The sequence below is a fragment of the Campylobacter geochelonis genome, assembly GCF_013201685.1.
Taxonomy (GTDB): domain Bacteria; phylum Campylobacterota; class Campylobacteria; order Campylobacterales; family Campylobacteraceae; genus Campylobacter_B; species Campylobacter_B geochelonis.
Genome location: NZ_CP053844.1, coordinates 1,672,473 through 1,729,942, shown reverse-complemented (window position 1 = coordinate 1,729,942; position 57,470 = coordinate 1,672,473). Strand labels below are relative to the sequence as shown.

Annotated in this window: 60 protein-coding genes, 5 tRNA genes and 2 pseudogenes (2 of these 67 cut by a window edge); 45 read left to right on the top strand and 22 right to left on the bottom strand. The window is 33.2% G+C overall.

Annotated elements, in window-relative coordinates:
• On the top strand, nt 1-948 hold the 3' portion of the coding sequence (gene brnQ, locus CGEO_RS07945) for a branched-chain amino acid transport system II carrier protein (protein WP_075494507.1). 366 nt of this gene lie to the left of the window's left edge; 948 of the gene's 1,314 nt are visible here — the last part of the coding sequence; its start codon lies beyond the left edge, outside the window; it ends in the stop codon at nt 946-948.
• 233 nt (nt 949-1,181) lie between these two features.
• On the opposite strand, the gene CGEO_RS07940 is transcribed toward brnQ, so the two are convergent.
• From CGEO_RS07940 to der, 6 genes are read right to left on the bottom strand one after another with little or no spacing between them, the layout of a single operon-like run.
• A complete protein-coding gene (locus CGEO_RS07940) occupies nt 1,182-1,352 on the bottom strand; it encodes a DpnD/PcfM family protein (protein ID WP_082255638.1) in 171 nt (56 codons plus the stop codon).
• 26 nt (nt 1,353-1,378) lie between these two features.
• Nucleotides 1,379-2,629, bottom strand: a complete 1,251-nt coding sequence (gene dcm / locus CGEO_RS07935) for a DNA (cytosine-5-)-methyltransferase (protein ID WP_075494506.1) — start codon at nt 2,627-2,629, stop codon at nt 1,379-1,381.
• The gene (locus CGEO_RS07930) at nt 2,626-4,113 is read right to left on the bottom strand and encodes a Sau3AI family type II restriction endonuclease (protein WP_242647987.1); all 1,488 of its coding nucleotides are present in this window, start codon (nt 4,111-4,113) and stop codon (nt 2,626-2,628) included. The genes dcm and CGEO_RS07930 overlap by 4 nt, the downstream gene beginning before the upstream one ends.
• Nucleotides 4,114-4,119: 6 nt before the next feature.
• Complete coding sequence (gene trpS, locus CGEO_RS07925) at nt 4,120-5,088, bottom strand: tryptophan--tRNA ligase (RefSeq protein ID WP_075494505.1); 969 nt, start codon at nt 5,086-5,088, stop codon at nt 4,120-4,122.
• A gap of 50 nt (nt 5,089-5,138) precedes the next feature.
• A complete protein-coding gene (locus CGEO_RS07920) occupies nt 5,139-5,669 on the bottom strand; it encodes a shikimate kinase (RefSeq protein ID WP_075540154.1) in 531 nt (176 codons plus the stop codon).
• Entirely contained in the window at nt 5,656-7,041 is a 1,386-nt protein-coding gene (gene der, locus CGEO_RS07915; RefSeq protein ID WP_075494503.1) for a ribosome biogenesis GTPase Der, read from the bottom strand. Before der ends, CGEO_RS07920 begins: the two co-directional genes overlap by 14 nt.
• Before the next feature lie 109 nt (nt 7,042-7,150).
• Here der and CGEO_RS07910 point away from each other — a divergent pair, with 109 nt between their 5' ends.
• The 29 genes from CGEO_RS07910 (at nt 7,151) to CGEO_RS07775 (ending at nt 30,633) form a co-directional block, all read left to right on the top strand.
• Entirely contained in the window at nt 7,151-8,044 is an 894-nt protein-coding gene (locus tag CGEO_RS07910; protein ID WP_106380133.1) for a DMT family transporter, read from the top strand.
• 10 nt (nt 8,045-8,054) lie between these two features.
• Nucleotides 8,055-8,855 (top strand): 3-deoxy-8-phosphooctulonate synthase, encoded by an 801-nt coding sequence (gene kdsA / locus CGEO_RS07905; RefSeq protein ID WP_075494501.1) that lies wholly within the window; start codon nt 8,055-8,057, stop codon nt 8,853-8,855.
• A gap of 2 nt (nt 8,856-8,857) precedes the next feature.
• On the top strand, nt 8,858-9,328 hold the full coding sequence (gene ribH, locus CGEO_RS07900; RefSeq protein ID WP_075531418.1) for a 6,7-dimethyl-8-ribityllumazine synthase: 471 nt from the start codon (nt 8,858-8,860) through the stop codon (nt 9,326-9,328).
• A gap of 1 nt (nt 9,329) precedes the next feature.
• A complete protein-coding gene (gene nusB, locus CGEO_RS07895) occupies nt 9,330-9,722 on the top strand; it encodes a transcription antitermination factor NusB (protein ID WP_075494499.1) in 393 nt (130 codons plus the stop codon).
• A 1,759-nt stretch (nt 9,723-11,481) separates the two neighbouring features.
• Nucleotides 11,482-12,162 (top strand): orotidine-5'-phosphate decarboxylase, encoded by a 681-nt coding sequence (gene pyrF, locus CGEO_RS07890; RefSeq protein ID WP_075540155.1) that lies wholly within the window; start codon nt 11,482-11,484, stop codon nt 12,160-12,162.
• Between the two features lie 60 nt (nt 12,163-12,222).
• Nucleotides 12,223-12,897 (top strand): DUF3108 domain-containing protein, encoded by a 675-nt coding sequence (locus CGEO_RS07885; RefSeq protein WP_242647988.1) that lies wholly within the window; start codon nt 12,223-12,225, stop codon nt 12,895-12,897.
• 885 nt (nt 12,898-13,782) lie between these two features.
• Nucleotides 13,783-13,873 (top strand) — tRNA-Ser (locus CGEO_RS07880).
• 369 nt (nt 13,874-14,242) lie between these two features.
• Entirely contained in the window at nt 14,243-14,761 is a 519-nt protein-coding gene (locus CGEO_RS07875) for a 4'-phosphopantetheinyl transferase family protein (RefSeq protein ID WP_075540157.1), read from the top strand.
• A gap of 13 nt (nt 14,762-14,774) precedes the next feature.
• Nucleotides 14,775-15,170 carry a hypothetical protein gene (locus CGEO_RS07870; protein WP_133147195.1) on the top strand — a complete coding sequence of 132 codons (396 nt, stop codon included), beginning with the start codon at nt 14,775-14,777 and terminating at the stop codon, nt 15,168-15,170.
• Nucleotides 15,163-16,335 (top strand): beta-ketoacyl synthase N-terminal-like domain-containing protein, encoded by a 1,173-nt coding sequence (locus tag CGEO_RS07865; protein WP_075540158.1) that lies wholly within the window; start codon nt 15,163-15,165, stop codon nt 16,333-16,335. The genes CGEO_RS07870 and CGEO_RS07865 overlap by 8 nt, the downstream gene beginning before the upstream one ends.
• A complete protein-coding gene (locus CGEO_RS07860; RefSeq protein WP_075495183.1) occupies nt 16,325-16,771 on the top strand; it encodes a hotdog family protein in 447 nt (148 codons plus the stop codon). The genes CGEO_RS07865 and CGEO_RS07860 overlap by 11 nt, the downstream gene beginning before the upstream one ends.
• A complete protein-coding gene (gene fabG, locus CGEO_RS07855; RefSeq protein ID WP_075540159.1) occupies nt 16,764-17,492 on the top strand; it encodes a 3-oxoacyl-ACP reductase FabG in 729 nt (242 codons plus the stop codon). The genes CGEO_RS07860 and fabG overlap by 8 nt, the downstream gene beginning before the upstream one ends.
• Nucleotides 17,486-18,721, top strand: a complete 1,236-nt coding sequence (locus CGEO_RS07850; protein ID WP_075531924.1) for a beta-ketoacyl-ACP synthase — start codon at nt 17,486-17,488, stop codon at nt 18,719-18,721. The genes fabG and CGEO_RS07850 overlap by 7 nt, the downstream gene beginning before the upstream one ends.
• Before the next feature lie 10 nt (nt 18,722-18,731).
• Nucleotides 18,732-19,142, top strand: coding sequence for a hypothetical protein (locus tag CGEO_RS07845; RefSeq protein ID WP_075540160.1), 411 nt, complete (start codon nt 18,732-18,734; stop codon nt 19,140-19,142).
• A 76-nt stretch (nt 19,143-19,218) separates the two neighbouring features.
• Nucleotides 19,219-19,644, top strand: a complete 426-nt coding sequence (locus CGEO_RS07840; protein WP_075495188.1) for a hypothetical protein — start codon at nt 19,219-19,221, stop codon at nt 19,642-19,644.
• Entirely contained in the window at nt 19,644-20,147 is a 504-nt protein-coding gene (locus tag CGEO_RS07835; protein ID WP_075495190.1) for a hypothetical protein, read from the top strand. Before CGEO_RS07840 ends, CGEO_RS07835 begins: the two co-directional genes overlap by 1 nt.
• Nucleotides 20,148-20,284: 137 nt before the next feature.
• Entirely contained in the window at nt 20,285-21,496 is a 1,212-nt protein-coding gene (locus tag CGEO_RS07830; protein ID WP_106381571.1) for an NAD(P)/FAD-dependent oxidoreductase, read from the top strand.
• A gap of 33 nt (nt 21,497-21,529) precedes the next feature.
• Nucleotides 21,530-21,949 (top strand): excinuclease ABC subunit A, encoded by a 420-nt coding sequence (locus CGEO_RS07825; protein ID WP_075495194.1) that lies wholly within the window; start codon nt 21,530-21,532, stop codon nt 21,947-21,949.
• Entirely contained in the window at nt 21,949-22,620 is a 672-nt protein-coding gene (locus CGEO_RS07820; protein ID WP_075495196.1) for a beta-ketoacyl synthase chain length factor, read from the top strand. The genes CGEO_RS07825 and CGEO_RS07820 overlap by 1 nt, the downstream gene beginning before the upstream one ends.
• Nucleotides 22,604-23,347: a lysophospholipid acyltransferase family protein gene (locus CGEO_RS07815; protein WP_075495198.1), complete on the top strand. Its 744-nt coding sequence runs from the start codon at nt 22,604-22,606 to the stop codon at nt 23,345-23,347. The genes CGEO_RS07820 and CGEO_RS07815 overlap by 17 nt, the downstream gene beginning before the upstream one ends.
• Nucleotides 23,344-23,601 (top strand): phosphopantetheine-binding protein, encoded by a 258-nt coding sequence (locus tag CGEO_RS07810; protein ID WP_075495200.1) that lies wholly within the window; start codon nt 23,344-23,346, stop codon nt 23,599-23,601. The genes CGEO_RS07815 and CGEO_RS07810 overlap by 4 nt, the downstream gene beginning before the upstream one ends.
• Before the next feature lie 2 nt (nt 23,602-23,603).
• Entirely contained in the window at nt 23,604-23,849 is a 246-nt protein-coding gene (locus CGEO_RS07805; RefSeq protein WP_075495202.1) for an acyl carrier protein, read from the top strand.
• Nucleotides 23,839-24,384, top strand: coding sequence for a COG4648 family protein (locus CGEO_RS07800; protein WP_075495204.1), 546 nt, complete (start codon nt 23,839-23,841; stop codon nt 24,382-24,384). The genes CGEO_RS07805 and CGEO_RS07800 overlap by 11 nt, the downstream gene beginning before the upstream one ends.
• Nucleotides 24,377-25,906 carry an AMP-binding protein gene (locus CGEO_RS07795; RefSeq protein ID WP_075495206.1) on the top strand — a complete coding sequence of 510 codons (1,530 nt, stop codon included), beginning with the start codon at nt 24,377-24,379 and terminating at the stop codon, nt 25,904-25,906. The genes CGEO_RS07800 and CGEO_RS07795 overlap by 8 nt, the downstream gene beginning before the upstream one ends.
• Nucleotides 25,899-26,612: a glycosyltransferase family 2 protein gene (locus CGEO_RS10230; RefSeq protein ID WP_075540162.1), complete on the top strand. Its 714-nt coding sequence runs from the start codon at nt 25,899-25,901 to the stop codon at nt 26,610-26,612. The genes CGEO_RS07795 and CGEO_RS10230 overlap by 8 nt, the downstream gene beginning before the upstream one ends.
• The gene (locus CGEO_RS10225) at nt 26,602-27,510 is read left to right on the top strand and encodes a lysophospholipid acyltransferase family protein (RefSeq protein ID WP_075540163.1); all 909 of its coding nucleotides are present in this window, start codon (nt 26,602-26,604) and stop codon (nt 27,508-27,510) included. Before CGEO_RS10230 ends, CGEO_RS10225 begins: the two co-directional genes overlap by 11 nt.
• On the top strand, nt 27,510-27,914 hold the full coding sequence (locus tag CGEO_RS07785) for an acyl-CoA thioesterase (RefSeq protein ID WP_075540164.1): 405 nt from the start codon (nt 27,510-27,512) through the stop codon (nt 27,912-27,914). The genes CGEO_RS10225 and CGEO_RS07785 overlap by 1 nt, the downstream gene beginning before the upstream one ends.
• A complete protein-coding gene (locus CGEO_RS07780; protein WP_075495221.1) occupies nt 27,911-28,438 on the top strand; it encodes a LolA family protein in 528 nt (175 codons plus the stop codon). Before CGEO_RS07785 ends, CGEO_RS07780 begins: the two co-directional genes overlap by 4 nt.
• Complete coding sequence (locus CGEO_RS07775; RefSeq protein ID WP_075540165.1) at nt 28,435-30,633, top strand: MMPL family transporter; 2,199 nt, start codon at nt 28,435-28,437, stop codon at nt 30,631-30,633. The genes CGEO_RS07780 and CGEO_RS07775 overlap by 4 nt, the downstream gene beginning before the upstream one ends.
• A gap of 405 nt (nt 30,634-31,038) precedes the next feature.
• On the opposite strand, the pseudogene CGEO_RS10335 reads toward CGEO_RS07775, so the two are convergent.
• Nucleotides 31,039-31,710, bottom strand: a pseudogene (locus CGEO_RS10335) (helix-turn-helix transcriptional regulator).
• A gap of 115 nt (nt 31,711-31,825) precedes the next feature.
• On the opposite strand from CGEO_RS10335, the gene CGEO_RS07765 reads away from it, so the two are divergent.
• From CGEO_RS07765 to dsdA, 4 genes are all read left to right on the top strand, one after another.
• Nucleotides 31,826-33,016 (top strand): dicarboxylate/amino acid:cation symporter, encoded by a 1,191-nt coding sequence (locus CGEO_RS07765; protein WP_075540166.1) that lies wholly within the window; start codon nt 31,826-31,828, stop codon nt 33,014-33,016.
• 227 nt (nt 33,017-33,243) lie between these two features.
• Nucleotides 33,244-33,609: a Rid family detoxifying hydrolase gene (locus tag CGEO_RS07760; protein WP_075495227.1), complete on the top strand. Its 366-nt coding sequence runs from the start codon at nt 33,244-33,246 to the stop codon at nt 33,607-33,609.
• A gap of 12 nt (nt 33,610-33,621) precedes the next feature.
• Nucleotides 33,622-34,938 (top strand): GntT/GntP/DsdX family permease, encoded by a 1,317-nt coding sequence (locus CGEO_RS07755; RefSeq protein ID WP_075495229.1) that lies wholly within the window; start codon nt 33,622-33,624, stop codon nt 34,936-34,938.
• Between the two features lie 10 nt (nt 34,939-34,948).
• The gene (dsdA, locus tag CGEO_RS07750; protein ID WP_075495231.1) at nt 34,949-36,217 is read left to right on the top strand and encodes a D-serine ammonia-lyase; all 1,269 of its coding nucleotides are present in this window, start codon (nt 34,949-34,951) and stop codon (nt 36,215-36,217) included.
• Between the two features lie 83 nt (nt 36,218-36,300).
• On the opposite strand, the gene CGEO_RS07745 is transcribed toward dsdA, so the two are convergent.
• Nucleotides 36,301-36,897 (bottom strand): transglycosylase SLT domain-containing protein, encoded by a 597-nt coding sequence (locus CGEO_RS07745; RefSeq protein ID WP_075540167.1) that lies wholly within the window; start codon nt 36,895-36,897, stop codon nt 36,301-36,303.
• A gap of 131 nt (nt 36,898-37,028) precedes the next feature.
• On the opposite strand from CGEO_RS07745, the gene CGEO_RS07740 reads away from it, so the two are divergent.
• From CGEO_RS07740 to CGEO_RS07725, 4 genes are all read left to right on the top strand, one after another.
• Nucleotides 37,029-37,104: transfer RNA gene (locus CGEO_RS07740), tRNA-Val, on the top strand.
• Between the two features lie 9 nt (nt 37,105-37,113).
• Nucleotides 37,114-37,190: transfer RNA gene (locus CGEO_RS07735), tRNA-Asp, on the top strand.
• 7 nt (nt 37,191-37,197) lie between these two features.
• A tRNA-Lys gene (locus tag CGEO_RS07730) sits at nt 37,198-37,273 on the top strand.
• Nucleotides 37,274-37,284: 11 nt separating this feature from the next.
• Nucleotides 37,285-37,360 (top strand) — tRNA-Glu (locus CGEO_RS07725).
• 844 nt (nt 37,361-38,204) lie between these two features.
• Here CGEO_RS07725 and CGEO_RS07720 read toward each other — a convergent pair.
• The 3 genes from CGEO_RS07720 to CGEO_RS07710 are packed head-to-tail and all read right to left on the bottom strand — an operon-like array spanning nt 38,205 to nt 40,552.
• A complete protein-coding gene (locus CGEO_RS07720; RefSeq protein ID WP_075540168.1) occupies nt 38,205-38,807 on the bottom strand; it encodes an aminotransferase class IV in 603 nt (200 codons plus the stop codon).
• Complete coding sequence (locus CGEO_RS07715) at nt 38,773-39,732, bottom strand: aminodeoxychorismate synthase component I (protein ID WP_075540169.1); 960 nt, start codon at nt 39,730-39,732, stop codon at nt 38,773-38,775. Before CGEO_RS07715 ends, CGEO_RS07720 begins: the two co-directional genes overlap by 35 nt.
• A 46-nt stretch (nt 39,733-39,778) precedes the next feature.
• Nucleotides 39,779-40,552 (bottom strand): thioredoxin domain-containing protein, encoded by a 774-nt coding sequence (locus CGEO_RS07710; protein WP_075495239.1) that lies wholly within the window; start codon nt 40,550-40,552, stop codon nt 39,779-39,781.
• A 108-nt stretch (nt 40,553-40,660) separates the two neighbouring features.
• Here CGEO_RS07710 and efp point away from each other — a divergent pair, with 108 nt between their 5' ends.
• Nucleotides 40,661-41,227 carry an elongation factor P gene (gene efp, locus CGEO_RS07705; protein WP_075495240.1) on the top strand — a complete coding sequence of 189 codons (567 nt, stop codon included), beginning with the start codon at nt 40,661-40,663 and terminating at the stop codon, nt 41,225-41,227.
• 72 nt (nt 41,228-41,299) lie between these two features.
• On the opposite strand, the gene CGEO_RS07700 is transcribed toward efp, so the two are convergent.
• Nucleotides 41,300-41,524: a SelT/SelW/SelH family (seleno)protein gene (locus tag CGEO_RS07700; RefSeq protein ID WP_255349575.1), complete on the bottom strand. Its 225-nt coding sequence runs from the start codon at nt 41,522-41,524 to the stop codon at nt 41,300-41,302.
• Nucleotides 41,525-41,630: 106 nt separating this feature from the next.
• Between CGEO_RS07700 and CGEO_RS07695 the strand changes: the two genes are divergently transcribed.
• On the top strand, nt 41,631-42,176 hold the full coding sequence (locus CGEO_RS07695; protein ID WP_075531933.1) for a DJ-1 family glyoxalase III: 546 nt from the start codon (nt 41,631-41,633) through the stop codon (nt 42,174-42,176).
• Nucleotides 42,177-42,311: 135 nt separating this feature from the next.
• Nucleotides 42,312-42,557 carry an RNA-binding regulator gene (gene rbp, locus CGEO_RS07690; RefSeq protein ID WP_075495244.1) on the top strand — a complete coding sequence of 82 codons (246 nt, stop codon included), beginning with the start codon at nt 42,312-42,314 and terminating at the stop codon, nt 42,555-42,557.
• Nucleotides 42,558-42,783: 226 nt separating this feature from the next.
• Here the strand turns inward: rbp and CGEO_RS07685 are convergent.
• Nucleotides 42,784-43,480: pseudogene (locus tag CGEO_RS07685) on the bottom strand (IS1595 family transposase).
• 681 nt (nt 43,481-44,161) lie between these two features.
• On the opposite strand from CGEO_RS07685, the gene CGEO_RS07680 reads away from it, so the two are divergent.
• Nucleotides 44,162-44,371, top strand: coding sequence for a hypothetical protein (locus CGEO_RS07680; RefSeq protein WP_165590282.1), 210 nt, complete (start codon nt 44,162-44,164; stop codon nt 44,369-44,371).
• A gap of 906 nt (nt 44,372-45,277) precedes the next feature.
• Here CGEO_RS07680 and CGEO_RS07675 read toward each other — a convergent pair.
• Complete coding sequence (locus tag CGEO_RS07675; protein ID WP_075531737.1) at nt 45,278-45,931, bottom strand: potassium channel family protein; 654 nt, start codon at nt 45,929-45,931, stop codon at nt 45,278-45,280.
• Nucleotides 45,928-47,259 (bottom strand): TrkH family potassium uptake protein, encoded by a 1,332-nt coding sequence (locus CGEO_RS07670; protein ID WP_075531738.1) that lies wholly within the window; start codon nt 47,257-47,259, stop codon nt 45,928-45,930. Before CGEO_RS07670 ends, CGEO_RS07675 begins: the two co-directional genes overlap by 4 nt.
• Nucleotides 47,260-47,385: 126 nt before the next feature.
• Between CGEO_RS07670 and dnaE the strand changes: the two genes are divergently transcribed.
• Nucleotides 47,386-51,027, top strand: coding sequence for a DNA polymerase III subunit alpha (gene dnaE, locus CGEO_RS07665; protein WP_075540170.1), 3,642 nt, complete (start codon nt 47,386-47,388; stop codon nt 51,025-51,027).
• Here dnaE and CGEO_RS07660 read toward each other — a convergent pair.
• On the bottom strand, nt 51,024-51,608 hold the full coding sequence (locus CGEO_RS07660; protein WP_242647955.1) for a DUF234 domain-containing protein: 585 nt from the start codon (nt 51,606-51,608) through the stop codon (nt 51,024-51,026). The two genes, dnaE and CGEO_RS07660, sit on opposite strands and share 4 nt — an antisense overlap.
• A gap of 28 nt (nt 51,609-51,636) precedes the next feature.
• On the opposite strand from CGEO_RS07660, the gene CGEO_RS10220 reads away from it, so the two are divergent.
• A complete protein-coding gene (locus tag CGEO_RS10220) occupies nt 51,637-51,816 on the top strand; it encodes a hypothetical protein (RefSeq protein ID WP_242647989.1) in 180 nt (59 codons plus the stop codon).
• 131 nt (nt 51,817-51,947) lie between these two features.
• Complete coding sequence (locus CGEO_RS07655) at nt 51,948-53,264, top strand: aminotransferase class V-fold PLP-dependent enzyme (RefSeq protein WP_075540171.1); 1,317 nt, start codon at nt 51,948-51,950, stop codon at nt 53,262-53,264.
• A 277-nt stretch (nt 53,265-53,541) separates the two neighbouring features.
• Here CGEO_RS07655 and CGEO_RS07650 read toward each other — a convergent pair whose 3' ends face one another.
• The 6 genes from CGEO_RS07650 to CGEO_RS07625 form a co-directional block, all read right to left on the bottom strand.
• Nucleotides 53,542-54,333 carry an alpha/beta hydrolase gene (locus tag CGEO_RS07650; RefSeq protein ID WP_075531740.1) on the bottom strand — a complete coding sequence of 264 codons (792 nt, stop codon included), beginning with the start codon at nt 54,331-54,333 and terminating at the stop codon, nt 53,542-53,544.
• Between the two features lie 129 nt (nt 54,334-54,462).
• Nucleotides 54,463-55,239 carry an undecaprenyl-diphosphate phosphatase gene (locus CGEO_RS07645; protein ID WP_075531741.1) on the bottom strand — a complete coding sequence of 259 codons (777 nt, stop codon included), beginning with the start codon at nt 55,237-55,239 and terminating at the stop codon, nt 54,463-54,465.
• Nucleotides 55,240-55,242: 3 nt separating this feature from the next.
• Nucleotides 55,243-55,881: a thiamine phosphate synthase gene (thiE, locus tag CGEO_RS07640; RefSeq protein ID WP_242647990.1), complete on the bottom strand. Its 639-nt coding sequence runs from the start codon at nt 55,879-55,881 to the stop codon at nt 55,243-55,245.
• Complete coding sequence (locus tag CGEO_RS07635) at nt 55,853-56,398, bottom strand: thermonuclease family protein (protein ID WP_075540172.1); 546 nt, start codon at nt 56,396-56,398, stop codon at nt 55,853-55,855. Before CGEO_RS07635 ends, thiE begins: the two co-directional genes overlap by 29 nt.
• Before the next feature lie 23 nt (nt 56,399-56,421).
• Complete coding sequence (locus CGEO_RS07630; RefSeq protein ID WP_075531742.1) at nt 56,422-57,141, bottom strand: basic amino acid ABC transporter substrate-binding protein; 720 nt, start codon at nt 57,139-57,141, stop codon at nt 56,422-56,424.
• A protein-coding gene (locus tag CGEO_RS07625; RefSeq protein WP_075531743.1) for a basic amino acid ABC transporter substrate-binding protein crosses the window boundary here: on the bottom strand, nt 57,141-57,470 show its end. 399 nt of this gene lie beyond the right edge of the window; the window shows 330 of its 729 coding nt (coding positions 400-729); the start codon falls outside the window, past its right edge — the gene reads right to left on this strand; its stop codon occupies nt 57,141-57,143. The genes CGEO_RS07630 and CGEO_RS07625 overlap by 1 nt, the downstream gene beginning before the upstream one ends.

The following is a 57,470-nucleotide window of genomic DNA, read 5'->3' as shown; positions in this document are numbered from 1 at the left end:
CTTTTGATTTATACTTGTGTTTATTTTCTTTTAAACTATATTATCTGTATAAATCCAAGCAAGATGGTCGAAACGTTGGGTAAATTTTTAACACCGATTATGCTTGTTTTGATTGCTGTTTTGTTTATCGTAGGAGTAATGTCGCCTATGGGTGAGTTTGGAGCAGCTAGTGGAAAATACGCCCAGCACCCTATAGCTAGCGGGTTTTTAGATGGCTATCAGACGATGGACGCGCTTGCGAGCATTGTTTTTGCTATAGTTGTTATAAATGCGATGAGAGCGCTTGGGATAAAAAACCGAGCAGTTTTGGTAAGTGCGACTATAAAGGCGGGTATTTTAGCTGGTGCGATTTTGATGAGTGTTTATATGATGCTTGCCTATCTTGGCGCAAGTAGCGGTACGCTTTTTACTGAAGTTAGCAATGGCGCAAATCTTTTATCGCAAATCACATATCATCTTTTTGGTGAGTTTGGAAGGGTGATTTTAGGGGCGATTTTCTTGCTTGCATGTTTGACAACGACTGTTGGGTTAATCGGCTCAGCGAGCGAGTATTTCTCAAGTGTAACAAAGTTAAGTTATAAATTTTGGGTTGTGGCGTGGTCTGTGCTTAGCTTTTGTGTGGCAAATGCTGGACTTGATGCGATACTTAAATTTAGTATTCCTGTGCTAATCGGACTTTATCCAGTTACGATAGTTTTGATAATTTTAGCATTAATTGATGGTGTGATAGAGGGCTCAAAGCTGATTTATCGCTCGTGCATTTATGTAGCGGTAGTTGTTGGGATACTAAGTGCGCTTGGATATAGTGGAATTTCGCTTGGAGTGGTTGGTGAGTATGCATCAAAACTGCCGTTTTTTGATACTGGACTTGGCTGGATAGTACCTGAAATAGTCTGTTTTATGATAACATACATCGTTCATATCTTTAGAAAACGAGATGGGATATAAGTTTTAAAAAATCACCTAAAGACTGAAGTGTTTAGGTGATTTTAATCATTTATAAATTTACTGCTTTGTTGTTTAGAAGCTTTAAATCTTTGATTTTATTAAAAATTTGAGTTCTATTATTTTCTAGCTCATTTTTTCTAGTAATTGACATCTCAAAGAATTCTTTTTAAATTTCTGTTAAGCAAATTTGCTGCGATTCCTGTTGTTGAACTACCGCTAAAAATATAAATTTATTATCTATTACTAAATTCTTTTATTTCATAATCCATAAAATCATTTTCGTCAAGTATTATTCGTTCATTTTCATAATTTTGCTTGGTTTTTAGATAAGCTTCCATAAAATTATTAGCTTCAACTTCAACAATTTTACTTAAAATTTCTGTGATTTCTAGTTTATATATCATATTAATATCCATTTTATATATTTATATTATTCATTTAAAATTATTTTGCTTAAATTTGGCTCTAATCTTGAGATGATTCCCGTTACTAGTGCATTTCCCATCATAAAGTATCTTCTTCTTGATGGCATAGTATCTGTCCAGTTTGGTGGAAACATTTGTATAAGTTCGCATTCAACTTCGCTTAAGATTCTATAAGTGTTTAAATTCTTATCAAAAATTATATGAGAAGAGCGATTTGCGCTACCTTCACTTGTGAGCATAGTCCTTGCAGGAGCTTGTAAATTATCAGGAAAACTCATAGTGCCTTCACTATAAGTGTATTTATGACCTAAAGCTGAGATTCTTTCAATTTTTTTTGAACCTTTTAAATATTGCCATTTTTCTAATTTTGTATCATCTATTATATAGTTTTGCATAGTTTTTGGGTTGTAATTATTGGCTAAATTTAGTATATTTTGAAGTGTATAGATGTTCTCTTTTTTTGCTTTGGCATTTGCACAAAATATATTTGAGCTAATCATCGCTCCTGTTTCTAAAAATTTTCCATCTATATAATTATTAGAAATATCAAAAATATCTTTGTATTTATTTAAATTTATATTTTTAATTGAGTCAAAATCGCAAGGAAAAGTTATATTAAGCAAAGATTTATGAAGGATGCTTTCGTTTTTTAAATTACTAAATTTCTTTGCATATTTTGTACCTTTTTTAACTGCAAAAATGAAAACTCTTAATCTTTTTTGTGGAAAACCATAATCGCTTGCATTTATGACTCGCCAAAATACATAATATCCCAACTCATCAAATGTTTTTAACATAACTGCAAAGTCTCTGCCTCTTTGTGAAGCTGGAGATTTTAAAAGTCTATCTACATTTTCAAGCAAGATAAAAGGAGTATTTTTTTTGGATAAAATATCTTTTATATCCCAAAATAACACTCCTTTTTTACCTTGAATTCCTTGCTCTTTTGATAAAGGCCTAGCAACAGAATAATCTTGGCATGGAAAACCACCAACTAATAAAGAGTGGTTTGGAATTGTTGTTTTATCTACCTTGCTGATGTCGGTATTGGAATGATTTTTTAGACCAAAACGTGTTATGTAGCATTCAAAGGCGTGTTGTGTTTTGGTTGATGGTTCAAATTGATTAGCCCAAACAAAATTCCATTTGTCATTTTCTATCGCTTTTTTACTATTTTTATCAATACTTTTTATATGATTTAAGCCAACTCTAAATCCACCAACTCCAGCAAATAGTTCAACTACATCAAGTTTCATAAAATCAACTCTTTTATTTGTTTTTTGATGTAGCTTTTATTTAACCAAAAGCATTGTTTGGTCATTTTATCTCCATTTGGTAAGATATCCATATCGCTTTCTTTTCCTCTTCCATATTTAGTGCCATTAATTACATAAGCGGTATTTGTAGAATGAAGTCTGACATGAAAGATATTCGTATTGCTTGCGGTTGGCAAGTCGTTATCGATTATTATAGAATTTTCACAACATCTTATATTAAATTTAATGCCATTTTTAAATTTATTTTGATACATTTTCCATTCTTTTTTTCCACTTTTTTCTAATTGAACTATAGGCATATTCCAAAATTTTGCACCATTAAGATAATATAAACCATCTTCTTTTTCTTGAAAAATAACAAATAAAAATTTTGTTTGTGAAAAAATATTATAAAGTTTAGACGCTTCAAAATCTTCCGCAATAAATTCTAAAATTTTAAAAGTTGGAAATGACATATGCTCTCTTGGTTCGCCATTTTTCTTAACTCTTATTGTTTTTATCTGTATATTTGCTTTTTCAAATTCTTTAGCATTATCTGTTTTTACGCCTAGTATTGTCATAATTAAAGAATTATTAGCTCTTTTTGAGCGTGTGATTTCAAATTTAGAATATAATTCGTCCTCGCTTTTATCTATGAAATTTGAAATTTTATTTATTATTGCTGACTCAAAGCTTGTATTTTTAAGTTCATTGCTATGAAAAATAGAATCAAAAGTTTCGACATTATTTAAAATATAATGATTTATAATGTATGTCATATATGATTGTTTTAATGAAAAAGCTCTTCGTTTTGCCTTAACTTTGTCATTATAAAATTGGTTTTGCAAGCTTCTTGCGGCACTTGCTCCTTTGGTACAAGCTCCTAAATACTGAGTGTCGCTTTCTGATAATTTATGAGCTAGACCACTTTGTATTTTGCTAACGATTTTTTTATAATCATCAATAATTATTTCTAAGTCATCTTTGCATTTTTTTGACAAAATATTGAATAAATTTACATAATTTATTTTGTAATCTATTCTTTGTAGTTTTTTATTTCTTAGATATAAAACAAATAAGATAAGTTTAAGTTTATCTATCAAATGCGATTTCTTAAAGTTCTTATCAATAGGCTTATTATTAGGAATCATTGTGATTACTAATCGCTCTCCAGCTCTTATTTTCCTATTTGATGTGATTTCATAAGGAGTAACTTTAAGTTCAACCCCAGCTTCTGGAAAATCAGCCGAAGAATCACTATTTGGTTTATATAAAAAATAAAACTCTTCTAGTAAATTTCCTAAGCTCCCTTTACTTTTTGGATTATTAAAATAAGCTATTTGTTGAATCAATTTGTTATCAGTAAAATTTGATTTTAAAACATCGCGAAAAGTCTTTCCTATCAAGTTTTTCGCATATTTCTCTATGGATTTGGGCTTGGTTTTGTCATAAGGAAATTCGATACCCATATTGATTTTATTCAAGCAATTCTACCTATAAATTCCAGTTGCATTTCGCACTTTATCCATTAATTTAACGGCTTCTTTTCGTGCTTTATCGGCTCCTGCGTCTAAAATTTCATCCAAAATATCGTGGTTGGCGTTATAATACTCAAATTTCTCTCTAGCCTCTTTAAAATATTCCCAAATCACATCGTTTAAATATGCCTTGAAGTGTCCATATCCCTCACCACCTTTTTCATAGCGAGCGGCTAGTGCTTTTTGCTCATCATTGTTTAAAAACAGCTTTGCGATGGTAAAAATGTTGCAGTTTTTCCACTCTTTTGGCTCTTCAAGAGCGGTGCTATCGGTTACGATTTTGCCGATTTGTTTTTTAAGCGTTTTTGCATCGGCAAAAATATCAATGGTATTTCCATAACTTTTACTCATTTTTGCGCCATCAGTCCCCGGAACTGTCGCAACAAACTCATCGACTCTAGCCTCAGGCAGGGTTAAAATTTCGCCATGAGCGTTGTTAAATTTAAGCGCGATATCGCGTGCGATTTCGACATGTTGGATTTGATCTTTTCCCACAGGAACGACATTTGAGCTATATAACAAAATATCGGCCGCCATTAAAACCGGATAAGAGAACAAGTCATGTTTACTTTCAAAACCCTTTGCAACCTTATCTTTATACGCGTGTGCTCGTTCAAGCAGACCCATCGGCGTGTATCCGCTTAAAATCCAGTAAAGCTCAAGCACCTCTTTAACATCGCTTTGCACCCAAAAAGTCGATTTTGCTGAGTCTATACCAAGCGCAAGAAAGGCGCTTGCTGCTTCATAGGTTGCGTTTTTTAACTTAACTCCATCGCCAACAGAGGTCATAGCGTGGTAGTTTGCTATAAACATAAACATCTCTTCACCACCATTTTGCGCCTCTACCATCTGTTTAATGGATGCAAAATAGTTGCCTAGGTGAAGTTTTCCTGATGGTTGAAGTCCGGTTAATGTTCTCATTTTTTTCCTTTTTTGTCTATTTTTAATAAATTTAGGCTAAATTTAGAGTTTTACTTAAATTTAGCGATTTTTAGCTGTTTTTTTATCTCTTTTACGATTTGTTTTGGGGTTTTGCCCTCGACATTTACAGTGATATCAGCTTTGCTTTCATACCCTTTTTCTCGCTCTTTATGCAAGGTTTTTGCCTTTTCTAAGTCTTGTAAAAGAGGGCGTTTGGTTAGTTTTTTGCTTGCGTTTGGCGAAGCGTTTATGCGCGTTAAAATCGCTTCAAAACTACTTTTTAGGTAGATAATGGTTCCGATTTTTTCTAAGCCTTTTACCTTATAAAACCCGCCACCAGTTGAAATAATAGCGTTAGAAACACTTGAAGATAGAAATTTAGCTAAGTTTTTTTCTATTTCTCTAAACACCTCTTCGCCATCTTCTTGAAAAATCGCTTTGATTTTTTTGTTCGCAAAGCTTTCTATCATATCATCACCATCGATAGCAAATTTATTCAAAGCTTTAGCTAGTTCCCTGCCTACCGTACCTTTGCCAACTCCCATGAAGCCGATTAAGACTAGATTGTTACTTTTCTTCATCGCTTGAGCCTCGATTTTTAGGGATTAAAACTACAGGCACGCCAGATAGGTTAAATCTCTCTCGCATTTTGTTTGTTAAATACCTTTTATAGCTAAAATGAAGTGAGCGTGGACGGTTCATCACAAGAGCGATTTTAGGAGGCGCAAAGCCAAACTGCACCGCGTAGTAAATTTTAACAACTTTTCCTTTTTCGTGCGGTATCGGGTGAGTTTTTGTCGCTTCTGCTATCATCTCATTTAGTTTTGATGTTTGAATTTTTTGAGTAAAATTCTTATAAATTTCAAGAATCATCGGATAAAGTTTATGCACGCGTTTTCCACCAAGTGCCGAAACACTTATAATCGGAGCGTAAGCAAGAAATTTAAACTTATCTCTGATTTCCTCTCTTATGCGTTCAAACTCAGCCTCGCTTTTGTTTTCCCATTTGTTAAGCACGATGATGATACCAAGCTCAAATTTAGATGCAATTCCTGCGATTCGCTCATCAAGTTCAGTTAAAGGCTCAGAGCTATCAAGCACTAAAAGTGCGATATCGGTTTGTTCTAAAACTGCTTCAGTTCTATTAAGCGCAAATTTCTCAATCCCTTCGATTTTACCACGCTTTCTAATGCCGGCAGTATCGACAAACTCATAAATTCTATCTTCATAGATAAAGCTCTCGTTTACAGGATCAATCGTTGTCCCAGCGGTTGGGCTAACGACAGAGCGACTCTCTTTTACAAGTGCGTTTAAAAGGCTTGATTTGCCGACATTTACGCGCCCTATAATGCCTACTTTTATGGGTTTTTCATCATAGTTTTCAAGTTTTTCTTCTAAAATTTCGCCATTTTCATCAAAATTTTCTAAAAACTCATCAAGATCAAGGCTAACATCAGGCTTAATTTCATCTTCTAAATACCTATAAATCCAGCTTTTAAGATCATCAACGCCACTGTTGTGGCTAACTGAAATTCCAAAGCTGTTTTTAGCTCCAAATTCGTTAAATTCAAAGCTTCTCTCTTCGTCTTTGTTGCCATCGATTTTATTTATAACTAAAGCTGTTGGTTTATCAAGCTTTAAAAGCGAGTAAAAAATCCTTTTATCCTCATCTTGAGGCATAAATTTACCATCGACCATAAATACGATAATGTCTGAATTTTTAGCCTCTTCGAGCGTTTTTTGCTGAACCTTTGCAAACATCTCTGTGCTTTCATCAAGCCCACCAGAATCAACCAGCACACAGAATCTATCGAAAATTTCTATTTGAGTTTTGTTCGTATCGCGCGTCGTTCCGCTTATATCGCTAGTTATGGCGATTCTTTGTTTAGCTAGACGGTTAAAAAGCGAGCTTTTACCGACATTTGGACGACCTATTAAGATAACTTTTTGCACTTTTAAAATCCTTATTTGAAAAATTTAATTATACTAAAATTTGGCTGAATTTGTCTAATATTAAGTTATATTTGACTAAAATAAGATTTTAATTTGGAGGTAAATTTAGGTGTTACATCACTTTTTAATGCGTCATCTTGGGGCTTATTATATGGTTTTAGCTTCGATGTATTTTGCTCTAACGGGGGCGTTTGCTAAATTCTTAAGTGATGATATGAGTTCGGTTGAAGTTGTGTTTTTTCGTAACTTTATAGGACTTTTGCTAATCTTAGTAGCTATTTTTAAAAAACCAGTTCACCAAAGAGGCGGTAAGCCGTTTTTGCTCATTTTTCGTGGAGCAATAGGTATGCTTTCTTTGCTTGCATTTTTTTATAACATCGCTCACATGGGACTTGCTGAGGCGTTTACTTTTTCAAAAATGGCGCCGATTTTTGTGGCTATTATAAGTGCGATATTTTTTAAAGAAAAGCTTAATAGCATATCTTGGATAGCCATTTTACTTGGTTTTGTAGGCGTTGTGCTTGTAATGCAGCCAAATTTAGGCTTTGAAAAAACCGATATGATGGGCATTATAAACGGTTTGTTTGCTGCACTTGCTTATACTAGTATTCATGAGTTAAGAAGAGCGTATGATACGCGTATAATCGTGCTTTCGTTTGTAGCAAGTGGAGCTGTATTTCCGCTTATTTGTATGATAATAGCGCAATTTTACGCCACGCCAGATTGGCTTGATTTTATGTTTGCTAAATTTGTTATGCCGGATTTTTTTGGCTTTGTTTTTATCTTGATGATGGGCTTTAGTGGAGTGCTTTTTCAAACATATTTAACCAAAGCTTATGCAGCAAGTAGAAGCGCTGGAATGGTATCAGCCATAGGGTATTGTGATATCATATTTACATTGATTCTTGGCATGATGATGGGCGATAGTTTACCAAATTTTATAGCTTTTTTAGGTATAATAATTATCATTTTTAGCGGCGTTGTAGTCGCTATGCAAAAATAGGGAGAAAATTATGATATTAATAGCAGGGCCTTGCGTTATAGAAAGCGAGGAGTTGATTTTTCAAGTTGCTGAAAAATTAGCTAAATTTAATGAAGATAAGCGAATAGAGTTTTACTTTAAATCAAGTTTTGATAAGGCAAATCGCACGAGTATTAGCTCATTTCGCGGACCAGGACTTGAAAAAGGGTGTGAAATTTTAGCCAAAGTTAAGGCTAAATTTGGTTATAAAATTTTAACCGATATCCATGAAAGTTATCAAGCAGCGCCAGTTAGCGAGGTTGCAGATGTGCTTCAAATTCCAGCATTTTTATGTCGCCAAACAGATTTGCTTGTAGCAAGTGCAAAAACTTCATCGGTTGTAAACATTAAAAAAGGGCAATTTTTAGCTCCAGATCAGATGAAATATAGTGTTAAAAAAGTGCTTGAAACGCGTGGAGTTAGCGAGTTTGGATACGACGCGGCTAAAGAAAATGGAGTGTGGCTAACAGAGCGTGGAAGCACTTTTGGGTATGGAAATTTAGTCGTTGATATGAGAAGTTTAGCGATAATGAGAGCTTATGCGCCAGTTATTTTCGATGCGACTCACAGCGTGCAAATGCCTGGTGGCTTAGATGGCAAAAGTGGCGGAGACAGTAGGTTTGTGCCATATCTTGCAAGAGCTGCGGCAAGTGTTGGGGTTGATGGGTTTTTTTATGAAACTCATATAAATCCATGCGAAGCGCTATGCGATGGACCAAATATGCTAAATTTAGATGAGCTTGAAAAAACAGTAGAACAAACACTTAAAATAGAAGAAATTTTAAAAGGATAAAAATGAAAACCATAGAAGGAAAACTAAGTTTAGATGGTAGCGAAAAAGTTGCTATCATAAATGCGCGTTTTAATCATATCATCACAGATCGCCTTGTTGAGGGTGCAAAAGATGCGTTTTTACGACATGGTGGAGATGAAGAAAATCTAAGTCTTATACTAGTTCCAGGAGCTTTTGAGATACCAATGGCGTTAGAAAAAGTGCTAGCTAGTGGTAAATTTGACGCGGTTTGTTGCGTGGGTGCTGTGATTCGTGGCTCAACTCCACACTTTGACTATGTTAGCGCAGAAACAACAAAAGGCATAGCAAATGTTACGCTTAAATACGCTAAGCCAGTAACGTTTGGTGTGCTAACAGTCGATAGTATCGAACAAGCGATTGAACGAGCTGGAAGTAAAGCTGGGAATAAGGGCTTTGAAGCGATGACTGGGCTTATTGAAATGATAAGTTTATATAAAAATTTAAAGGCATAAGATGGCGACAAGACATCAAGTAAGGCAGTGTATCGTCTCGCTGCTTTATGCTAGGGATATGGGGACGCAAACTGCGGAGTTTAAAAACGAGTTTTTAGAAGAAAAAAAGATAAGAAACAAACAAAAAGAGTTCACGGAAGACCTTTTTAAAGGGATTTTGGCAAATTTAAATATGCTTGATGAAATGCTTAATGAAAAATTAAGCGAGCATAAATTAGATGATATAGGCGTTGTAGAAAGGGCGATTTTACGGCTTGGAGCGTATGAGATAAAATTTACCGATACAGATGATGCTGTTGTGATAAATGAGGCGATTGAGCTTGCTAAAGAGATGGGAAGCGAGACTGCACCGAAATTTGTAAATGGCGTTTTGGATGCTTTAAGAGCCAAATAAATGGCTAGATGGCAAAAAGCTTGGCTGATTTATAAAAATACTTTGACTTTTTAGCCAAAAGATAAAGCCAAAGTTTATCAGTGTTTTTAGGTTTTAAATTTGGTTATAGTTTAGTTGTAAAAGTGTCTAGCTTGGGGATTTTACTACGCTTATTTTATAATTTTTAATTTTTGTAGCAAAATTTTAATCTTATTGCCTTGCTAGCACTTTAAAAGCTTAAATATTTGTTTAAAAAAAGCTTGGTTTTGCTCTAAATCAAGCTTGGATTTATTTTATTTAAAGCGTTTTTTTTGTGGCGAATAACTCTTATTTGCTAAAACAACTTTTAGAATAAAGTCTTTAATTTTGATAATTTCTTTTGCAACGCCTTAGTAGCAATGGTTTTTATACTTTTTAAAGTAGTTTTTGGTTTTAACAAATATTTTTACTAATAATTTAATAGATAAAATTGCGATTTGTTTTTTGCCTAGTCAAGCTTGTGCATTTTCTTGATTTTGCGAGTTTTGTCGGTAAAATTTGGTAGATATTTTATAGTTTGATTTGTTAAATTCAGCTACTATTTTATTTACTTGCACATGTTTTATCATATCTTACGAAAAATATAAAAATATTCTTATTTTATCCTAACTAAAATATCTTTCAAAATACCATAATATCGATATTTAAAGCCATTTTTACCCATTTTATTTTTTATAATATTCATAAAATTTATTATTTTAACTTAATATTGTAGTGTTTTTAAATAAAATGAGTAAATTTTAGAAAATTTAGCATAAAAGCTTTGCTAAATTATTAGCATTTGATTTTGTCGGTTTTGTATTATAAATTTGTTTTATTAAAGTTTGAAAGTTGTAGCCACAAAATTTAAGTAAAAAATGTCAATATTTTTTATCTTTTCATTAACGTATGCTTTTGGTGAAGAATAGCTTTTATGCATTTTTTAGTTTAACAAAATTTGCATTTATTTAAAAAAATATAAATTATTTTAATATTTAATAGTAAAATATGTGAGTATGATACAAATTTAAATTTTTAGACCCTCGGTTTAATCAAAATATTTTTTATTTGCCAAATTTATAAATAAAAAATATTTTTATAAATTAGATTGATTATATTTTTATAAGTTTTTAGCTTTTTATCCACAAATCTCTTGAATAGTGTAAACAAAAAGCGGTATAATTTTTAAGGCTAATCACATTAAGCTGGCAAATCTATTATATAATGATCTTAAATTTATAACCAAAAGTTTAAAAGCGTCATAAATTTAGTAAATTTTATATTTTTATTTTTATAGTTAGTAGATATCATAAGATAAATTTATTTTTGCATAAATAAAATAATTATGCATTTATAGTGTAAGTTTTAAAATAAAATTGCTTTTAAATCATTTTATCAACAATTTTTATCTTAAATTTTTTAACAAAGTTTATAAAATTTTTGACACTATCTTTCATTTAAAAATAAAAATTAATTATAATTATCTTCTATTCTTGTAAATAAAAAGACAAAGTCATTGGCATTTAACAAACTAAGCATAAATATTATCAGGTGGCGTTACTTTTTGTGACAAATTTGTCTAAATTTAGTGAGTTGCTAGCACTTAAAATGCTTTTTATAGCCGCAGTATTGTGGATAAATTTAATAAATTTTTGCGCTTAATTGTTTGACAAATTTGGTATAAAATTTGCATAAATTTAGCCCTAAATAAGTATTTTATATAAAATTTGTTATAATTTCTAAATTTAGAAAAAGGTGAAAAATGAAACTTTGTGTGGCGCTTGATACAGCGAGTTTTAATACAAATTTGGCTTTGGTTAAAGAGCTAAAAGGGCTTGATGTTTGGTTTAAAATCGGGCTTAGAAGCTACTTACGAGATGGCGTTAAGCTGATTGATGCGATTCATCAAACTGATGATTTTAAGATATTTTTAGACCTAAAAATTCACGATATTCCAAACACGCTAGCGGATGCTTGTGAAGTGGTGGCAAACCTTGAAGTTGATATGATAAATCTTCACGCAAGTGCCGGACTAGCGGCTATGAGCGAGGTTATGAACCGTTTAAACTCACGCCCACACCGTCCACTCGTACTAGCAGTAACTGCGCTAACTAGTTTTAGCGAAGATGAGTTTAAAAATATTTATAATCAAGATATAAAATCAGCCGTTATAAAGATGAGTCAAACCGCTAATCAAGCAGGGATTGATGGTGTTGTTTGCTCTGTTTTTGAAAGTTTGCCTATCAAATACGCCACAAGTAAAGAGTTTTTGACTCTAACGCCTGGAATTCGCCCATTTGGTGAGGCGTTTGACGATCAAAAAAGAGTAGCAGACTTAAGCACGGCAAAGGCAAATTTAAGCGATTTTATCGTAGTTGGCAGACCGATTTATAAAGCGCAAAATCCGCGAGAGGTTTGTGAGCGAATTTTATCTGAAATTTAGCTAATGCGAGCATTATTATTATTAATTTTTATAAATTTTGCTTTTGCTAGCGAAATTTATATGAAATATGATGTTAGTTTTGGCATTTTTGGTAAGGTTGGCGAGGCTGATGCAAAGCTAGTAAAGCACGAAAACAACGCAACTTATGAGATAAGCATAGATGCCAAAACGACTGGCTTGGCAAATAGTTTAAGTGGCGATAGAAGAGAGTATTTTTATAGCACTGGCGAGATTTATAAGGATTATTTTTTGCCACACCTTTATACTCATCGAGTCGAGCGAAACAAGGGCGGTAAGGTAAGAGTAGATGAGAAAATATTTACATTTAACCAACGAAAATCGCAAATCCACTTTGTTAGATACAAAGGCGAAAAGGGAAATATAAGTAAAAGTGATGATAAAATCTTAGATTACTACGCGCAAAATGATCTTTTAAGCTTGTTTTTTAACTTTTCAAAGATAAAACACGACGAGGAACTATACGCTCTAATTGCAGCTGGAGCGAATAAAAAAGATGGCAGAGTTGATGTTTTTATGCCAAGCGGAAGCAAAAAAGAGAGCTTGCAAAAAGCGCTAGATACGAAGTATCAGCCATATATCGTTTATATAAATCAAAAGATTTTTTCAAGTAAAAAAGGTGAGCTTCATCTTTCGCTTGATGAGAATGGATACGCAAAAAAGGCGATTTTAAAAGATGTTATCTTTTTTGGTGATATAGTTGGAGAGGCAAAGTAGGCTTGTTTGGTTTGTTATAAGAGTTAAAAACAAAACAAACATAAAATAATATAAGTATATTTTATGTTTGTATGCCTAGATATGTCAGCAAACTTATAAAATATTATATTTTCTATAAATAAAAATAAAGTTTTAACCAAGCAGGGCAAATAACCAGCTTGAAAAGGTAGTTAGAAAATGCAAATTTTATGAACTAAAAATTTACATTTTTTATTGTGGCGACTAAAAGTGTTGCTAAATTTGCTTTTTCTAACTTATATATGATAAATTTATTCTTATAATTTTTAAAACTTATTTTGCTTGTAAAATTAAAACTGCTTTAGCTAAGATGTGACTTGCTAAACTAACTTTTGTTAAATTTATATAACATAATTTGAAATAGTTGTAGTGCTAGGCTACTGATAATTGTAATTTAAATTTATGAAATAGACTTAAATAAATCTTTTAGTAAATGTGCATATTAGCCTGTGTTTAAATTTAATCGATATTAAAGCGCTAAACAATTAATTTAATTTAAGTTAATTTAGCTGAATATCGGAGTGTTTAAGCTAAAAAATCACATTATCAATGCTCGCTTAGTGGTGATTAGAGAAGCCCAAAAAAGAAACAAAATTTACAAATAAATACATAGCATCAAGGAACGATTTGATATCGTTATAACTTTTTTGCAAAATCAAAAAACTCTTGATTTTAGCCTTGTAATCTACTTTGAAATATTTTTGCTAAATTTTTATCTCTTGCTTTAAATACCTCTTTAAAAAATTTTACCAAAATCTTAATATTTATTTTTCTATCTCATAAAATTATCTATTTTTTGATTTATTTTATAAATTTAAGCCATATATTAGGAATAGGTTGATATAATCACATTTCTTATTTTTTCTTGGACAGATGGGTGAGCGGCTGAAACCACACCCCTGCTAAGGGTGCAGCTCTTAATCGGGGCTCGAGGGTTCAAATCCCTCTCTGTCCGCCACTTATATATTTTTTCAGTTTACCCATAGCTAGACAATAAAAATTTTTAAAAAGTCCTTTTGTATCCATTTAAGTGAAAATCAATAGATCTTTTTAGATCAAAATTCAAGTTAAAATCACGAATTTGGATATCTCTTTGTTTACTACTCATATCTAATTTTTAGTAAAACTACCATTTTAGTATCTAGTAATCATTTTTAAAAGCCTTATTTTTAGGCACAACTTGATATAAAACACTAAATTTATACAATAAAACAACCGTATCGATGAAGCTACAAAAAAAACAATTATTTTAAACAGTTAAATAATAAATTAATTCTAATTTAAATCTATATAAGTATAATAATATCTTTATAAATTTGGTGGAAAAATGTTTAAAAATGATATCTATATCTGTTTTTCTGATGGCGAAGATGTTAAATTTTCGAAGAAAATTTTATCAAAAAAAGATAAGCGTAAACTAAAGTGCTCGCCAAATTTAAAAACAAATAGCTCGTTTATCACATCAAGATTTTTAAAAAACAAGGCTAAAAAGGCTAAATTTTCACTTTCTCATAAAGAGAAATTTGCAGTTGTTGCGTTTGGTAAAGTGCGAAAACTAGGCGTAGATATGGAAATTTTGCATAAGCGAGATATAGATGGGGTGATGGATTTTTGTTTTAATGAATTTGAGTGTGAACTTGTTAAAAAAGCAGATGAAAAACTGCAAATTTTTTATCAAATTTATACGCTCAAAGAGGCGGTTTTAAAAGCAAAGAAGCTTGGGTTTGAGTTTTTAGGACGCGTTGGACTTAGCAAAGATGGGCTTTTAGATGAAAAAGGTCGAAAAATGTTTTATAAAAGTTATATGATTGATAAATTTATTATTTCAATCGCTTTTAGATATTAAAAAAAGGATTTTAGTGGATAAAAAAGGTTTGTTATCTATAAAAAATTTTGTTTTTATCATGATTTTTATCATTTTTGCTGGATGCGCGAAGCACTATGAAATCCCGCCAAATCTTGAGTTTAGCCAAAAAAAATTTATCGTAAATGACGGCAAAAAAACAAGTCAAGTTTTTGTATCAAAAAACGCTCAAATTTATCGTTTTGTATGGCTTGAGATGACAAAAAGTCCTATTTCGCGTAAGATTTTAGAAGATGGCAAATTTAGAAACGATGGGTTTTTACCACCAAACAACACAAGTCAAGAGCTTTTTATAAAACTACTAAATATGATAAAAAACTATGAAAAATCAGCCGTAATTTCCTTAAAAAATGGCGAAATTTATAACATAAAAATGGTTAGTGATGAGTAAAGTTTATCTAAGCCAACCTGGCGTTATAACTGCGGCTGGAACGAGTTTGAAAGAAACTTTTAAAAGCGCGATGAGTCAAAAAACAGCACTAAAAAAGATTGAGAGTTTTTATAATGATAAAAGCTTTGTTTTAGCTAAAATTTATGATGATTTAGAAAGTTTTAGCGCAAAAACAGATGAGAAATTTCATACCAGAACAAACCAAATTTTACTGTCTGCAACCACGCAGATATTGCCTCAAATCAACCGTGCAATAACTAAATTTGGGCGCGAGCGAGTCGGCGTAGTAATCGCTACAACCACAAGCGGAGTTGAAGAAAATTTGAGTTATTTTAAAACATTGGCAAAAACAGGGATTTGGGATGATAAATTCAGCCTTGATATGAACTCACTTTCAAATCCTGCTGAGTTTTTGCATGATTTTTTAAGGCTTAGCTCAGCTTGTTTTTCAGTCTCAACTGCCTGCACATCTGGCGCTAAAGCTTTGATAGATGCGGCAAGGCTTATAAAAAGTGGGCTTTGTGATGCTGTGGTTTGTGGTGGAGTTGATAGTTTAAATACAATGACCGTGCTTGGATTTAACTCACTTGAAGTGCTAAGCGATGAGGTTTTAAACCCATTTTCTAAAAACAGAAAAGGGACAAATCTAGGCGAGGGCGCGGCTGTATTTTTACTAAGCAAAGATGAAATTTCAGATATTTCTCTTCTTGGTTATGCGACAAATACAGATGCTTTTCATATCACAAAACCAAGTCCAGAGGCTAAATTTCAGATAAAAGCAATTGAAGATGCTCTTAAAATGGCGAATTTAAAAAGCGTTGATTATGTGAATTTGCACGCAACCGCAACTATGGCAAATGACAAAATGGAAGCAAAAGCAGTTTTTAGCACTTTAAAAAACACGCCTTGTAGTAGCTCTAAACCCATTATCGGGCATACGCTTGGGGCTGCTGGGGCGATTGAGTGTGCTTTGTGTTATGAGATGATAGAGCATGGAAATGGGCTTTTGCCTCATCTTTATGATGGAGCGTATGATGAGAGTTTAGCGCCACTAAATTTAGCACTCAAGCTAACAAATACAAAGCCAAAAACCGCACTTAGCACATCTTTTGCTTTTGGTGGGGATAATGCGGTTGTAATTATAGGAAAAAATGATGAAATTTAGTATAGATACGCTTTTGCCACACTCAAATGATATGATTATGATAGATGAGATTGTAGAGATATCGCCTGAACAAATCACAGCAAAACGCCTGATAAAAGAGGGCGATGTTTATGTAAGTGATGCAAAGTTGGCTGGATTTGCTATGCTTGAGTTGATGGCTCAGACGATAGGCGCTTATGCTGGGTATTATGCAAAAACAAATGGCGCAAAACCAACGCTTGGATTTTTGATAGGAAGTAGGAAATTTGATATTTTAAAAGATGGCATAGAAGTTGGAGTTTGTGTGCATATAAAGGCGGTTTGCTCTATTCAAGATGAGAGTGGTTTTGGAGTTTGGGATGGCGAAATTTATGATCAAAAGCAAATTTATGCAACCGCAAAACTTAGCGTTCTTAGCCCAAATCAAGAGACCTTAGAAAGGATGAAAAGTGAGTAAACGAGTTTTGATAACTGGAGCTAGTGGCGGAATCGGCGCTGGGATTGCTACTTATTTAGCAAAGCTTGGCTATGAAGTTGTGCTATGTGGGCGAAATGAAGATAAACTAAAAAGTGTTGCAAAAGAAGTGGAAAAAATCACTCAAAAATTACCAGTTATGCTTAAATTTGATGTTGCAAACGAAGCTCAAGCCAAAGAAGTTTTAACCAAAGATGTGAGCGAAAATGGGGTGTATTACGCGGTAATTTTAAATGCTGGGATAACGCGCGATAATACCTTTGTAGGAATTGAAAGCGATGATTGGAAAGATGTGATAGATACGAATTTAAACAGCTTTTACTATGTTTTAAAGCCGGTTTTAATGGATATGATTAGAGCGAAAAAACCAGCTAGAATCGTTGTTATAAGCTCAGTTTCTGGAGTGATGGGAAATCGCGGGCAGAGCAATTACAGCGCTAGTAAAGCTGGTCTTATAGGCGCTGCAAAGTCCCTTGCTATCGAACTTGCTTCAAGAAATATCACGGTTAATTGTATAGCGCCAGGTCTTATAAAAACTGAAATGATAGATGAGAGTTTACCGCTTGATGAGATTAAAAAAGCAATTCCAGCTAGACGTTTTGGCGAAGTTAGCGATGTAGCGCCTTTGGTTGAGTTTTTATTAAGCGATGGAGCAAGCTATATCACAAAACAAGTCATTGGCGTAAATGGAGGTATGTGTTGAGAAAAGTCGTAGTTACGGGCTTTGGCAATGTAAGCGCCTTTGGTAAAAGTTACAGCCAGATAAAAGAGGGGCTTGAAAGAAGGCAAAATGCGGTTTGCTATATAAAAGAGTGGGATAGAATCAAAGAGTTAAATACTCGCCTTGCAGCGCCTATTTTAGGCTATGAACCACCAAATTCGTGGAGTAGAAAAGAGCTAAGAAGTATGGGAAGAGTAGCACAGTTTGCTGTTGAAGCTGCTGGACTTGCGCTAAAAGATGCGGGGCTTTACGAAGATGATGATATAGTGCCAAATTTACGTGATGGGCGAATGGGCGTAGCAGCTGGTTCATCTACTGGAAGCACGGACGCGGTTTGTTCGGCGGTTAAACTACTTCTTGATATGCCAAGCGATTTTAACGCAAATACTTATATAAAAATGATGCCTCACACAACAGCTGCAAATATCGCCATTTTTTATGGCTTAAAAGGTCGCATTATCCCAACTTCATCTGCTTGCACGAGCGCAAGTCACGCTATAGGCTACTCATACGAAGCGATAAAATATGGCATGATAGATATGATGTTAGCAGGTGGAGCAGAAGAGCTTTGCCCTAGTGAGGCATATGTTTTTGACAAGCTTTATGCAACAAGTTGTAAAAATGATACGCCACACTTATCTCCAGCTCCATTTGATGCAAATCGCGATGGGCTAGTTCTTGGAGAGGGTGGAAGTATGCTTGTGCTTGAAAGCGAAGAGAGCGCTTTAAAAAGAGGAGCTAGAATTTATGCACAAGTTGTAGGCTTTGGCTCAACTTGCGATGGAGCACACATCACAAGACCACAAAGTGCGACTATGAAAGAGGCTATGAGTTTGGCTTTAAAAGATGCAAATTTAAAACCGAGCGAAATCGGATATATAAACGCTCACGCAACCGCAACAAAGCAAGGCGATATCGCAGAGAGTATCGCAACAAACGAGCTTTTTGGCGATAATGTTGCGATTAGCTCGCTTAAGAGCTATTTTGGGCATACGCTTGGTGCGTGTGGTGCGCTAGAGAGTTTTTTAAGTGTTATGATGATGAAACAAAGTAGGTTTTATCCAACTCTAAATTTGCTAAATTTAGATAGCGAATGTGCAAAACTACGCTACTTGCAAGATATAGAAAACATCACAACTGATTATGTGATGAACAACAACTTTGCTTTTGGTGGGGTTAATACATCTTTGATATTTAAAAATTATAGCTAAGAAAAAAAGTATGAAAAAAGTAGTTTTTACAGTGATTTTAACCGCACTTGCACTAAGTGCTAATACCGATGATAGGTATCTTAAGATGCCTATAAAAGATGCTATGGTTGATATAAGTGGAGTAAAGTTTGATTTTAGTGATAAAAGATATGAAAATATTATCAAAAAAAATCATAAAGTAAGCTCTAGCACTATAAAAGGTTTTAAAAGAAAAGATAAATCTTATTTTGATGCTTCTAATGGCAGGGTAATAAAGCAAGCAGGCGCTAGAAACGATAGTAAAGCTTGCAAATATGTTTTTAAAGCAGCAACTAAAGCCTTGATAAGAGAAGCTAAAAGAGTAGGAGCTACAAAGGCGGTAAATATAGAGGAAATTTTAAAAACAACTTTTATCATAACGGTAAAAGCTATCAATGTGTAGTTGGCGATGTTAGAACTTCTATAAGGTTTTTAGCAGACTTTGCTAAATAGGCGAATATAATTAAAAAGGAGATGAAATGGTAAAAAATGTTGGAGTTTTATGTATTTTATTATTTATTTTTACAGGTTGTTCGATAGTGTCTCAAGAGGCATATGTGGTGCCAAATTCATATAAAGAAAATACAAAAACTTATTATGTGGAGCATCTAATAACAGATAAAAATGATTTAAACAAGCTTATAGAAAAAGCTATTATAAAAAATGGATTTAGTGTGGTAAATAACCATAAGCAAGCCGATGTTATTGTTACATATATAGATAGATGGTTTTGGGATATGGGGAATTACCTTATATTGTTAAAAATTCAGTTTAGAGATAGTAAGAATAAATTTCCTATGATAGTTGGCGAAAATGCAAGAACATCATTTGCTAGAAAAGAGCCAGAATTTATGGTAGATGAGCTTATAAAAGTTATGTTTGAAAAACAAAATAGGAGATTTTAATGTATAAATTTATAGTTTTGCCAATTATAGTGATATTTTTTTCTGCTTGTTCTGGTGCGATTTCAACTCCTAGTATTAGTCCAAATTTTGCTACAACTAAACAGTTTGATAAAAGCGTGATGGTGGTTGCCGATGGAGTACCTCAATCAAAACTTCAAACCCCATTTGTTCAACCTTTGGTTTTAGAAAATAGCATTATCGATACGATAAGGAGATCTAGACTTTTTAGTTTAGTTACAAATACAAATCCAGATGTTGTAATCCAAGTTTTTGTAGTATATACTGATATACCTTTGTTCGCAGGAGAATTTAATTCTGAAGTTGAAATAGCGTGGATTGTTAAAAAAGATAATAAAATAGTATATAAACGCTCGTTTATTACGACTGCAATTCAGTCAAAAGATTCATTTGCTGGTATAACTCGAGCAGCTTCTGCTATATCAGAAGCAACTAAGAAAAATATAGAGTTGGCACTTGAAGATATTTCAAGACTAAATTTATAAAAGAGAAATTTGATGTGAAAACTATTTTTATATTCTTGCTTTGAGTAAATGCTAATGCAAAAGAGGTATTTAAAATGCAGTGTAGCAAGACAAAGAGTTTAAAACAGTATTAAAAAATCAAAAATAAGGAGGGGTTTGTGTATGATGTTGTAATTATCGGAGCTGGGCCAAGCGGAAGCACAGCAGCAGCTTTTTGCCATAATGCAGGGCTTAAAGTGCGTATAGTTGAGAAATCAACAATGCCAAAATTTGTAATCGGCGAAAGCTTGCTTGCAAACTGCAATAATATTTTAGAAGAAGCAGGGCTGCTTGAAGTTATAGAAAATCATGGTTTTCAGTATAAAAACGGAGCTGCTTTTTCGTGGCGTGATGAGTATACTTATTTTGATTTTTTAGATAAAAGTAGTGTTGGAGCTGGAACGACTTTTCAGGTTCAACGGGCTGAATTTGACAAGCTTTTAGTTGATGAAGTTATCAAAAAAGGCGTTGAAGTTAGCTTTAACACAGAAGTTGTTGATGCTAAATTTAGCGATGAGTGCGCAACACTTATAATCAAAGATGAAAATGAGAATAAAAAAGAGTTAAAAGCTAAATTTATCCTTGATGCAAGTGGATATGGAAGAGTTTTGCCACGCATTTTAAATCTTGAAAAACCATCAATATTGCCTGTTAGAACAGCGTATTTTACGCATATAGAAGATAATATCACAGAACCTTTATACGATAGAAATAAAATTTTAATAACAACTCATCCAACCATGCGTGATGTTTGGTTTTGGCTTATACCTTTTTCAAATGGGCGTTGTTCAATCGGCGTAGTCGGCGAAAAAGACCGCATAAATCCAGATGATTTAACAAGCGAAATAACTCTAAAAACACATGTTTATAAAGCGCCTATGCTTAAAAGATTATTAAACAATGCTTCGTGGGATATGGAAGTAAAAACACTAAATGGGTATTCAAAAGATGTAAAAGCTCTTTATGGCAAGAGATTTGCGCTGCTAGGCAATGCGACTGAGTTTTTAGATCCTGTTTTTAGCTCTGGAGTTACTATAGCGCTTTATTCATCAAAACTAGCATCAAAATGCCTGATTAAAACGCTTAAAAATGAAGATGTTGATTGGGAAAAAGAGTATAAAGATGAGTTAATGCTTGGCGTTAATGCCTTTAGAACGTATGTAAATGGCTGGTATGATGGAGCGTTTCAAGATGTTATTTACACTAAAAATAAAAACATAAAAATCAAACGAATGATAAGTTCGATTTTGGCTGGTTATGCGTGGGATAGACAAAATCCGTTTGTGGTAAAATCAGATGAGAAGCTAAAAACTTTAGCTGCTTTTTGCTAAAATTAAATATAAACTATTTTAAAAGGAGAAAAGATGAAAAAATTAACTATTTTTCTTATGGTTTTGGCGTTTTTAGGTGTTGCTCATGCTAAAAATGAGGTACATAGATTTCCAATCGCTGATGCTCTAAATGATCCAAGAGCAAAAGAGGTTTTAAATCCAAAGATAAAGCTGGTTTTTGGAAGCGGTTCAAAAGCAAAAGCGATAACTGATGTTTTAACAGCTAACAAAAAAACAAATGCAGCATTTAAAAAAGACAAAGATGCTTGCAACTGGGCGTTTCTTTCGGCGATTAAAACCTTTCAAGAAAGGGCTGTTAAAGAAGGCGGCACAAAGGTTGTAAATTTGACAAGTTATTATTATAAAAACAAATTTGTTAGCAAAAAAGAGTTTGAATGTGGCGTTGGTAACATTATGGTTGGCGTAACGCTACAAGGCGTGATAGCAAAATAATGAAATTTAGTTTTAATATCTTAAAATTTGATGCCATAACAAATGTTGAAATTTGTGATGAGCTTAAAGATTTTTGTGTAACACCAGAGCTAAATCACATAGCGCCACTTGCTCGCCGTAGGCTTTCAAAGTGTGCTAAATTTAGCGCTCATTTGCTAAAAGAAATTGATACAAATAGCGTTGCTAGCGTATTTAGCTCAAGAGATGGCGAGATAAATCGTTGCTTTTCTTTGCTAGATGATGTGGCAAAAAACGAACCGATTTCGCCAACTTCTTTTTCGCTTTCGGTACATAATGCAACTTTAGCTCAAATTGCTATTTTTAGCTCAAATAACAGTGAAATTTCAGCAATTTCTTCAAATTTAAGCTTAGAAAATGGGCTTTTAAACGGATATTTAAAACTAGAAGATGGATTTGAAAAAGTGGCTGTGATAAGCTACTTTGAGGGTGTTGATAACCAAATCGCAAAGAAAACAAATTTAGCTTACGCGGTTTTGGTTGTGATAGAAAAGGGAAGCCAAATTTGTTTAGAAACGACACCTAATACGCACGAAAGCTTAGCTAAAAACTCAGATATAGTTTTTTTAAAAAATATGCTTAGCGCTAAGAAATCATGGAGCGTAAGTGATGAAGTACTAACTTGGAGATGGTGCGTTGAAACTGCTGTTTAGACGGATTTTAGTCGGCTTTTTGTTTGCTCTTTTTGGACTTATTTGTTTGGTTGGAAATTTGGTTTTTATCCCGATTGTTTTACTGAATTTGCAACGATTTAAGATAGTAGAAAATTTAGCAAGAGATATGATTTTTATCTCGTGGCGAAGTTTTATACTAGCAACTAAATTTTTTAAATATCTTAAATTTGAGTTTGATGGATATGAAAATCTTGGTAAAAACTCGCAGATAATCATCGCAAACCACCCATCGCTTCTTGATGTTGTGTTTTTAATCTCGCATATCAGGCGGGCAAATTGCGTGGTAAAAAGCTCTCTTGGGCAAAATTTATTTTTATCTTTAGCAATCAAAGCGGCAAACTATATCCCAAACACGCAAAATGAGCTTTTGCTTGAAAAGGCGATAAAAGTGCTTAAAAATGGCGAATGTTTGGTTATTTTCCCAGAAGGCACAAGAACAAAAGATGAGATTAAATTTCATAAAGCTGCATTTTACATAGCGATAAATTCAGCCAAAATTCTAACACCAATCGCGATAAATATGCAGCCTAAAAGCCTAAAAAAAGGTGAGTCTTGGCATAATACGCCAAAGAATTTGATATCATACAAACTTAGTGTTTTAAAAAGTATCGATATAACAGCTTTTGCTAGTAACCGTGCAAATCCAGTGCGTGTTAGAGAGCTTTATAAAATGTTAGAGAATTTATATAAAAAGGAAAATTTATGAACCAAATGCGACAAGAGATCAAAGAGCTTATCATTAAAAGCTTGAATTTAGAAGATATGAAAGCTGATGATATAGACGATGATGAGGTGCTTTTTAACGATGGTTTGGGGCTTGATAGTGTTGATGCGCTTGAGCTTGGACTTGCTATTCAAAAAACATATGGCGTTGTGCTTGACTCAAAAACTACAAATTTAAAAGAGATTTTTAAATCAGTTAGCACATTGGCTGATTATATCGCTAAAAATAGGAGCTAGAAATGACTAAAGATGAGATTTTTGAAATTTTAAAAACTGCGTTAGTTGAGCTTTTTGAGATAGATGAGAGTAAGATTACAATGGATGCTAAAATTTATGAAGATTTAGACATTGATAGCATTGATGCGATTGATTTGGTTGATTATGTTAAGAAAAACACAGGACACCGTCTTATGCCAGAGGATTTTAAGTCGATTAAAACTTTGGGCGATATCGTAGAAGTGGTAGCAAAAAAGTTTGAAAACTGATTTAATTTTTAAAATTTTAATTACAATTGCTAGCATAGCTTATCCTTTTACGCTTGTATTTTTTTATGAGTTTTCAAAAGATGCTGTGTTTGTGATGGCACTTTTGTGGGGATTACAAGGAATTTTTACAAGCGATAAAAACAAAAAGCAAACCAGCGCTTTACTAAGTGCGTTTTTTGTCTTGATTTTACTAGCTAACAACGATACTTTGCGTTATTTCTATCCGGTGATTATAAACATTTTTATGCTTTTTGTTTTTGGGCTTAGCCTTAAAAAAGAGGCGATTATCACAAAATTTGCTAGGTTAAAAGAGCCAAATTTACCCGAATTTGTTATAGCTTATACAAGAAATTTAACTAAAATTTGGATTGTGTTTTTTGCAGTTAATGGGGCGATATCTTTTGGGCTAATCTTTCTTGAAGATAAGATTTATTGGGGTTTGTATACTGGAGCAATCTCATATGTTTTAATCGCAGCGCTGTTTGTTGGCGAGTATGTTTATAGAATTAAACTAAAAAGGCAAGAAGATGTTTGATAAAAATGAGCTTAAATTCGATGAAACTACAAAAGAGCAAATTCTAAAATTTAGCGCATTTTTACTTGAAAACGATATCAAAGAGGCTCAAATTTATCTAAGTAATACAAGCGATTTTATCGTCGCTTTTTTCGGTGGATTGTGTGCAAAAACTACTCTTTATCTTTTGCCAAATGCTAAATTTTTTGATGATAAATTTAGCATAAATGATGCAAATTTCAGTTCCATCAAGGCGAAAAATAAAAGTGATAAGCTGAATTTAAACACAGATGAAATCTTTTATCTTTTAACATCTGGAACAAGTGGCAAAAGTAAAAATATCCAAAAAACACTTTTACAAATGGTTGATGAAGCGCTTTATCTGCGTGATAAATTTGGCATTTGTAAAAGCGATGAGTTTATCTCAAGTGTTTCTCATCAGCATATGTTTGGACTAACTTTCAAGGTATTTTTACCTCTTGTTAGTGGCGCTAAAATCATTGATGGCGAGTATAATTATCCAGAAGCTCTACTTGCGCTAAATCTTAAAAACCATACCCTAATCGCAAGTCCAACGATACTTGACGTGCTTTGCCAACACGCAAATTTTGAAAAAATGAATGGCATTAAGATGATAATATCAGCGGGCGCAAGTCTAAAAAACCAGACAAGAGATGTTTTTAAAGCCAAATTTGGCATTGATATAACTGAAATTTATGGAAGCACAGAAACTGGCGTTATAGCGTGCAATAAAGGCTTTGGTCTTAAAAAGTTTGAGTCAGTTGCACTTAGCGTTACTCAAAAAGGTGCTTTAGTTGTAAGTTCGCCATGGTGCGAGAGTTTTGAAACTAGCGATAGTGCGAGTGTAGATGGTGATGATTTAACGCTTTATGGCAGGCTTGATCGTATTATAAAACTAAGTGAAAAGAGAGTTAGCCTTGAAGAGATTGAGCTGTTTTTGCTAAAACATGATTTTGTTGATGATATCTATCTTGGAATGCACCCAGAGTTTAGCCGCGTTTTAGCGCTTGTCAAGCTTAGCGAAGTTGGCGAAGATGAGTTTAGAAAAGGCGGTAAAATCGCAGTTGTAAATGAACTAAAAAGATACTTAAAAAGTGAGTATAAAAATATAGTTCGCTACTTTAAAGTGGTCGAAAAGTTAGAGAAAAATCAAAACTCAAAGCTAACAAAGGCTAAATTTCACGAGCAGTTTTACGCAAGAAGTGAACCAAAATTTAGCCTTATAAAAAGCAGTGATGAAGTTAGCATTTTTAGGGCTAAGATTAGCGTTTGGGACTTTTATTTTGATGGGCATTTTGGCGATTTTGCTATAGTTCCTGGATTTATCCAGCTTGGATTTGCTCTAACTTGCGCGAAGTATCTTGGACTAAGCCCAAAAAATAGCTTTTCAAATATCAAATTTACAAAACTTCTTCGCCCAAATGATACAGCAGAGCTTAGATTAACTATCAAAAACTCAAGAGTTAGTTTTGAAATTTATGCAAATTTAACGCTTTGCGCTTCGGGAAGATTTGATGTATAAGCTAGCGTTTTTAATCCCCTACTATAACCATCCGCTTAAAATCGCAAAATTAGTCAAAGCTTTAAACTCTTTTAATCAAGAGATTATTATAGTCGATGATGGTTCAAATAAAGCATCAAAACAGGCGTTAGATGGGCTTAAAGTAAAAGTTTTAACGCGCGCAAAAAATGGTGGTAAGGGAGCTAGTTTAAAAGATGGATTTTGTTTTGCAAAAGAGCTTGGCTTTTCTCATGTGTTTCAAGTTGATGCGGATTTTCAACATGATATTAGCTTTTGTGAAGAGTTTATCTCTAAAAGTATGCAAAATCCAAACGCAATCATCGCCGCAAATCCAATCTATGATGAATTTGCTCCAAAATCAAGGCTTTATGGTAGAAAAATAACAAATTTTTGGAACGCTATTAATACACTAAGTTTGGATATAAAAGATGGAATGTGTGGCTTTAGAATTTATCCAGTAGATGAAATTTGCTCTATTTTGCCAAGTGTAAAATCAGATAGAATGGAATTTGATATCGAAATTTTAATCCGCTCTTATAGGCGAGGGATTAAGCTTTTTTGGCTTGATTTAAAAGTAGCTTATGAAGATGATGGAGTGTCGCACTTTAGGATGTTAAGAGATAATTTACTGATTTCAAAAATGCATGCAAGGCTGTTTTTTAGCTTACCAAGTTATATTTTTAAGGTGCTAAACAGTGCAAAGTAAACGTTGGTTTGAGCAAAATGAAAAAGCTGGGAATTTTTGGTTGTATTTAAGCTACTTTTTAGTTTCGCATACTCCTAAATTTATCATCGATTTAGTCGCTAAAATCGTATCTTTAATATATTTTTTAACTCTTAAAAATGAGCGAGAAAATATAAAAGAGTATAGAAAGAATTTAGCCTCTTGCTTTGGTGATAAGGTTTTAAAAAACAGTAGCATTTATACACATTTTAACTCTTTTGCGTGCAGTATATGCGATAAAATCGCGGTTTGGTGTGGTAAGATAAAATATGAAGATTTGAGTTTTGAAGATGAAGAGTTTATATATCAAGAGCTTTTAAATCAAAAAATGGGGCAAATTCTACTTGTTAGCCATTTTGGAAATGTCGAAATTTCTCGCGCTTTGGTTAGTAAAATCGATGGAATTAGTATAAATATCTTAACTTATGATAAAAATGCGCAAAATTTTAACAACTTTATAAACAAAATAAGCAAAAGCAAGGTTAAAATTTATCATGTTGATGAGCTTGATATATCTAGTATGCTTCACTTTAAAACTTTGCTTGAAAATGGCGAGCATATCGCTATAATGGGAGATCGTATCCCTATAAATGGAAGTAAATTTTTAAGTACAAAATTTTTAGGAAAAGAGGCTAAATTTAACATCGGAGCGTATTTGATAGCTGGGCTTTTAGGCGTTAAGATAAGCACGTTTTGGTGTATTAAAACTAATGGCAAATTTCACTTATCGCTTGAGAGATTAAGTGATAAAATTGTACTTTTAAAAGATAAGCAAGCTTCGGTAAAACCGCACTTAGAACGATATGTAAAACAGCTTGAGTTAAAGTGCGAGAAGTATCCAGCGCAGTGGTATAATTTTTTTGATTTTTGGAGGCAGTGATGAGAGTTTTTAAAATGCGAGTCGAGTTTTATGACGTAGATAGTATGGAAGTGGCTTGGCATGGTAATTATGTCAAATTTATCGAAGCTGCAAGGTGCGCGTTTTTACGTGAAGTTGGATATACATACGATGATATGAAAAAAGATGGATTTGCTTATCCTATCGTTAAAATGGACTTTAAATTTATCCATCCTGCATTTTTTGGCGATGAACTTGATGTAGAGGTGGCGCTTTTAGAGTGCGATACGTTTTTAAAATTTAGTTATAAAATAAAAAATGCGCAAAGTGGCAAACTGCTTTGCAAGGCAACTACTTCGCAAGTTTGCGTTGAAATAGATGGGTTAAAAACTTGCTTTATCTTGCCAGAAGTTGCTAGAAAAAGGCTAGAAAAGGAGCGCGGATGAGAGCGGTTGTAGGCTTAGTTTTAATTCTAAATTTGGCTTTTTCTTTTAGTTTGGATGAGCTAAAAAACATAGTTAAAACAGATGGAGTGAGTGGAAAATTTAAAGAAAGCTTGTTTTTGCGCGATTTTAAAGAGCCTATTATAAGCTCTGGCGAGTTTGAGTTAAGAGAAAATGAGCTTCTTTGGCTAACAAAAACGCCTATAGAAAATAGTATAAAAATAAGCAAAAATGGGATTTATCAGCTAAATAACGGCGCGTGGGAAAAGATAAGTAACGAGCTGTTTGATAAAGAGATGTTTATGGATATCATAAGTCTTAATTTTAAAAAGTTAAGCCAAAGTTTTAGTATAAATTTAAGTGGAAATGCGCAAGAATGGCGTATCGAGCTAACTCCAAAAAGCGCACTTTTAAAAGAGATTTTTAAGCAAATTAGCGTTGGCGGGGGCGATGTTGTAAAATATACTGAACTTAATGCGACTGTAGGAGATAATACATTAAGCCAATTTTACGATGTGAAACGATGAAAAAAACTCTTATTTTCTCGATTTTCTCGCTTGTTTTTGCCTCTTTAGTTTTTTATCTGTTTTTAGAGCGAAAAAACATCGATACTGACATTTACTCGCTTGCAAACACCAACTATGAAAAAGGCGAAAAAGAGGCGATAGATGCGCTTTTAAAACGCTTTTCTAGCGAAGTTATACTCTTATCAAATAATCAAGCTAAATTTCAAACCGCCATAGATGAGTTTAAAAAAAGTGAACTTTTTAGCGATGTATTTTACGAGATAAACTCTTTGAGTTTAGATGAGTTAAACAAGCTTAAATTAGCGACTTTAGAGCATAAAACCGCACTTGAAATCTTGCAAAACAAAGAGCAGTTTTTTAAGCAAAGTTCGCGTGAAATTTTTAATAAATTTAGTATAAAACCACTTCCTACTTCGCTTGATTTTTTTAGTTTATCTAAGCATTCAAGCCTTTTAGCACAAGCTCAAAACATTAAATTTGATTATCAAAAACATAGGTTTATAGCGAGTTTTGATGGTGAAATTTGGTATTTTGCAAAAGCCGAACTTAGGCAAAATTATGATAATTCAAAGCTTATAAATTTATATCAAAATTTACAAAGCAAGAGTGTTCTTATAAGTTCAGGTGCGATTTATGCGGCATTTGGTAAGCAAAGTGGACAAAGCGAAAGCTTGTATATGAGCATTATCGCGCTTGTTTTGTGCGGCGTGGTTGTTTGGGTTGGGTTTAGGAACTGGCGTGTTTTTTATGTTGTTTTGGTTGTGGTTTTTGGCTTAACTACTGGTTTGGCTGCGACATTTGCAGTTTTTGGCAAGGTGCATATTTTAAGTATAGTTGTAAGTAGCAGTTTGATTGGTCTTATGCTTGATTTTTGTATCCATTGGCTTAGTAAAAACTTAAATCAAAAAGTTGATGCCACAAGTATAAAATCTATGCGAAAAATTTTCTTACTTGGGCTTTTTATAACTGCTGGCGGGTATTTTGTGTTTTTGTTTGCAAGCTCGGTTTTGCTTAAGCAAATCGCGATTTTTTCGCTATTTGCTCTGCTTGGAGCTTTTGTTTTTACATACTTTGTTATGCCTTTGATTTTAGCAAATCATGAGTTTAAAGCACTCAAATTTGTTGATGTTGTTTTAGAAACTTATGCTAAATTTTTAACTAAATTTTCATCTTTAAATTTAGGCTTTATATGTGTGATTTTTGCTGTTTTATTTGGCTTGATTTTGTGTTTTGGAAATTTTAAAGATAATATTAAAGAGTATTCATCAAGTGATGAAAAACTGGTTCAAACATCTATAAAAGTGGCTAAAATTCTAGGCGAAAGTTCATCTTATAAATTTGCTTTGATTAGAGGTGAGGGCGTTTTATCAAAGGAGCAGAATTTAACAAACTACCTAAAAATAGATGGCTTGATAGATGATTATAGTGGACTTAGTAAAATTTTACTTGATGAGCCTTTGCAAACTAAGTTAAAAAATGAGTTCAAAAAAAGTGTAAGTGACAACGCTGTTCTTGAAATTTATACTAAGCTTGGATTTGATAAAACTAGCGTTCAAAATGAGCTTTTAAAGGTGTCAAATTTAGCTACGATTTCTCCAAAAGAGGCTGTAAAAAGTGAAATTTTATCTAGCTTGAGTCACTTTTATATCGATGAAAATAAAACTTTAATTTTTCTAAACAACGTTAAAAACGAAGCGAAGATAGATGAGATTTTGCATGCAAATGGCTCGTTATATATAGACTTTGCAAATAGCCTAAATCAGGCATTTTCAAAGCTTAAAATCGAAGCTATTTGGCTTAAAATTTTAGCTTTTTTACTTGCTTTTGCTGTGCTTTGGAAATTTTTTGGTTTGAGGCGAAGTTTTGAGATGATGGTATTTGTTTTGATAAGCACGATTTTAAGCCTATTTTTGCTTGTTTTATTTGGTTTTGGTATAAATATTTTTGTAATTTTTGGTGTGATTTTAGCTGGCGCTGTTGGGATTGATTATATGATTTTTGCTTCAAATTTGGCTCTTAGCGTAAAAGAGAGAATTTTTGGCATAAATTTGGCTGCGCTAACGAGCGCTATATCATTTTTAATGCTATTTTTTAGTAAGACTGCCGCGGTTAGCGTTTTTGGGTTAAGTGTTGGACTAAATATACTGTTTTGTGCGTTTTTTGCTTCGATTTTAACACTTAGGCAAAAAAGTTAATTGTGTTTAGTAAATTTAATGTGCGAATTTGTAGATATAACGTGATTTATGATAGGCGAATTAGGTCTATAAACGCTAAAAATTATATTGAAAAGATACCAAAATGGCTGTTACCGACAACATCGCTTGCGGTTTTGCAGTTTTTGTATGTTGTTGTTTTAAAGTTAAAGCTTATTTTTTAAAATAGTTACGCGTTTAGCAAAAATTTATATATTAGTCTTATTTAACAACTATTTTAGATTAAATTTTTTGATAGAATAGCTGTTTTATATATGATTTGGCTTTACTATTTTACATATTTTAACCCATTTTGGCACGTTTAATCGCAAAATTCGCTTTTAAGATAAACTCACTAAAAAAGAGTTAAATTTAGCAGATATTTAAAGCTAAATTTAGAGCCTAAATTCAGCTTTTATCTACTTTTTTAAGGTATCTATAAACGCTTTGTTCGCTCATATGTAAAAGATCAGCCACCTTTAAAACTGCACCCTTTATGTTAAAAACACCTTTGTCATATAGAGCGCTTATTATTTCTTGTTTCTTTTCCGGACGCAAATTTACACCACTGTTTAAAAGCGATATATCGATAATCCCTGCTAAAATATCTTCGATAGATTCAGATAGATACTCGACGATTTCGCTGTTTTTGTTAAGGTATTCTTCTTGAATTTGCTCGTTTTGTGGCTTGTTATAGTCTGTGATGTTGCCAAGTTTTAGTATCTCTTCGACAACATTTTTATAAGCATTATCGTTATGGTTAATACATAGCATTCATTGAATTTTATCATCATCTTTAATAAAAAATGTCGAGCCTCTCACGCTATTTCCGCGTTTTGTCATGGCTTTATAGTTGATTAGATAGTCATTATCCTTATACTCTTCGTTTTTTAAAAGTTCAAGCGCAAAGCCAGTTAGTGGCGAATTTACGCTTCGGTTGCTTATATGGTTATTTTCGATTGCTGCTATATATGCGCCTTTTTCGGTGATATCGTGCAGTACTACTTCATAACTTTGCCCAAGAACCTCTCCTAAAAATTTAACTAGTTTTCCAAGTTGCTCTTTTTGTTTTTTGTCCATATTTTCCTCATTGTAAAAATTTTTTATTATTTTAGCATAATTGTATCTTTTTTGATAATATGCGATAATTTTATATAATTTGCTATAATTTAGAAATTTAAATTTAAGGGATAAAATGAATAAATTTTTTAAAAGTCTGCCGTTTAAGCTCGTTGTTGGCATCGTTTTTGGTCTTGTAATCGGGCAAATCGCAAACCATAGCGTGATGAGCGTGGTTGTTGCTGTACGTTATATATTAAGTCAGATTATCATCTTTTGTGTTCCGCTTATAATAATCGGATTTATAGCACCTTCGATAACAAAGCATGGAACAAACGCTTCTAAGGTCTTGCTTGTAGCGGTGCTACTTGCGTATGTTTCATCGGTGGGAGCTGCGTTGTTTTCGATGTTTGCTGGATACGCGATAATACCAAATTTATCTATCGTTTCAAACACAGATGGACTAAGAGAGCTTCCAAAAATCGTCTTTAAACTAGATATTCCACAAATCATGCCAGTTATGAGCGCTTTGGCACTTTCTATTTTGCTAGGGCTTGCTGCAACTTGGACGAAGGCAACGACGATTATAAAAATTTTAGATGAGTTTCAAAAGATGGTTCTTGATATTATCGTTAAGGTTGTTATCCCGATTTTACCGATATTTATCAGCTTTACTTTTATGACTTTATCGTATGAGGGAAGTATCACAAAACAGCTTCCAGTCTTTATAACAATCATCTTAATTGTTATGCTAGGGCATTATATTTGGCTAGCGTTTTTGTATATTTTAGCTGGAATTTATACTAGAAAAAATCCTCTTGAAGTTTTAAAACACTACGCACCAGCCTATATAACCGCAGTTGGCACGATGTCTTCTGCTGCAACTTTGGCTGTGGCGCTAGAATGTGCTAGAAAATCAAGCGTGCTTAGAAAAGATATGATAAATTTTGGAATTCCACTTTTTGCAAACATACATCTGTGCGGTTCGGTGCTAACTGAGGTCTTTTTTGTGATGGCGATTTCGCAAATTTTATATGGCGCGATACCAGCTTTAGGCGTGATGATAATCTTTTGTATACTTTTAGCGGTTTTTGCTATCGGCGCTCCTGGAGTTCCTGGTGGAACGGTGATGGCTTCTTTGGGGCTTATTTCCGGGCTTTTGGGATTTGATGAGGCGGGGATAGCCTTAATGCTTACGATTTTTGCTTTGCAAGATAGCTTTGGAACTGCTTGCAATGTAACAGGAGATGGCGCTTTAACGCTTGCTATGAGCGGATATGCAGACAAACACAACGTCCACGAAAAGCTAAAAACTGTAGAATTTTAACTCTTTTAATGATATTTACTCTGGCTGTAGCTTTGCAGCCAGAGTTTGGGTATGAAATTTGTGATATTTATTTGTAATTTTAATTTATACAAAAAATCTACCTTGATATTTTATTTTTAATAATTTTTTATCATATTTATAAAAACTTATTGACATCTGCTTTTAAAACAAGTATACTTTTATAAAAATTTATCGTTATGTTAAAAAATTATATTTAAGGAGTAAATATGAACTACCCAAAAGCTATAGGTCCATATTCTGTTTATAGACAGTGTGGCGATATAATCTTTATCTCTGGACAAATTCCAGTGAATCCAAATTCTGGAAATATCGAAACAGCCGATGTTAAAGAGCAGACAAAACAGTGTCTTAAAAATATAGGTGCTATCTTAAAAAAATTGAGTTTAAACTATAAAAACGTGGTTAAGACTATGATATTTATAGATGATATGTCAAATTTTGCATCTGTAAATGAAGTTTATGCTACATTTTTTAATGAGCCATTTCCAGCTAGAAGTTGTGTGGCGGTAAAAGAGATTCCAAAAGGTGCAAAAGTTGAAATTGAAGTTATTGTGATTAAAAATATTTTATAAAAAGGAGAAAATATGGGAGATTTTAGTCTTATTGGCGTATTGGTTGTTGCTATTGTTTTGATTGTATTTATGATAGCAAAACTTAAAATACATGCATTTTTAAGTTTATGTGTAGCTAGTTTATTTGTCGCTATAACTACAGGAGTTTCGCTAGATACCATAGCTTCTACGTTAGAAAAAGGTGTTGGTGGAACACTTGGGTTTTTGGCTATTATTATAGGGTGTGGAACAATTTTAGGAAAGATGTTAGAGATTTCTGGTGGAGCATGGCAAATAGCTAACTTTTTGCTTGAAAAATTAGGAAAAGATAGGGCTAGTTTAGTGATGATGTTAGTTGGATTTATCGCTGGTATTCCCGTTTTTGTTGAGGTTGGATTTGTTTTACTTGTGCCACTTGTTTATGTTATAAGTCGCCAAATGGGTATTAATCCTATTAAAATAGGAATTCCGCTTGCTACATCTTTGATGACGGTGCATTGTATAGTACCTCCACATCCAGCAGCAACTGCGATTGTTTCTATTTTAGGTGCAGAAATGGGCAAAGTAATCTTGCTTGGTTTAGTGTGCGGTAGTATTTGCGCCTTTGTTGGTGGCGTTGTTTTTATGAGTTTTGTAAAACTAGAAAATATCACTTTTAAAGAAAACGCTTTAGAACAAAGAAGTGATTTACCATCATTTGGTATTACTTTATTTACCATTTTACTCCCTTTAGTTTTAATGCTTAGTAAGACTATATTTTTACCATTAGTAGCAGATGGTTCTAGCTTGGCTTTATGGATTAAATTTATTGGCGATCCGATTGTTGCTCTGTTGCTATCTGTGTTTGTTTCATACTATACTTTAGGTTTATCTCGTGGGCTAAATATGGATGCCATTTTTGATTTGACATCAAATTCGTTTGCGCCGATTGCTGGAGTTTTACTTATTATTGGTGCTGGAGGTGCATTTAATGAGATACTTATTGCAAGTGGGATTGGCGAAGCACTTAAGAACACGCTTTCAACGCTTCCTATAAGTCCTATATTTTTAGCTTGGCTTATCGCTTTAATTCTTCATCTTGCCATTGGTTCGGCTACTGTTTCGATGCTAAGTGCCGCTGGTATTGTTCTGCCGCTTATTGATGGTAGTGGCGTAAGTCCAGAAGTGATTTGTATAGCTGTAGGAAGTGGGGCGATTGGAGCTACTATTGTTACGGATAGCTTGTTTTGGTTGGTTAAAGAGAGTTTGCAAATGAGCGTAGGACAGATGCTTAAATACTTCACGAGCGCTACAACGATTGCATCGGTTACTGGACTTATTATGAGTTTTGTTGTTTCATTTATAGTATAAGGAGAAAATTATGGACAAGATTATAGAAAATTTAAAGGCAAAAGAAGAAACTTTATGGATAAATCCAAAAAATGCAAAAGTAAATAATGATGAGTTTAGTAAAGATGACATTGAAGATGCAAGGGCTAGACTTGACAGGTTTGCACCACTTTTAGAGGAGCTTTTTCCTGCTAGTAGAAAACAACGCGGAATTTTAGAAAGCCCACTTGTGGCTACCTATGAGTTGCAAAATAAACTTGAAAAATATTATGCTACGCCTCTTTTTGGTAAGTTGTGGTTTAAACTTGATAGCCATCTACCTATAAGCGGCTCTATCAAGGCTCGTGGTGGAATTTATGAGGTTTTAAAGCATACGGAAGATTTACTAATAAAGGCAAATTTACTTAGTTTAAATGATAATTATAAAAAAATTGCCAATGATGAAATAAAACAATATCTATCAAATTTTCAAGTTGCTGTAGGCTCGACTGGTAATCTTGGCTTAAGTATAGGCATTATGAGTGCAAAACTTGGATTTAAGGCAAGCGTTCATATGTCAAGTGATGCTAGAGAGTGGAAAAAAGCGATGTTAAGAAGCTATGGAGTAAATGTTGTGGAGTATGATAGCGATTACTCAGTAGCTGTTGCACAAGGTAGAAAAGAGGCGCAAAATGATTCTAATTGCTACTTTGTAGACGATGAAAATTCAAAAAGTTTGTTTTTAGGTTATGCGGTTGCGGCGCGTAGGTTAGCAGGGCAACTTAAGTCGTTTGATATAAAAGTTGATAGTAAAAATCCACTTTTTGTATATCTACCTTGCGGTGTTGGCGGTGGACCAGGTGGCGTAGCTTATGGATTAAAACAAGAATTTGGAGAACATGTTCATTGTTTTTTTGCTGAGCCAACACATAGTCCTTGCATGTTACTTGGAATGCATACAGGCAAACATGATAAAATAAGTGTTTTTGATATAGGACTAGATAACAAAACTGCAGCAGATGGTCTTGCTGTGGGTAGAGCCTCATCGCTTGTTGGTAAAGTTATGGATGGAATGCTTGAGGGAATTTATACGATTAGTGATGATGAGATGTATAGGCTTTTGTATCTTGCTAATAAGTGCGAAGGGCTTAGACTAGAGCCATCGGCTTTAGCTGGAGCCAAAGGCGTTGTACATATAAATAAGCTTTATGATAGCAAAGCGTTAGAAAATGCCACTCATATAGCTTGGATTACTGGTGGTTCAATGGTTCCAGATGAAGAGATGGATAAATACATACAAACTGGAAAAGAGTTAATGTAAAAGATTTGGGTTTTTTAAATAAAGTCCAAGTTTAATATATGAATTAACATTTGTGTAAATCTTCTATATAATGAGAGTTACTTTTAACTCCCACTTCCAAATTCTTTTATATAATGCTCATAAAATCGCTTGTAGTAGGGGTTTGAGCCGCGATTTCTCATGCCGTAGTTGTAGCATTCTATGGTTTTTTGCATATTTTTATCTTTAGCGTTAAAGCACTTTCTAAGCACCTGAGCGCATTTTGTGAGGTTATAAGATGGCTCAAAAACATACTCAAACTCATCTTTTTTAAAATTTTGCGAGTTTAGTTGCCCAAGTCCAACGTCTATATTAAAGCCGTTTTCTACTAAAATTTTTGCTATTTCTTTTGCGTATTCTTGATTTTTAGGTTTGATTGATACGACCCATTTGGTGCGGTTTAGACTGTAGTTGCTGATTTTTATGCGGATATTTTGAGTTTCTAGCTTCTTAAAGTAGAGCGCATTTTCTTTGTTTGTCAAAAAAGATATGGCAAATGGCTCAAAGTTGCTTTCGATTTTTACTATAGTATATAAAATTTTAGGCGAAACACCTTGAGTTTTTGCTACATCGGCTATAGTGTATAAAATTTCCTCATACGAATAAGCAAAAGATGATAGCTTGAAAACAAAAATAAATAGAAAAATAGCTCTAAATTTCATAAGACACTCTAAAATTTTTGAATAATTATAGCATAAATTAAAATTTTTTACTAAATTTGAGATATTTTTACTGTATTTAAGTTAAATTTTATAAAGTTGGATGTATAATTCTATTTCTTTTAAAAAATAAAGGTCGCTTAGCTCAGTTGGTAGAGCGCCACCCTTACAAGGTGGATGTCATAAGTTCGAGTCTTATAGCGACCACCATTTTTAGGTGCAGCGGTAGTTCAGATGGTTAGAATGCCGCCCTGTCACGGCGGAGGTCGCGGGTTCGAGCCCCGTCCGCTGCGCCACTTGTGTGTCTTGTTAGCTCAGCCGGTAGAGCATCTCACTTTTAATGAGGGGGCCGTTGGTTCGAATCCAACACAGGACACCATTTATCACATAGACCCTTTCGTCTAGTGGCCCAGGACACCACATTCTCAGTGTGAAAACGTAGGTTCAAATCCTCCAAGGGTCGCCAGTTAGTTTCTTTAGACATTTTCATTCTATCACTTAATATTATTAAAATTAATGTTTTTTAAAATAATCTATTATATAGTTATAAAAAATTTTAGAGTATTTTATGAAATTTTAGGTTTTTTGGTTGTTATTTTGATACAAGCGTTAAAAGTATAAAATAAAGCTACAAATTTATTTAATCAATGCTTGAATAAAAGAATAAATTTCGCAAAATACAGCTTTATATTTAAATGAAAAGCATTTGTTGTAAAAATAGAATTCGTTGCTTTTACGTAATAAAATTAAAATACTCAAAAAACGCTATTGTAACATTTCAATACAAAATTTGTACAAGCAAAATTTTTAGAATATCCCCATCTATGATATCTAAGTTTAAGTTTCAATACAAAATTTGTTCAAGCAAAATAAAACTCTACATTATTTGCATCGCAATCATTAAAGTTTCAATCCAAAATTTAGCATAGAAAATATAAAATTCAACTAAACATAAATAAATTATAAGCTATAAAATCTTGCAAGATTTTTCTTATAAATTTAGGCTATAAACTTTCAAAATTCAGTACCAAACTGAGTTTAAATTAGTTATTTGCTGTTTAAATATTTAATAATTTTATAAAAAAGTTTGATTTTATTATTTTAATCAAAATAAATACGCTAGCTATTTGCTAGAGTAAAAGCGCGCGAGGTATCTGTCATAAAAATAAAATTTTAAAAATTATGTCAAAAGATTATATTATAAATTTTTTATACTTTTAGAAATGAAATGGCATGGCATTTAAATTTATAAAATAATTTTATATAAATTAATATTAGAATTATTTTATATAGTTTAAAATTATAACTATTTAAACTATAAACTCAAATTTATCTATCTTTTTAAACCCAACCATTGCATTTAAAATGGCAAATTTTTTCGTACTTAAAAGCATATCGCGGTTTATATCGGCAAGTTTTAAAAAACCATTTTCCAAAAGCCTAGCTCTGGTTGTTCCTTGTAGCAACGGTTTTTTGGGACTTAACCAGTTAAATCCATCAAAAATAGCGATATTTGCGATACTTGTATCGGTTGCAAAACCATCTTTTAGCATCAAAATTTCATCACACCCATCTCGCTTTTGAAAAGCATGGTTAATCAAATCTCTATCTAAAAATTTTTTTTCATACTTAAAATCAACTTCAACTAGTTTAAAAGTTTTAAATTCTCTGGCAACATATGGATAAATTTCGCATTTTGCAAACTCGCCAAACTCATTATAAACCAATTTTGCTCTATAAATTTGGCTAGATTTTAAGCTTTCGCACTCTTTTTTTAACATTTCTCTTATACTAAATTTCAGCCCACCACAAGCAGAAATTGCTCTAGCTTCGTGAAAATCAAGGTTTAAAGCCACTCCATTTTCTACTTTTATCGTTTCAAAAAGTAAGATAGGCTTTTTCAAGCATCTCATCATATTCCTTTCTAACATCGCTTTGCACGGTTATGCCACCACCAGTTTTAAAGGCTAAATTCTTGCCATCATGCTCTATAAATCGTATCAAAACCCAGCTTTTTAGGCTAGTCCCATCAAAGTAGACAAACACGCCAGTATAAAAGCCACGCTTTGCTAGCTCGCACTCTTTGATAATCTCGCAAGCTAGTATTTTAGGCGTTCCGCTAATGCTTCCAGCTGGTAGAATTTTATGAAAAATATCTCCATAGTTGTGTAAAAACTCATCTCTTAAAGCTCCAGAAATTTCGGTGCTAGTTTGAAAAATACTACCTTTTTTTGTTTCTACCTTGCTAAAATACCTAAATTTATCAACTCTAACACCGCTAGCGACCATAGACAAGTCATTTCTCATCAGATCTGTAACCATAGCTTGCTCGCTAAATTCTTTCTCATCATCTAGCAAAATTTTCTTTGCATTTTTGATTTTAGCATCGATTGTTCCCTTCATAGGGTGAGTTGTGATTTTATCGTTTTGTATCGTGATAAAAATTTCAGGCGAAAAGCAGACAAAGCTATCTTTAAATTTTAAAACCAAATTCGCATTTGAACGCTCATAAATTTCATCTAAAGTTAAACTTGTTTTAACGCCAGTTTTAAAGCATAAATTTAGTAGATATACATCTCCGCTTTTCATATACTCTATAACTTTATTAAAACTTTTTTGATATGTTTTAAAATCGATTGGAAAAGTTTGAAAATCATAGTCTAAGTCTGATTTATCGTTTTTAGTAGTTAAATTTAGCTTAAATTTTATAGCGAATTTGTCAGCTTCATCAAGCGCACAAACCACATCATCTTGCGAAGTATCATAGCTAAGAAGTGCTACAAATGGCACTTTATGGCGCGAAAAGTAGTTTAACTTTTCTATAATCTCGTTTTTCATTTCTAAGTTTAAACTAGCTTTTGCGCCATAAATATATGTAAATTTACTATTTTTCTATAGTAAATTGAAATGGAACGCCTTTAATCGCACCTTTTGAAAATAGCTTTTTAGCATCATCAAGAACCATTTGACGCTCTTTATCGCTAGCTTGGCTATCTGATACGACGGCTTTTTCATCATAATATTTTTGTAAAATTTTGATAATCCCGTCTTGATTATCTGGGCTTAGTTTTTTCGCCTCTTTTAGCATAATAGCAGCTTTTGTATACGCGCTTTTGCCATGAACTGGGGCAAAGATAATTTTTACATTTGAGTTTCTTAGCCACTTTACTATCTTTTCCATCTCTTTTCGGCAGTATGGGCACTCTGGATCAGTTACCATATAAGTGATAAATTTATTGTTTTTATCAAATGAGTTAATCTCTATAAATCTATCTTTTGGTAATGTTTTTATGATTTCATATACGATTTTTTGCTGTTTTTTAGCTTGTGCAAGTTTTAAATTTTCAATCTTTGCATTGACCATCTCTTTATCAGAGTTGTTGCCAAAAATGGTGATTTGCGGGAAAGAAAGTAGTGTTTTTCCATCATCACTTGCAAAAAACGGTATAGTTTCGTTCGTATCTAGCGACTCAAATACAACTAAATTTAGCCCATTTACAGACTTTAATTTATCAGTTGATATGACTTTGATGTTTTTTGCGTTTTTAAAATGAGTTTTTATGCTATTTTTAAAATTTTCATCAAAATTCTTATCAACACCAAACGATGCAACAGCCATAATAGCGACCAAAGTAGATATAAAAGCAATCTTTTTCATGAAAATCCTTTTAAAATTTGCTCTATTATAGCACTAGAAGTTTGAAATTAAAGTAAATTAAAATAAATTTCGATATAATCTTATCCTTAATGAAAACAAGGAGAAAATATGGCTTATTCAATGGGCGATTTAAAAAAAGGTCTTAAGATTGAACTTGATGGTGTTCCGTTTAAGATAGTTGAGTATCAACATGTCAAACCTGGTAAGGGAGCGGCATTTGTTCGTGTAAAAATAAAATCTTATGTAGATGGTAGAGTTTTAGAAAAGACTTTCCATGCAGGCGATAAATGCGAAGCCCCAAATTTAGTCGATAAACAGATGCAATACCTCTATGATGATGGCGAGTTTTGTCAGTTTATGGATACTGAAACTTACGAGCAAGTTGCTATTAGCGATGAAGAAGTTGGCGAAAACAAAAAATGGATGCTTGATGGCATGATGGTTCAAGTGCTTTTTCACAATGGAAACGCTATCGGACTTGAAGTTCCACAAGTTGTAGAGCTTAAGATAGTTGAAACTGCTCCAAATTTCCGTGGTGATACACAAGGAAGTAACAAAAAGCCAGCTACACTTGAAACTGGCGCGGTCGTTCAAATCCCATTTCACGTGCTTGAGGGCGAAGTTATCAGAGTAGATACGGTTCGTGGTGAGTATATCGAAAGAGCGAATAAGTAGTTAAATTTAGTTTTTAAATTTAAAAATTTAGATAAATTTAAGGCTTAAAACGAAATTTTAAGCCTTTTTACACTAAGCCATAAGCTCTAGTATCTCATTTGGGGCTGGAAATCTTGGTCTTTCTAGCTCGACTTTTGAAAAAATCACTTTGCCGTCAACATCGACTATAAAATTTCCACCGCTACCAAGCACTAACTCAACGTTAGCATCTGGATATTTGCTTAAAATCTCTTCTTTCACACGGAAAGCTTGTGGTCTATAGTTTCAGCTGTTGCAATAAGTTATCTTAACTTGCATAGCCTTCTCCTTATAAAAAATAGAAGCGTATTATAGAACAAAATTGTAAATTCACAAAATTTAACTTAGATGTATATAATTGTAAAAATATTTTAAGGAGAAAATGATGAAAAAAGTAGCAGTTATCTTTGCAAATGGTTTTGAAGAAATCGAAGCTTTAAGCATAGTTGATGTTTTAAGAAGAGCTGATATAGACGCGCTTAGCGTTGGTTTAGAGAAAAAAAATGTAACTGGTGCTCACGGAGTGGAGTTAAAAACTGATATGGTTTTAGATGATTTAAAAGTAGAAGAGTTTGAGATGATAATCTTGCCTGGTGGGCTCCCTGGAGCAAAACATCTAGCACAAAGTGAAAAACTTGGCGTTGTTTTAAGAGAATTTGATACAAACAACCTAAAAATAGGCGCTATTTGCGCTGCTCCTTGGGCGCTATCGACTGCTGGAGTTTTAAAAAGCAGTTACACTTGCTACCCTGGTTTTGAAGCAGAAGTTAAGCACAAAGGTTATGTATCTGATGTAAATGTTGTAAAAGATCAAAACATAATCACATCAAGAGGCCCAGCCACCGCTATGGAATTTGCACTTGAAGTTGTCAAAGAATTAAGAGGCGAGGCAAGATATCAAGAGGTAAAAAACGGACTTTTGTTTAAATAATTTTAAAATTTGTTACTTTTGGTATACAAAAAGAGATAAATTTAAAGTTTTTTTAGAAATTTATATTAAAAACAGATATTTTGGGTAAAATAGAAGTATTCCGTTTTTACGGTAATTTTTTTAAGGACTTACGCATTGAATATCTATGTAGGTAATTTGTCATATCGTATGACAGAGGCAGAGCTTAGGGGAACTTTTGAAGAGTTCGGTGAGGTTACTCGCGCTAGAATCGTGAAAGATCGCGAAACAAACAGATCAAAAGGCTTTGGCTTTGTTGAAATGACTAGTGACGAAGATGCATTAAAAGCTATCACAGCTTTAAATGACAAAGAAGTTGCTGGACGCGCTTTAAGAGTGAACGAGGCTCGACCAAAAGATTAATCTTTTAAAGAGGGTTTTTCCCTCTTTTTTCTAAATTATTTCAAACTACATATAAATCTCTTATTTGCCAAATTAATACTTGGTGAAAATCATAAAAATACTGTTTTCATTTTAAAAACTACATAAAATTTCTAAATTTAACCTGTGTAAATTTTTGTATTATATCGATATAATGGGCTTTGGATATGATTTTAAGTCAAAAATTTGTGAAATTTAAATTTTAGTCTCAAAACAAGTTAAGCGGTTTTTCTCTTATCAATTTAAGTAAAATTTGATATAAGTTTTCTCTGTTATTAAACCTAAATTCACACTCTTTTAAGTGCAATATAAAATTATCTTTTTTATGCCTTTAAATTTACTTAACCTATGCTTTGCATAACCCCAGAAATTCTCTATACCATTTATGTGATTTTTACCATTAGCGAATTCATTTTTGCAGTGTTTTATACGGTAATGAGCTTTTGCTCCATAATCCACTAAACCATCATAAGCTCTCCAACTATCAGAGTAAATAATACTCTCATTTAGCTCACTAAACTCTCTTAATATTGACACTAGCTCACTTGCACTGCAGTTTTTAACTACTTGTGTATAGACCTTATCATCTTGTTTTAACATACCAAATACTGGTTGTTTATTAGCTGCACCTCTTACTCTTTTAGCTTCTTCTGTTTACAGTTACTAGCAAAGCGAAGTAAAAAGTAGCTTTCATCTATTTCTATCTCGCCATCAAATTTAGAAATTTTCTCGCATTCTTGTGCCATTAAAATTCTTATCTCTTTTAGAATTTTATTGATAAAATTTCTAGAAGTATTACAAATTTCAGCTATCTTTACAGCTTCTAAATCAAGGCAAAAATACTTGAGAATTTCACGAAATTTCTTTTCAGAAATTCGGGAACGGTATATGTATTTGTTTTTCATCGACAGCATAGTAGTTAAAAACCCCTTTAAAAGTTTTTAATTTGTCTTGAACCTTAAATTTAACTATTTTTTGTGCTTTTTGGATATATTTTAACATATCGAAAAAATGGCTATGATAGGCAGTCGAATTTAAATATTTCAAGTTTGATTTATAGTTTTGATTTTAAAACATACTCTAAATTTAAATATCGCAATAAATAAATTTAGCTAAATTTTTTAAAGGTTATTTTGATTTATTAGTAAAATAAATTTATTTAATCCAACTTATAGAAATTATAAGTTTATAATACTTTTTTAACACAAAAAAACACTTTAAATAGCATATTCTTAAAAGACACGCCAGAATCAGCCAAAAAAATAAAAGATGATTAAAAATTTATAATTTTGCTTATAATTTCTATCTTTATCGCTAGTTGCGCTTCTATGTCTGGATTTATATGTAACTTATAAAATCGCTTAGCGGGGTAAGATTATAACTGATAAAAACTGCTTTTTAGCCAAAACTAGTAAAAGTTTTAATGAAGCATTTAATTTGTATTTAAAAAAAGTTAATATCAATCTAATACTTGGCATTTAAGCATGGTATCCTTAACCAAATGTAAGTTATCAGCGTCTTCTGATTTAAGCATGATACCCTAAAAACAGTTAATACAACGCAATTCAGATTTTTATATAAAACTGATGCTATTTTTAGATTTAAAGCCATATGCAAAAAGGTTGCTAAGGGCTAATACGGTTGATTTTACACACTTAGAGGCGTATGGGATTTCTTTTTCTAGTATAAATTTGATATTTTATAATGGCATAAAAGTTAAATTTTATAAGTTCAAATGCATTTATAAAGAGAAATTTATAGTGCGTTTAAGTCAAAAAAGCTTTCGCCAACTATAAATTCGCTTGCAAATTTCTTAAATTATTTAAACGGTAAGGGGCATTGAAATTTAATAAAGTCTTAAATTTATTAAAACTCAAGCTTCATTTCTTCGCTTATATGCGGCAGTAAGTAAGCATTAGTGCCGTTTGTGTTAAATTTTAGTTTTGATAGACTACTTTTTGAAGCTATGTAATGTCGATTGCTATAACAGCAAAATTATTTTTAAATTTATTTTTAGAAAAATATCGGTTTTTATCTAGGCGAAATTCTAAAATTCATGAAAAATATTTTAATAAATTTGATTTTTCTACCATACTTAAATTTTAAATTTATTTTTGTGGCGATACAAATGCATGTTAGAGTGATTTATTTTTGAGTATTAAAATCCGCTGTGCAAATTATTTGTCATACAAAATTTTAGAATGAATTTATATAAATTTAACCACAAGTTGCGATAAAAAGTAGAAACAAAATTTTATAAAATGCGATTTAATGGCATGTTATACTAAGAAATATAATTATATTTTATTACTTAGTATTATTTATTTTATAATATGCAGTTCTACTAGAGTTGATACTTTGAGTTTTTATGTAAAAATTATAAGCATTAGCTAACATTTTTACGCTACATTTGACAAGCGACGTTAAAGCAAAATATTGTTGTAAAAACAAATCACCTATCACGTATTATTCTTTTGTCTGTATTAAAATATAAAACGCATGTTTAAATATAAAAATATTTAAATTTAAGTTGTTAAAATAATAAATTTAACTAAATTTTGATATTAAATTTCTGATTAAAAACTATAATAATCAAGCGAAAATTTTCATCAAAATCTCAAAAAAATTTAAAGTCCAAAAAATTTCGCTTAAAATTTAGCCATCGTAGAGTGTGAAATTTGCCACAAGCAACAATCGCAAACCTACCCATAAACCTTTATAAACTCACTCACATCTTTTTGCTCGCCCATGACTAAAATTTCATCATCGGTGTGGATTAAAATCTGTTCGATAGGATTTCTATCCCAAGTGTTATCTTTTTTATAGGCGATGATGTTTATGCTTGAGCCCATTTTCTCATTTATCTCTGAAATTCTTATGTTGTTAAGCTTAGCTGTAGCTTTAATCCTAGCAACTTTTAGCGTTGTAGTAACATCGATGATAACGCAGTTTTGATGTCCGAGTAAATTTAAAGCTAGATTTTTTGCCGCATCTCGTAACGGATAGATGACTCGATTAACGCCTAGTTTTGAAAGAATTTGCCCATGCGCCCCACTACTAGCCTTTGCTATGATGGTTTTTACGCCGATTTCTTGAAGCGCCATAACGCAAAGTATGCTAGCTTCTATGTCTTCTCCAGTGCTGATTATCGCAGCGTCTACATCGCTGATACCGGCTTGTTTTAGCGCTACAGCATCAGTTGCGTCAAATATAAAGACATTTTCTATCTCGCTTTTTATCTTTTTAGCACTAGCTTCATTTTTATCAATCGCTATTAAAACCACATCTTGATTTAACAAATTTAAAGCCATTTCATGACCAAATTTACCAAGCCCGATAACTGCAAAACTTTTCATAGTATAACCTCCTCTTTAGGGTAAGAAACCGATGTTTTTTTGTATGATTTTATAATTGCAGCACTAAACATTAGCACTCCAACACGCCCTAAAAACATCAGTGTCATGATATAAATTTTACCAAATTCGCCAAATTTAGCACTCAAAGAAAGCACGCCACCATCCCCAACACTTAGCCCAACTGTGCCAAAAGCAGAGCAAATTTCAAAAAGAAGTGGTAAAAACATCTTATTTTGTGTATCCTCAAATGCGCTTAAAATCATAGCTGAAATTACTACATAAAACATCGCCATGATTAAAATCAAAAAAGCCTTTTTTATCGTTTCATCTGGAATCACTCGCTTAAACACGATACATTCGCGCCCTCTTAAGGTTTGATAAGCATAGATTAAAAGCACCGCAACGGTCGTGATTTTAATACCGCCTGCAGTTCCACCAGGTGCTGCTCCAATAACCATTAAAATAGAAGAGAAAAACAGCGTTTCATCATTTAAAAACGATAAATCTATGCTATTAAACCCAGAAGTTCGTAAATTTACAGATAGAAAATAGCTACTTATAATCTTGCTATAAGCGCTTAAATCCCCAAGTCCGCCCTTGTGATACCACTCAAAAAGTAGCACGATAACAAACCCAAGAACGATAAAAATCGGAGTAAAAAGCAAAACAAGCTTAGTATGGATACTAAATTTATGATTTTTATCCTTTCTATATCCATAAATTTCGCTTAAAACCAAAAAACCAAGCCCACCTAAAATGATAAGTGAGGAAATGATTAAATTTATAAAAAAGTTATCTCTATAGCCCATTAAATTTGTTTCAAAAGTTGAAAATCCAGCGTTGTTAAAAGCCGAAACTGAGTGAAAAATTCCAGCCCAAAGCGCTTCTTTAAACGGCATATCAAACCAAAATATAAGCGCTAAAAGCACAGCTCCAACAAATTCAATACCAACAACAAAGAAAAAAGCCTTTTTGCTAAATTTAATCAACCCTTGCATATGCGGATAATCAAGCTGTTCTTTTATGAGAAATTTGCTTTGAAAGTCTATATTTTTGCCAACAAAAATCAAAATCATAGAAGCTATCATCATGAAGCCAAATCCGCCAAGTTGGATTAGAGCAAGCACCACGCACTGTCCATAAAATGTAAAATCAGTAGCTAAATTTAAAGTAGTTAGTCCAGTAACACAAACTGCTGAAGTTGTAGTAAAAAGCAGATCGATAAACTCAAGCGGTTTTGTTCTCATCACATCAAGACTTAGCACGAAAGCCCCAGTAATGGCGGCTACGATATAGCTTAAAAGAATCGAACGAAAAAATTTAGTCATCATTCTTCCTTAAAAGCAAAAAGTTTAGCACCTAAAGCCTTAAAAAATATTTAATCTTTTTAAAAGTTCTTTGTTAGCGAAATTTAAGTAAAATTGCCATTAGAATTTATAGAATTTGGGAAAAATATGAGCGAATTTACACATTTACATCTTCACACAGAATACTCGCTCCTTGATGGAGCAAACAAAATCGGCGAACTTGCAAAAACGCTTAAAGAGCGCGGAAGCACTAGTGTAGCGATGACAGATCATGGAAATATGTTTGGTGCTATTGATTTTTATAAGACGATGCGAAAAAACGGCATAAAGCCAATTATAGGCATAGAAGCTTATATCCATAACCACGATGAGATAAATGACACTAGCGATAAACAGCGCTTTCACTTGATTTTACTTGCCAAAAATGAAGCAGGGTATAAAAATTTGATGTATTTAAGCTCGATGGCGTATTTAGATGGATTTTACTATAACCCGCGAATCAACAAAAAGGTTTTAAAAGAGCACAGCGATGGGATAGTCTGCTCATCTGCTTGTTTGCAAGGCGAGGTTAGTTTTCACTTAAATCAAAGTGAGAGAAATTTAAAAAGAGGCGCAAAAGGCTATGAAAGAGCCAAAGAGGTTGCGTTAGAATACAAAGAGATTTTTGGTGATGATTTTTATCTTGAGATTATGCGTCATGGTATCGGCGATCAGCTTAAAATCGATGATATGTTAATCCGCCTTTCAAAAGAGACAGGCATAAAACTAATAGCAACAAACGACACTCACTACACTTTTAAAAGCAGAGCCAATGCGCACGAAGCATTTATGTGTATTGCGATGGGAAAGACAATCGATGATCCAAACCGCCTAAAGCACAGCGTTCATGAGTTTTATGTAAAAACAGATGATGAGATGAAAGCCTTGTTTGCCGATATCCCAGAAGCGATTTCAAATACGCAAGAAATTTGCGATAAGTGCAACCTAAGCTTTGCATTTGATAACAAAGATTACCGTCCAACGCCGCCAAATTTTAAATTTTCCATTGAGTATGCTAAGGATTTGGGTCTGAATTTACCAAAACCAGATGAGAGATACAGCAAAGAAAATGATGACTTTTTGTTTCGTTATGAGTCGCGTCGTGGACTTGAAAATAGGTTAAAATTTATCGATCAAAGCAAACATCAAGATTATAAAGAACGTCTTGAAATTGAGCTTGATATCATAGAAAATATGGGCTTTTCAGGCTATATGCTCATAGTTTACGACTTTATAAAGTGGGCTAAGGAAAACGATATTCCAGTAGGTCCAGGGCGTGGTTCGGCGGCTGGAAGTTTGTGTGCTTACTCGCTTCGTATAACAGACCTTGACCCACTTCCTTATAACTTGCTTTTTGAGCGTTTTTTGAATCCAGCTCGTATAAGTATGCCAGATATCGATGTGGACTTTTGTCAAGAAAGAAGAGGTAAAGTTATAGACTATGTCGTAGAGAAATATGGCAAAGCCAATGTCGCGCAAGTTGCGACCTTTGGTAAACTTTTGGCTCGTGGAGTTATAAGAGATGTTGCTAGGGTTTGTGATATGCCACTTCGTGATGCTGATGCGATGGCGAAGTTGATTCCTGAAATTTTAGGAATCACTTTAAACGGCGATGGAGATCCACAAAGCCCAAAATACAAACCAGGAGCATATCAGCTTGAGCCAAAGCTAAAAGAGCTTATAGAAAATAACGCTATGGCGACAAGAGTTTGGAAGCTTGCGCTTGATTTAGAAGGGTTAAATAGAAACGCTGGCATGCACGCAGCTGGAGTTGTTATCTCAAATGAGCCACTATGGAGCAAAGTCCCGCTTTTTAGGCAGACTAAAAACGATGATGGACACTATATCACGCAGTATACAAAAGACTATCTTGAAGATGTGGATCTGATAAAATTTGACTTTTTGGGTCTAAAAAACTTAGATGTGATTGATAATGCAATCAAACTTGTTAAGATGCGTTATAACAAAGATATCGTGTGGGAAAATATCGATTTTAACGATCCAAGAACTTATAAAACTATCCAAAGCGGAAACAACTTAGGGCTTTTTCAAATAGAAGGCGCTGGTATGCAAGACTTAGCTTCAAGTCTTAAGCCAGACTGTTTTGAGGATATCATCGCGATGATTTCGTTATATCGTCCAGGACCTATGGATCTTATACCTGATTTTATCGCTAGAAAACACGGCAGAGCCAAAGTTGAGTATCTAATGAATGAAGTTAAAGATATCTTAGAGCCAACTTACGGAATCATCGTTTATCAAGAGCAAGTTATGCAAATCGTGCAAAAAATCGGCGGCTTTTCGCTTGGCGAAGCGGACTTAGTGCGCCGCGCGATGGGTAAAAAAGAGGAGAAAAAACTTGCTGCTATGAAAGCACAATATCTTGATGGAGCAAAAAATTTAGGTTATGATGTAAAAAAAGCAGATGAGCTTTTTGAGTTGATTATGAAATTTGCTTCATATGGATTTAACAAATCCCACGCAGCTGCTTACTCGATGATAACTTTTCAAACTGCGTATTTAAAAACCTACTATCCAGCCGAATTTATGGCAGCTTTGCTAACAGCAGAGGAAAATAACATCGATAAGGTTGCAAAGTATATAGATGAGATAAAACGCCTTGATATCGATATCTTGCCACCTTCGATTAACAACTCATATAGGCAATTTAGCGTTATTCAAAAAGATGGAAAAGATGCTATTATCTTTGGAATGGGCGCTATTAAAGGTGTTGGATACGGCGCGATAGAAAACATCGTAAAAGAGCGCGAAAATGGCGAATTTAAAGATATAAACGACTTTGTTTCACGAATCGATAGTTTCAAGGTAAACAAAAGAGTCATAGACTCTTTAATCAAAGCTGGAGCGATGGACTGCTTAGGACTTAGTAGAAAAACGCTTGTGCAAAATATAGAGAGCATAACTGATGCTTGTAGAAGTTCAGCTAAAATCAAAAATGATGCGCAAAACTCGCTTTTTGGGCTAGAAGATGGTATAGCAGAAGTTGAGGTAAATTTAGTCGAAAATGGTGGTGAGTTTGATTTAAAAACCTTGTTAAAACTTGAAAAAGAGAGCCTTGGAATCTACATTTCAGGACATCCACTTGATGAATATGCTGATTTGATAAAAGATGTAAAATACACGCTAACAAGCGAGTTTGAAGAGCTTGAGCAGATAACTGAAACTATTTTGGTTGGTAAAATTGAAGAGATAGATGTAAAGATAACAAAATCTGGTAAAAAAATGGGCATAGTCTCAGTCATAGACTTGCATGGAAACTTTGAAATGGTCGTGTTTGACAACGTTTTAAAAGACTTAGAACGACTAGATAAAGATGAGCTTGATATGCCACACGCCTTTAGAGTTAGAATTATCAAAGATGAAAGTCAGTATAAAATCACGCTAAATGAGTTTTTAACCATAGAAGAGGTTAAAAATGGCGATTTTAAGAAAAAAAGCTATAACAAGGGCAATGGTTATGCTAGCAAAAATAGTGGTGCAAATGGATATAAAAAAAGCGATGAAGTAGCAAGAGTGATAGAAAACTATGAGTTTTTTATAGAGCTAGCCAAGCTAGATAAAGAGCGAATCGATAAAATTTACCGCTTTGCATATGCGTCAAACAACCCTAAAAATAGCAAAAAACTTATCTTAAAAGTAGCGTTTAATAGTAAAATTTTTATTTATGAGACAAACTTTTTTATAGATGAGAGCTTTATAAATAAAGTAAATGAGATTTTGGTAGCTTAAGTTAAAAGTAGCTTAAAATCCTCCATTTCAAAAAGGAGCAAATCATCTCTTTTTAGAGTTGTTAGCTCCTTGCTAAAGCCGCTTTTTGAAAAAAGAGCTATAAATTTAGGCTTGATTTTTAGCTTTTCGCACTTAAGTTCAAGTAAATTTAAAAGATTTTTACATACTTTTCTCTCTTTGTATTTCACCTCGCCTACGATAAAATCGCCATCATAATCGGCAAAAATATCCATTTCAAATTCCTTTGTCCAAAAACTATAAATTTCCATATCGTGGTTTTTAAAATGTTTTTTTAGCAAATTCGCACTTAAAAGCTCAAATCCAAGGCTACAGTAATTATCAAAATCATCTCTTATAATCTCTAAAATTTCATCTATCTTTCCAGCTTCTAAAAGCGCTAAATTTGGCTGGATAAATCTAAACCAAAAGCGCATAAAATGGCTCTTAAAATGCACTTTATCATGCACCGTATATCGCCTTAACTCTCGTGGAAGTTTTTCGTTTTTACACTTTGGTGTTGGCTTTTTTTCTCTGCTTTTTTCTAAAATTAAAAAGCCATTTCGAAAAAGTTCATTTAGCACTTTTTGGCTTTTAAAACGAGAGAGAATTTTGTTAAGCCCAAATTTTTTCCTATCGCTTTTAGCAAATTTAACAAGCGCGATTGTTGCGTCTTTTTCAAATTTAAACTTAGCGCTATGCTCTTTAAATTTAAATAAAATTTCGCTTCTTATCGCTTCAAAAACATCGCTGTATTCTTCGTTTAAAGCGATTTCATCAAAAACAAAATGAAATTTAACAAGCTCGCTAATGGCTAAATTTGGCGCTTTTTTTGCACTGCTAGTTAATGTGTAAATGCTATCTCCTTTGATTTTATTTTACTATTTTTTGATATAATCAAAAAAAATTTAGGGAAACTACAATTGGATATTAGCAAAATTAGGGATAATATTATATTAAAAGAGGGAATTTACTACTTTGATTATACGGCTTCGGGACTTGCTTATAAGCCTATAGAAGAGGAAATTCTTCGAATTTTACAAACTTATTCAAACACACACTCAGAATCCAGCCAAACAGCACGCATAACAAGCGAGTATTACGAAAACGCACGAAATGGCATAAAAAGTCTTTTAAAACTAAAAGATGATTTTTATCTTATGCCTTGTGGATACGGTTCAAGTGGGGCTATAAAGAAATTTCAAGAGTTAGTTGGAATTTACATCCCGCCAGCTAGCAAAAAAGTCTTAAATTTAGACATTAAAACCTTGCCAAATTTACCTCTTGTTATCGTATCGCCATATGAGCATCACTCAAACGAAGTTAGTTTTAGAGAGGGACTTTGCGAGGTGATTAGAGTGCCGCTTGGCGAAGATGGCAAGATAGATTTTTCTAAATTTAGTGAAATCTTAAATGCAAATCGCGGTAGAAAAATCATCATCTCATTTAGTGCTGCTTCAAATGTAACTGGAATTTTAAGCGATTATAAAAGAGTTTATTTAACCGCAAAAGCCTATTCTGCGATAGTCGCCTTTGATGCGTCATCAATAAGTGCATATGCGAATTTAGACTCTGATTTTTTTGATGCGCTTTTTATATCTGGACATAAACTTTTAGGTGGCGTTGGGAGTTGTGGGCTTTTAGCTATTAAAAAAAATCTTTGCAAAGATGACGAACCTACCTTTGCGGGGGGCGGAACGGTAACTTATGTTGGGAAAAATAAGCAGCTTTATACTGTAGATAAGGAGCAACTCGAGCAGGGTGGAACGCCTGGGATTTTGCAACTTATCCGCGCGTATTTGGCATTTAAATTACGAAATGACATAGGTCTTGATGTTATCAAAAATAAAGAAAAATATCTAGGTGAGTATTTTTTAAGTAAAATTTCAAAGATAGAAGATGTGGTTTTGTATGCTAAAGATATCGGGATGGATGAGAGACTGCCGATTTTTTCTTTGAATGTTGATGGCTTTAATCCTTATGATTTTGCTGCGATTTTAAGTCAAAATTATGAGGTGGAAACTAGAGCAGGATGCGCGTGCGCTGGACCTTATGGGCATGATTTATTAGGGCTTGGGGATGAGTATGAGATAGATGAGACAAACAAGCCAGGCTGGGTTAGAGTAAGCCTTCACTATACGCATACAAAAGAGGATATTGACTATCTAATTAGTGCAATAAAGGCGATTATCAAGAAAAGAGGAAAGATAAAATTTACTAAAGGCAGATATATTTGCTAGAGAAAATTTGATAGTTAAATTTGTTATGAAATTTTTTTTATATAAAAATTTAGCGAGCGCTAGTTTTAAATTGCATAAAAGTTGTAAAATGTAAATTAGCAAGTTTTAATATCGCACAGATAATGCTAAAGTTGATTTTTGTGGTTATGATTAATGTGGCTTTTGATTTTTATGTTATTTATATGATAAGATTTATAAGATTTGGTTAATTTTATAAATTGATACTATTTAAAAAATAAAAGTAATCTGTGGCAATGTGTTTAAATTTCAAAAAGCGCTATTTAAAGCTAGTTTTTACTAAATTTAAAAACTCTTGATTGTAGAAAATATCGTTGTGAGAAGCGTTTAAAAGATAGATTTTATCATTTGGTTTTAGAAATTTGCTTAAATTTTGGGAGTGCGAAATTTTGATAAGTTCATCGTTTTTACCGTGAAAAATGTTAATCCTACTTTGGCAGTTTTGCAAAAAATCAGCAGTTTTTATCTTGTATTTTAAAGTAAATTTAGGCACAAACGGCATAATTTCTTTGGCTAAATTCTCAAACGAGTAGTATGGCGATAGCAAAACTAAGTTTTTAGCCATTGCATCGCAAGCTGTTTTAGCTGCGATTCCAGTGCCCAAAGAATGCCCAACTACGATAATATTTTCTAACTTAAAGTCTTTTAAAACCTCATTTAACATCAGTTTTGCATCGATAAAAAGCTCTTTTTCGCTGTTGATTTTCCCGCCACTTTTGCCATAACCTCTATAGTCAAACAGATAAAAATCATACCCCAACTCAAGCCAGACGTTTTTAGCATTTTCCCAGTTTTTAATCCAGCCAGCATTTCCATGGAAAAATAAAACTGCGCCTTTGGCTTTTTTAGCTTTAAAGACAACTCCATTTAAAATAGCGCCATCATTAGCTTTTAAATTTAGCTCTTTAAATGGTGAGTCAAAGTTAAATTTATACTTTGTATCAACTTTAGTTGGCACAAAAATCAGCTTTTCTTGAAATAAAAAAAGAGTTAAAACAGTAGCAATATAAACAAAAATAGCGATAAAAAACACTCTTTTTAAAGTTTTCATAAATGCCTACTATGCTTGAAATGGTAATTTTTTAAAGTTAGGTTTGCTAAACTCAAACTATCATAAAAAGCTTTTTTTTGTTGCTTAACTAGAGATTTATCGTAAAACCTAAGTAAATTTAAAATTTACTTATAAAATACAGATTAAAAACAACAGTCCGACAGCAATACGATAAATTCCAAACGGTATATAATCAAACTTGCTAACAAATTTTATAAAAAGCTTAACCGCTAAAAGTGCTACCACAAAGGCAACCGCACCACCTAGTAAAAAGATAAAAGCGTGGTTTAAGTTTTCTTTAAAAATATCGATATTTTTATATGCATCGTAAAAAGTTGCTGCAAACATCGTAGGAATCGCAAGCAAGAAGCTAAACTCTGCTGCTACTTTTCTACTAAGCCCACACAAAAGTCCAGCGATGATAGTAGCGCCACTTCTTGAAGTTCCTGGAATCATAGCAAAACATTGTGAAAAGCCCACAATAAAGGCTTGTTTAAAGCTTATATCATCTAGCGTGGCGACTTCATTTTGCACTGGTTTTTTGCGGCGCAGAAGCTCGATAGCTATAAAGACAATACCGCCTATTATAAGCATATAAGCGACTGTGCTTGGGTTAAATAGTGCTTTTATATGTTTATAAAGCAAAAAGCCAATCGCCGCTGTTGGCACAAAACCAACCGCAAGTTTAATCCACAAATTTATATCTTGTCTAAGCTTGTCAAAAAACATAAAAACAACCGCTAAAATCGAGCCTAGTTGTATAACTACCTCAAAGCATTTTAAAGTATTAGTTTGCTCTAAACCCAAAAGCTCCGAAGTAAGTATCATATGTCCAGTTGAACTAACCGGCAAAAATTCCGTTAGTCCCTCGACAACGCCAAGTATAATCGCGTGCAAAAAATCCATCTATTATCCTATAATCTTTTTTAAATTTAGCAAGTTTTCTTTGGTTGAAAGTGGCTTATAAGCGGCACTCACGATAGCTAAGTAATCTGCTTGATACTCTAAAAGTGAGGCTAAGTTTAAAGCATTTATACCCCCGATTAGACAGGTTGGAATGCTAAGTTTTTCTTTAAATTTAACTAAATTTAGTGCATTAAAGCTCGTTGTATCTTTTTTGGTTGTAGTTGGAAAAACAGCGCCAAAAGCAACGTAACTAGCGCCATTTTCTTGCGCGTTTAGGGCTAAATTTAGCTCATTATAGCAACTTACTCCAATGATTTTATCATCTCCCAAAAGCGCTCTTGCCTCTTTTAGCTCGCCATCATCTTTTCCGATGTGAACGCCATGCGCGCCAAGTTTCAAGGCTAAGTTCACATCATCATTTATAATCAAATTTGCGCCAAATTTATCACAAAGCGCGATTAGCTCATCTGCTATGCGTTCGTTTTTTAGCTCTTTTTTACTTCTAAATTGCACCATTTTTACGCCACATTCTAAAATTTCTCTAACTTGCGATATGATAGTTTCTTCAGGCGTGTAAAAATCATCAGTTAAGACATAAAGTTGGTTTTTCATATTAGTAGCTATAATATGTGACTTTTTCATCAGGCTCTTCTTGCCCAGGTATTGGAGTGCCATCGACTATGCACTCGCCTATGAGTTTAAAATCCCCACCAAACATACCGCGAGCCTCTTTTCTAGCCTTTTTAGCAAGTTCTAATAAAAATTTATTACTCGTATTTGGCATAGCAAAACCACGCTCTACTAAAAGTTGGCTTAGGTTTTTTTTGTTATCACTAACGCTGCAAATATAGTAGGTTTTTTGATTTTCTAGCAAGGTAACATAGTAGCTTTTACCAGGTTTTAAAAGATTTTCTATAGCTTTTTTATGATCTTTTTTATAAGCTTCTATGGCTTTTTTCTTTTTTAAACACTCTGGTCTGTCTTTTAATGTTATTAGCTCGATTTGTTCAAATTTACAAGGAATTGTTTTTATAGGATTGATTTTAAAAGTAAAATACTCATCTAAAATAAAGCTGTTAAACTGCATAACTCCAGTTGGTGGTTTTTCTGCGTAAAGCAAACTAGCCACCAAAGAAAGCGCAAAAAGTATCTTTTTCATAATCAATCCTTACAAATTTAAGCCTATTTTAACTCATATTTTTCTAAGAGTTTATCATAAGTTCCATCGGCTTTTATCTCTTTTAATGCGGTGTTAAATTTAGTTATCAAATCCTTAAATTTACCCTTATCAAAAGCAAAAGCAAAGCCATCGCCATCATCTATTTGTTTGTGAAACCACGCCAAATCGGTATTTTTCTTTAAAAATCCATATCCGATAGAGTTATCTACTAAAACGACATCAACCTTGCCATTTTTTAGAGCTAAAATTGATGTAAAAATCTCTTTTGTAGGGATAACGTTTACGCCTGCGATTTTTCTAGCGCTAAATTCTTGTGCCGAGCCTAGCAAAACGCCGATTTTTTTACCTTTTAAGTCGTTTAAGCTTTTTATACTAGTATTATCTGCTCTTTTTAGATAGAGATTTTCAGTTAAAAAGTAATTGTCACTAAAATCAACCGCCTTTTCTCTTTCGCTTGTAACACTCATCGCTGAAGCTATAATGTCGATTTTACCAGTTTTTAAAGCAGGTATTAACCCATCAAAGCCCATCACTATAAACTCATACTCAAACCCAGCTTTTTTGCTAATCGCATCGATTAAGTCCACATCAAACCCAACCAAAGTAGAGTTTTCATCACGATAATCAAACGGTGGATAAACCCCATCAGTACCGATGATAAGCGGCTTAGCATATGCACTTATACAAAAAAATGTTAATAATATAAATTTAAATATTTTCATTATTTAAGCTCGTATTTTTTTAACAAAGCTTCATAGCTTCCATCTTCTTTCATCTTTTCTACTTCTGCGTCTATTTTTGCTATAAGTTCATTGTTTTTATCTTTATCAAATGCGATTGAAAAGCCCTCACTTCCATCAGGTTCTACTAAAAACTCAACTAAGTCGCTGTTTTTACGTAAATAGCCATAACCGATTGAAGTATCAACTAAAACTGCGTCGATTTTGCCATTTTTAAGCGCTAAAATGCTAGTAAAAATGTCTTTTGTAGGTGTAGTTTTAACGCCTTCTAGCTTGCGAGAAGTCTGCTCTTGCGCTGTGCCAAGTTGGAC

Bases quoted from the DNA above. Each gene is read 5' to 3' on its own strand.
- CGEO_RS07940 (WP_082255638.1), bottom strand. From the start codon at position 1,352: ATGATATATAAACTAGAAATCACAGAAATTTTAAGTAAAATTGTTGAA.
- dcm (WP_075494506.1), bottom strand. From the start codon at position 2,629: ATGAAACTTGATGTAGTTGAACTATTTGCTGGAGTTGGTGGATTTAGA.
- trpS (WP_075494505.1), bottom strand. From the start codon at position 5,088: ATGAGAACATTAACCGGACTTCAACCATCAGGAAAACTTCACCTAGGC.
- CGEO_RS07920 (WP_075540154.1), bottom strand. From the start codon at position 5,669: ATGAAGAAAAGTAACAATCTAGTCTTAATCGGCTTCATGGGAGTTGGC.
- kdsA (WP_075494501.1), top strand. From the start codon at position 8,055: ATGATATTAATAGCAGGGCCTTGCGTTATAGAAAGCGAGGAGTTGATT.
- ribH (WP_075531418.1), top strand. From the start codon at position 8,858: ATGAAAACCATAGAAGGAAAACTAAGTTTAGATGGTAGCGAAAAAGTT.
- nusB (WP_075494499.1), top strand. From the start codon at position 9,330: ATGGCGACAAGACATCAAGTAAGGCAGTGTATCGTCTCGCTGCTTTAT.
- pyrF (WP_075540155.1), top strand. From the start codon at position 11,482: ATGAAACTTTGTGTGGCGCTTGATACAGCGAGTTTTAATACAAATTTG.
- CGEO_RS07885 (WP_242647988.1), top strand. From the start codon at position 12,223: ATGAAATATGATGTTAGTTTTGGCATTTTTGGTAAGGTTGGCGAGGCT.
- CGEO_RS07875 (WP_075540157.1), top strand. From the start codon at position 14,243: ATGTTTAAAAATGATATCTATATCTGTTTTTCTGATGGCGAAGATGTT.
- CGEO_RS07865 (WP_075540158.1), top strand. From the start codon at position 15,163: ATGAGTAAAGTTTATCTAAGCCAACCTGGCGTTATAACTGCGGCTGGA.
- CGEO_RS07860 (WP_075495183.1), top strand. From the start codon at position 16,325: ATGAAATTTAGTATAGATACGCTTTTGCCACACTCAAATGATATGATT.
- CGEO_RS07845 (WP_075540160.1), top strand. From the start codon at position 18,732: ATGAAAAAAGTAGTTTTTACAGTGATTTTAACCGCACTTGCACTAAGT.
- CGEO_RS07840 (WP_075495188.1), top strand. From the start codon at position 19,219: ATGGTAAAAAATGTTGGAGTTTTATGTATTTTATTATTTATTTTTACA.
- CGEO_RS07835 (WP_075495190.1), top strand. From the start codon at position 19,644: ATGTATAAATTTATAGTTTTGCCAATTATAGTGATATTTTTTTCTGCT.
- CGEO_RS07825 (WP_075495194.1), top strand. From the start codon at position 21,530: ATGAAAAAATTAACTATTTTTCTTATGGTTTTGGCGTTTTTAGGTGTT.
- CGEO_RS07820 (WP_075495196.1), top strand. From the start codon at position 21,949: ATGAAATTTAGTTTTAATATCTTAAAATTTGATGCCATAACAAATGTT.
- CGEO_RS07810 (WP_075495200.1), top strand. From the start codon at position 23,344: ATGAACCAAATGCGACAAGAGATCAAAGAGCTTATCATTAAAAGCTTG.
- CGEO_RS07805 (WP_075495202.1), top strand. From the start codon at position 23,604: ATGACTAAAGATGAGATTTTTGAAATTTTAAAAACTGCGTTAGTTGAG.
- CGEO_RS07795 (WP_075495206.1), top strand. From the start codon at position 24,377: ATGTTTGATAAAAATGAGCTTAAATTCGATGAAACTACAAAAGAGCAA.
- CGEO_RS10230 (WP_075540162.1), top strand. From the start codon at position 25,899: ATGTATAAGCTAGCGTTTTTAATCCCCTACTATAACCATCCGCTTAAA.
- CGEO_RS07785 (WP_075540164.1), top strand. From the start codon at position 27,510: ATGAGAGTTTTTAAAATGCGAGTCGAGTTTTATGACGTAGATAGTATG.
- CGEO_RS07780 (WP_075495221.1), top strand. From the start codon at position 27,911: ATGAGAGCGGTTGTAGGCTTAGTTTTAATTCTAAATTTGGCTTTTTCT.
- CGEO_RS07775 (WP_075540165.1), top strand. From the start codon at position 28,435: ATGAAAAAAACTCTTATTTTCTCGATTTTCTCGCTTGTTTTTGCCTCT.
- CGEO_RS07765 (WP_075540166.1), top strand. From the start codon at position 31,826: ATGAATAAATTTTTTAAAAGTCTGCCGTTTAAGCTCGTTGTTGGCATC.
- CGEO_RS07760 (WP_075495227.1), top strand. From the start codon at position 33,244: ATGAACTACCCAAAAGCTATAGGTCCATATTCTGTTTATAGACAGTGT.
- CGEO_RS07755 (WP_075495229.1), top strand. From the start codon at position 33,622: ATGGGAGATTTTAGTCTTATTGGCGTATTGGTTGTTGCTATTGTTTTG.
- dsdA (WP_075495231.1), top strand. From the start codon at position 34,949: ATGGACAAGATTATAGAAAATTTAAAGGCAAAAGAAGAAACTTTATGG.
- CGEO_RS07745 (WP_075540167.1), bottom strand. From the start codon at position 36,897: ATGAAATTTAGAGCTATTTTTCTATTTATTTTTGTTTTCAAGCTATCA.
- CGEO_RS07720 (WP_075540168.1), bottom strand. From the start codon at position 38,807: ATGAGATGCTTGAAAAAGCCTATCTTACTTTTTGAAACGATAAAAGTA.
- CGEO_RS07715 (WP_075540169.1), bottom strand. From the start codon at position 39,732: ATGAAAAACGAGATTATAGAAAAGTTAAACTACTTTTCGCGCCATAAA.
- CGEO_RS07710 (WP_075495239.1), bottom strand. From the start codon at position 40,552: ATGAAAAAGATTGCTTTTATATCTACTTTGGTCGCTATTATGGCTGTT.
- efp (WP_075495240.1), top strand. From the start codon at position 40,661: ATGGCTTATTCAATGGGCGATTTAAAAAAAGGTCTTAAGATTGAACTT.
- CGEO_RS07695 (WP_075531933.1), top strand. From the start codon at position 41,631: ATGAAAAAAGTAGCAGTTATCTTTGCAAATGGTTTTGAAGAAATCGAA.
- CGEO_RS07680 (WP_165590282.1), top strand. From the start codon at position 44,162: ATGCTATTTTTAGATTTAAAGCCATATGCAAAAAGGTTGCTAAGGGCT.
- CGEO_RS07675 (WP_075531737.1), bottom strand. From the start codon at position 45,931: ATGAAAAGTTTTGCAGTTATCGGGCTTGGTAAATTTGGTCATGAAATG.
- CGEO_RS07670 (WP_075531738.1), bottom strand. From the start codon at position 47,259: ATGACTAAATTTTTTCGTTCGATTCTTTTAAGCTATATCGTAGCCGCC.
- dnaE (WP_075540170.1), top strand. From the start codon at position 47,386: ATGAGCGAATTTACACATTTACATCTTCACACAGAATACTCGCTCCTT.
- CGEO_RS07650 (WP_075531740.1), bottom strand. From the start codon at position 54,333: ATGAAAACTTTAAAAAGAGTGTTTTTTATCGCTATTTTTGTTTATATT.
- CGEO_RS07645 (WP_075531741.1), bottom strand. From the start codon at position 55,239: ATGGATTTTTTGCACGCGATTATACTTGGCGTTGTCGAGGGACTAACG.
- thiE (WP_242647990.1), bottom strand. From the start codon at position 55,881: ATGAAAAAGTCACATATTATAGCTACTAATATGAAAAACCAACTTTAT.
- CGEO_RS07635 (WP_075540172.1), bottom strand. From the start codon at position 56,398: ATGAAAAAGATACTTTTTGCGCTTTCTTTGGTGGCTAGTTTGCTTTAC.
- CGEO_RS07630 (WP_075531742.1), bottom strand. From the start codon at position 57,141: ATGAAAATATTTAAATTTATATTATTAACATTTTTTTGTATAAGTGCA.